This window comes from Nocardia sp. NPDC058244 (assembly GCF_042882065.1).
Lineage (GTDB): Bacteria > Actinomycetota > Actinomycetes > Mycobacteriales > Mycobacteriaceae > Nocardia.
Map to the genome: position 1 here is coordinate 227855 of NZ_JBHVWX010000006.1, position 56744 is coordinate 284598.

The 56744-nt window shown below is 71.1% G+C and carries 53 protein-coding genes (1 of these 53 cut by a window edge); 35 read left to right on the forward strand and 18 right to left on the reverse strand.

All coding sequences use genetic code 11. The features are described 5' to 3' along the window. The first annotated feature begins 126 nt into the window (after nt 1-126). From cobO to ACFVW6_RS20545, 4 genes are all read left to right on the forward strand, one after another. A complete protein-coding gene (cobO, locus tag ACFVW6_RS20530; protein WP_355280624.1) occupies nt 127-741 on the forward strand; it encodes a cob(I)yrinic acid a,c-diamide adenosyltransferase in 615 nt (204 codons plus the stop codon). Nucleotides 742-781: 40 nt separating this feature from the next. Beyond that, nucleotides 782-2167: a cobyrinate a,c-diamide synthase gene (locus ACFVW6_RS20535; RefSeq protein ID WP_378833032.1), complete on the forward strand. Its 1386-nt coding sequence runs from the start codon at nt 782-784 to the stop codon at nt 2165-2167. 52 nt (nt 2168-2219) lie between these two features. Next, entirely contained in the window at nt 2220-2660 is a 441-nt protein-coding gene (locus tag ACFVW6_RS20540) for a cobalamin biosynthesis protein (protein WP_378833030.1), read from the forward strand. Nucleotides 2661-3054: 394 nt separating this feature from the next. After that, nucleotides 3055-4653 carry a TROVE domain-containing protein gene (locus ACFVW6_RS20545; protein ID WP_378833027.1) on the forward strand — a complete coding sequence of 533 codons (1599 nt, stop codon included), beginning with the start codon at nt 3055-3057 and terminating at the stop codon, nt 4651-4653. 67 nt (nt 4654-4720) lie between these two features. On the opposite strand, the gene ACFVW6_RS20550 is transcribed toward ACFVW6_RS20545, so the two are convergent. Next, nucleotides 4721-5830: a hypothetical protein gene (locus tag ACFVW6_RS20550; protein WP_378833025.1), complete on the reverse strand. Its 1110-nt coding sequence runs from the start codon at nt 5828-5830 to the stop codon at nt 4721-4723. A gap of 15 nt (nt 5831-5845) precedes the next feature. Further along, nucleotides 5846-6976, reverse strand: coding sequence for a phosphotransferase family protein (locus tag ACFVW6_RS20555; RefSeq protein WP_378833023.1), 1131 nt, complete (start codon nt 6974-6976; stop codon nt 5846-5848). 191 nt (nt 6977-7167) lie between these two features. Between ACFVW6_RS20555 and ACFVW6_RS20560 the strand changes: the two genes are divergently transcribed. Continuing rightward, on the forward strand, nt 7168-8520 hold the full coding sequence (locus tag ACFVW6_RS20560; RefSeq protein ID WP_378833021.1) for a DoxX family protein: 1353 nt from the start codon (nt 7168-7170) through the stop codon (nt 8518-8520). 2 nt (nt 8521-8522) lie between these two features. Here the strand turns inward: ACFVW6_RS20560 and ACFVW6_RS20565 are convergent, their stop codons facing one another. The 3 genes from ACFVW6_RS20565 to ACFVW6_RS20575 are packed head-to-tail and all read right to left on the reverse strand — an operon-like array spanning nt 8523 to nt 10924. Then, nucleotides 8523-9473 (reverse strand): hypothetical protein, encoded by a 951-nt coding sequence (locus ACFVW6_RS20565; RefSeq protein WP_378833018.1) that lies wholly within the window; start codon nt 9471-9473, stop codon nt 8523-8525. A gap of 18 nt (nt 9474-9491) precedes the next feature. After that, nucleotides 9492-10454 (reverse strand): isopenicillin N synthase family dioxygenase, encoded by a 963-nt coding sequence (locus ACFVW6_RS20570; protein ID WP_378833015.1) that lies wholly within the window; start codon nt 10452-10454, stop codon nt 9492-9494. Next, on the reverse strand, nt 10451-10924 hold the full coding sequence (locus ACFVW6_RS20575; RefSeq protein ID WP_378833013.1) for a nucleoside deaminase: 474 nt from the start codon (nt 10922-10924) through the stop codon (nt 10451-10453). The genes ACFVW6_RS20570 and ACFVW6_RS20575 overlap by 4 nt, the downstream gene beginning before the upstream one ends. A 124-nt stretch (nt 10925-11048) precedes the next feature. Here ACFVW6_RS20575 and cobA point away from each other — a divergent pair, with 124 nt between their 5' ends. Then, the gene (cobA, locus tag ACFVW6_RS20580) at nt 11049-12305 is read left to right on the forward strand and encodes a uroporphyrinogen-III C-methyltransferase (protein WP_355280638.1); all 1257 of its coding nucleotides are present in this window, start codon (nt 11049-11051) and stop codon (nt 12303-12305) included. Between the two features lie 85 nt (nt 12306-12390). Beyond that, the gene (locus ACFVW6_RS20585; protein ID WP_378833219.1) at nt 12391-13854 is read left to right on the forward strand and encodes an MFS transporter; all 1464 of its coding nucleotides are present in this window, start codon (nt 12391-12393) and stop codon (nt 13852-13854) included. A gap of 27 nt (nt 13855-13881) precedes the next feature. On the opposite strand, the gene ACFVW6_RS20590 is transcribed toward ACFVW6_RS20585, so the two are convergent. The 3 genes from ACFVW6_RS20590 to ACFVW6_RS20600 form a co-directional block, all read right to left on the reverse strand. Continuing rightward, on the reverse strand, nt 13882-14280 hold the full coding sequence (locus ACFVW6_RS20590; RefSeq protein ID WP_355280640.1) for a PPOX class F420-dependent oxidoreductase: 399 nt from the start codon (nt 14278-14280) through the stop codon (nt 13882-13884). A gap of 73 nt (nt 14281-14353) precedes the next feature. Continuing rightward, on the reverse strand, nt 14354-15700 hold the full coding sequence (locus ACFVW6_RS20595) for an aspartate aminotransferase family protein (protein ID WP_378833005.1): 1347 nt from the start codon (nt 15698-15700) through the stop codon (nt 14354-14356). Nucleotides 15701-15719: 19 nt separating this feature from the next. Beyond that, nucleotides 15720-17210, reverse strand: a complete 1491-nt coding sequence (locus ACFVW6_RS20600) for a CoA-acylating methylmalonate-semialdehyde dehydrogenase (protein ID WP_378833003.1) — start codon at nt 17208-17210, stop codon at nt 15720-15722. Between the two features lie 110 nt (nt 17211-17320). Between ACFVW6_RS20600 and ACFVW6_RS20605 the strand changes: the two genes are divergently transcribed. Both ACFVW6_RS20605 and ACFVW6_RS20610 read left to right on the forward strand, forming a co-directional pair. Continuing rightward, the gene (locus ACFVW6_RS20605) at nt 17321-18964 is read left to right on the forward strand and encodes a PucR family transcriptional regulator (RefSeq protein WP_378833001.1); all 1644 of its coding nucleotides are present in this window, start codon (nt 17321-17323) and stop codon (nt 18962-18964) included. Between the two features lie 68 nt (nt 18965-19032). Beyond that, the gene (locus ACFVW6_RS20610; RefSeq protein ID WP_365006952.1) at nt 19033-19656 is read left to right on the forward strand and encodes a metal-dependent phosphohydrolase; all 624 of its coding nucleotides are present in this window, start codon (nt 19033-19035) and stop codon (nt 19654-19656) included. Between the two features lie 6 nt (nt 19657-19662). Here the strand turns inward: ACFVW6_RS20610 and ACFVW6_RS20615 are convergent, their stop codons facing one another. Together ACFVW6_RS20615 and ACFVW6_RS20620 are read right to left on the reverse strand one after the other, a co-directional pair. Continuing rightward, entirely contained in the window at nt 19663-20535 is an 873-nt protein-coding gene (locus tag ACFVW6_RS20615) for an SGNH/GDSL hydrolase family protein (RefSeq protein ID WP_378832997.1), read from the reverse strand. 89 nt (nt 20536-20624) lie between these two features. After that, nucleotides 20625-21317, reverse strand: a complete 693-nt coding sequence (locus ACFVW6_RS20620; protein WP_365006950.1) for a type 1 glutamine amidotransferase domain-containing protein — start codon at nt 21315-21317, stop codon at nt 20625-20627. Between the two features lie 110 nt (nt 21318-21427). Between ACFVW6_RS20620 and ACFVW6_RS20625 the strand changes: the two genes are divergently transcribed. The 4 genes from ACFVW6_RS20625 to ACFVW6_RS20640 all read left to right on the forward strand — a co-directional run bounded on the left by ACFVW6_RS20625 (nt 21428) and on the right by ACFVW6_RS20640 (nt 23883). Next, entirely contained in the window at nt 21428-22363 is a 936-nt protein-coding gene (locus ACFVW6_RS20625) for a LysR family transcriptional regulator (RefSeq protein WP_378832993.1), read from the forward strand. A 76-nt stretch (nt 22364-22439) separates the two neighbouring features. After that, nucleotides 22440-23120: an NADPH-dependent F420 reductase gene (locus tag ACFVW6_RS20630; protein WP_378832991.1), complete on the forward strand. Its 681-nt coding sequence runs from the start codon at nt 22440-22442 to the stop codon at nt 23118-23120. An 89-nt stretch (nt 23121-23209) separates the two neighbouring features. Beyond that, a complete protein-coding gene (locus tag ACFVW6_RS20635) occupies nt 23210-23491 on the forward strand; it encodes an ArsR/SmtB family transcription factor (RefSeq protein ID WP_378832988.1) in 282 nt (93 codons plus the stop codon). Next, nucleotides 23491-23883, forward strand: coding sequence for a VOC family protein (locus tag ACFVW6_RS20640; protein WP_357345692.1), 393 nt, complete (start codon nt 23491-23493; stop codon nt 23881-23883). Before ACFVW6_RS20635 ends, ACFVW6_RS20640 begins: the two co-directional genes overlap by 1 nt. Here ACFVW6_RS20640 and yaaA read toward each other — a convergent pair. Further along, nucleotides 23873-24619 (reverse strand): peroxide stress protein YaaA, encoded by a 747-nt coding sequence (gene yaaA / locus ACFVW6_RS20645; protein WP_378832986.1) that lies wholly within the window; start codon nt 24617-24619, stop codon nt 23873-23875. The two genes, ACFVW6_RS20640 and yaaA, sit on opposite strands and share 11 nt — an antisense overlap. Nucleotides 24620-24724: 105 nt before the next feature. Here yaaA and ACFVW6_RS20650 point away from each other — a divergent pair, with 105 nt between their 5' ends. Both ACFVW6_RS20650 and ACFVW6_RS20655 read left to right on the forward strand, forming a co-directional pair. Next, nucleotides 24725-26473, forward strand: a complete 1749-nt coding sequence (locus ACFVW6_RS20650; RefSeq protein ID WP_355280656.1) for a proline--tRNA ligase — start codon at nt 24725-24727, stop codon at nt 26471-26473. A 123-nt stretch (nt 26474-26596) separates the two neighbouring features. Next, nucleotides 26597-28039, forward strand: a complete 1443-nt coding sequence (locus ACFVW6_RS20655; protein ID WP_378832982.1) for a DUF6882 domain-containing protein — start codon at nt 26597-26599, stop codon at nt 28037-28039. 50 nt (nt 28040-28089) lie between these two features. Here the strand turns inward: ACFVW6_RS20655 and ACFVW6_RS20660 are convergent, their stop codons facing one another. Both ACFVW6_RS20660 and ACFVW6_RS20665 read right to left on the reverse strand, forming a co-directional pair. Next, nucleotides 28090-29385 carry an FAD-dependent oxidoreductase gene (locus ACFVW6_RS20660; RefSeq protein WP_378832979.1) on the reverse strand — a complete coding sequence of 432 codons (1296 nt, stop codon included), beginning with the start codon at nt 29383-29385 and terminating at the stop codon, nt 28090-28092. Between the two features lie 19 nt (nt 29386-29404). Next, nucleotides 29405-29890 (reverse strand): MarR family winged helix-turn-helix transcriptional regulator, encoded by a 486-nt coding sequence (locus tag ACFVW6_RS20665; RefSeq protein ID WP_357344544.1) that lies wholly within the window; start codon nt 29888-29890, stop codon nt 29405-29407. Between the two features lie 120 nt (nt 29891-30010). Between ACFVW6_RS20665 and ACFVW6_RS20670 the strand changes: the two genes are divergently transcribed. Continuing rightward, nucleotides 30011-31762 carry an acyl-CoA dehydrogenase family protein gene (locus ACFVW6_RS20670; RefSeq protein WP_378832976.1) on the forward strand — a complete coding sequence of 584 codons (1752 nt, stop codon included), beginning with the start codon at nt 30011-30013 and terminating at the stop codon, nt 31760-31762. Nucleotides 31763-31840: 78 nt separating this feature from the next. On the opposite strand, the gene ACFVW6_RS20675 is transcribed toward ACFVW6_RS20670, so the two are convergent. Continuing rightward, nucleotides 31841-32278, reverse strand: coding sequence for a ferritin-like domain-containing protein (locus ACFVW6_RS20675; protein ID WP_355280666.1), 438 nt, complete (start codon nt 32276-32278; stop codon nt 31841-31843). Continuing rightward, on the reverse strand, nt 32275-32820 hold the full coding sequence (locus ACFVW6_RS20680; RefSeq protein WP_378832971.1) for a hypothetical protein: 546 nt from the start codon (nt 32818-32820) through the stop codon (nt 32275-32277). Before ACFVW6_RS20680 ends, ACFVW6_RS20675 begins: the two co-directional genes overlap by 4 nt. A gap of 364 nt (nt 32821-33184) precedes the next feature. Here ACFVW6_RS20680 and rimP point away from each other — a divergent pair, with 364 nt between their 5' ends. The 7 genes from rimP to ACFVW6_RS20715 all read left to right on the forward strand — a co-directional run bounded on the left by rimP (nt 33185) and on the right by ACFVW6_RS20715 (nt 40197). After that, the gene (gene rimP / locus ACFVW6_RS20685; RefSeq protein WP_378832969.1) at nt 33185-33814 is read left to right on the forward strand and encodes a ribosome maturation factor RimP; all 630 of its coding nucleotides are present in this window, start codon (nt 33185-33187) and stop codon (nt 33812-33814) included. Beyond that, nucleotides 33811-34839 carry a transcription termination factor NusA gene (gene nusA, locus ACFVW6_RS20690; RefSeq protein WP_355280671.1) on the forward strand — a complete coding sequence of 343 codons (1029 nt, stop codon included), beginning with the start codon at nt 33811-33813 and terminating at the stop codon, nt 34837-34839. Before rimP ends, nusA begins: the two co-directional genes overlap by 4 nt. 68 nt (nt 34840-34907) lie before the next feature. Next, the gene (locus ACFVW6_RS20695; RefSeq protein WP_378833217.1) at nt 34908-35237 is read left to right on the forward strand and encodes a YlxR family protein; all 330 of its coding nucleotides are present in this window, start codon (nt 34908-34910) and stop codon (nt 35235-35237) included. 109 nt (nt 35238-35346) lie between these two features. Next, on the forward strand, nt 35347-38337 hold the full coding sequence (infB, locus tag ACFVW6_RS20700; protein WP_378832966.1) for a translation initiation factor IF-2: 2991 nt from the start codon (nt 35347-35349) through the stop codon (nt 38335-38337). Between the two features lie 93 nt (nt 38338-38430). After that, nucleotides 38431-38724, forward strand: coding sequence for a DUF503 domain-containing protein (locus ACFVW6_RS20705; protein ID WP_355277864.1), 294 nt, complete (start codon nt 38431-38433; stop codon nt 38722-38724). Between the two features lie 19 nt (nt 38725-38743). Further along, nucleotides 38744-39193 (forward strand): 30S ribosome-binding factor RbfA, encoded by a 450-nt coding sequence (gene rbfA, locus ACFVW6_RS20710; protein ID WP_355277821.1) that lies wholly within the window; start codon nt 38744-38746, stop codon nt 39191-39193. Between the two features lie 5 nt (nt 39194-39198). Further along, complete coding sequence (locus ACFVW6_RS20715; protein ID WP_378832963.1) at nt 39199-40197, forward strand: bifunctional oligoribonuclease/PAP phosphatase NrnA; 999 nt, start codon at nt 39199-39201, stop codon at nt 40195-40197. A gap of 136 nt (nt 40198-40333) precedes the next feature. On the opposite strand, the gene ACFVW6_RS20720 is transcribed toward ACFVW6_RS20715, so the two are convergent. After that, nucleotides 40334-41509, reverse strand: coding sequence for an MFS transporter (locus ACFVW6_RS20720; RefSeq protein WP_378832961.1), 1176 nt, complete (start codon nt 41507-41509; stop codon nt 40334-40336). A gap of 275 nt (nt 41510-41784) precedes the next feature. Here ACFVW6_RS20720 and ACFVW6_RS20725 point away from each other — a divergent pair, with 275 nt between their 5' ends. From ACFVW6_RS20725 to ACFVW6_RS20750, 6 genes are all read left to right on the forward strand, one after another. Beyond that, complete coding sequence (locus ACFVW6_RS20725) at nt 41785-43128, forward strand: MATE family efflux transporter (RefSeq protein WP_378832959.1); 1344 nt, start codon at nt 41785-41787, stop codon at nt 43126-43128. A 104-nt stretch (nt 43129-43232) separates the two neighbouring features. Beyond that, nucleotides 43233-44363 (forward strand): lipase family protein, encoded by a 1131-nt coding sequence (locus tag ACFVW6_RS20730; protein ID WP_378832957.1) that lies wholly within the window; start codon nt 43233-43235, stop codon nt 44361-44363. Nucleotides 44364-44475: 112 nt separating this feature from the next. Next, nucleotides 44476-45432 carry a metallophosphoesterase gene (locus ACFVW6_RS20735; protein ID WP_357344563.1) on the forward strand — a complete coding sequence of 319 codons (957 nt, stop codon included), beginning with the start codon at nt 44476-44478 and terminating at the stop codon, nt 45430-45432. Between the two features lie 21 nt (nt 45433-45453). Then, on the forward strand, nt 45454-46125 hold the full coding sequence (gene npt / locus ACFVW6_RS20740) for a 4'-phosphopantetheinyl transferase Npt (RefSeq protein ID WP_378832953.1): 672 nt from the start codon (nt 45454-45456) through the stop codon (nt 46123-46125). After that, on the forward strand, nt 46125-47057 hold the full coding sequence (gene truB / locus ACFVW6_RS20745; protein ID WP_378832951.1) for a tRNA pseudouridine(55) synthase TruB: 933 nt from the start codon (nt 46125-46127) through the stop codon (nt 47055-47057). The genes npt and truB overlap by 1 nt, the downstream gene beginning before the upstream one ends. A gap of 154 nt (nt 47058-47211) precedes the next feature. Continuing rightward, entirely contained in the window at nt 47212-47634 is a 423-nt protein-coding gene (locus ACFVW6_RS20750) for an EF-hand domain-containing protein (protein WP_357344569.1), read from the forward strand. A 45-nt stretch (nt 47635-47679) separates the two neighbouring features. Here the strand turns inward: ACFVW6_RS20750 and ACFVW6_RS20755 are convergent, their stop codons facing one another. Further along, complete coding sequence (locus ACFVW6_RS20755; RefSeq protein WP_355277799.1) at nt 47680-47877, reverse strand: hypothetical protein; 198 nt, start codon at nt 47875-47877, stop codon at nt 47680-47682. A gap of 283 nt (nt 47878-48160) precedes the next feature. Here ACFVW6_RS20755 and ACFVW6_RS20760 point away from each other — a divergent pair, with 283 nt between their 5' ends. Then, nucleotides 48161-48910 carry a hypothetical protein gene (locus ACFVW6_RS20760; RefSeq protein WP_378832948.1) on the forward strand — a complete coding sequence of 250 codons (750 nt, stop codon included), beginning with the start codon at nt 48161-48163 and terminating at the stop codon, nt 48908-48910. Nucleotides 48911-49054: 144 nt separating this feature from the next. Then, nucleotides 49055-49882, forward strand: a complete 828-nt coding sequence (locus ACFVW6_RS20765) for a hypothetical protein (RefSeq protein WP_378832946.1) — start codon at nt 49055-49057, stop codon at nt 49880-49882. 1 nt (nt 49883) lies between these two features. On the opposite strand, the gene ACFVW6_RS20770 is transcribed toward ACFVW6_RS20765, so the two are convergent. After that, on the reverse strand, nt 49884-50651 hold the full coding sequence (locus tag ACFVW6_RS20770; protein WP_355277791.1) for a metal-dependent transcriptional regulator: 768 nt from the start codon (nt 50649-50651) through the stop codon (nt 49884-49886). Between the two features lie 69 nt (nt 50652-50720). On the opposite strand from ACFVW6_RS20770, the gene ACFVW6_RS20775 reads away from it, so the two are divergent. The 4 genes from ACFVW6_RS20775 to ACFVW6_RS20790 form a co-directional block, all read left to right on the forward strand. Then, the gene (locus ACFVW6_RS20775) at nt 50721-51689 is read left to right on the forward strand and encodes a bifunctional riboflavin kinase/FAD synthetase (protein ID WP_355277789.1); all 969 of its coding nucleotides are present in this window, start codon (nt 50721-50723) and stop codon (nt 51687-51689) included. A 161-nt stretch (nt 51690-51850) separates the two neighbouring features. Further along, a complete protein-coding gene (gene rpsO, locus ACFVW6_RS20780) occupies nt 51851-52120 on the forward strand; it encodes a 30S ribosomal protein S15 (protein WP_019048089.1) in 270 nt (89 codons plus the stop codon). A gap of 374 nt (nt 52121-52494) precedes the next feature. Next, nucleotides 52495-54765 (forward strand): polyribonucleotide nucleotidyltransferase, encoded by a 2271-nt coding sequence (locus ACFVW6_RS20785; protein WP_355277786.1) that lies wholly within the window; start codon nt 52495-52497, stop codon nt 54763-54765. Between the two features lie 606 nt (nt 54766-55371). Next, on the forward strand, nt 55372-56744 hold the 5' portion of the coding sequence (locus ACFVW6_RS20790) for a non-ribosomal peptide synthase/polyketide synthase (RefSeq protein WP_387792409.1). Its footprint extends 21517 nt past the window's final position; 1373 of the gene's 22890 nt are visible here — the first part of the coding sequence; it begins with the start codon at nt 55372-55374; the stop codon falls past the right edge of the window.

Below are 56744 nucleotides of genomic sequence, written 5' to 3' on the forward strand. Positions count from 1 at the left end.
GGGGATCGACAGTTGCGCGACCGGTGCGCCGTCGGGGTGCTCGGGGCATCGGCGCGGTCGTCCATCGACAGTGCGGTCCCTCCGGGCCGCGAACCGGCGCGTCGGTGCCGAGAAGGAGGAGTCTTCGTGCCCAAGGGTGTTCCGGAGGTTGTGCCGGAGGACGGCCTGACGACGCGGCAGCGGCGTAACCAGCCGGTGCTGGCCGTGCACACGGGCCCGGGCAAGGGCAAGTCCACCGCCGCCTTCGGGATGGCGCTGCGGGCCTGGAACCAGGGCTTCGACGTGGCTGTGTTCCAGTTCGTCAAGAGCGCCAAGTGGAAGGTCGGCGAGGAGGCCGCGTTCCGCACGCTCGGCGAGCTGCACGAGCAGACCGGCGCCGGTGGCGCGGTCGAGTGGCACAAGATGGGCGAGGGCTGGTCCTGGACCCGCAAGCACGGCACCGAGGAGGATCACGCGGCCGCCGCGCTGTCGGGCTGGCAGGAGATCGCGCGCCGGCTCGCCGCCGAGCAGCACCGCTTCTACGTGCTCGACGAGTTCACCTACCCGCTCAAGTGGGGGTGGGTCGATGTCGACGAGGTCGTCGAGACACTGACCAACCGCCCCGGCAACCAGCACGTCGTGATCACCGGCCGCGACGCACCACAGGCGCTCATCGACGCCGCCGACCTGGTCACCGAGATGACCAAGGTGAAGCATCCGATGGACGCGGGCCGCAAGGGCCAGCGCGGCATCGAATGGTGACCGTCACCGTGACGGCGACGGCCGCGTCCCAGGGTCGACGATGACCGCCCCCGCGGTCGTGATCGCCGCCCCGGCGTCGGGCAGCGGGAAGACGACGCTCGCCACCGGGCTCATCGGCGCGCTACGCCGGGCCGGTCATCGGGTGGCGCCGTTCAAGGTCGGCCCCGATTACATCGACCCCGGCTATCACGGGCTCGCGGCCGGGCGACCGGGCCGCAATCTGGATCCCGTTCTGGTGGGCGAGGATCGGGTGGTCCCGCTCTACCGGCACGGCGCGCGCGACTGCGACATCGCCGTCGTCGAGGGCGTGATGGGCCTGTTCGACGGGCGGATCGACGAGAACCGGACCGAGGCGGTCGCCGAGGGATCGACGGCGCAGATCGCGAGCCTGCTCGGTGCTCCGGTGGTGCTGGTCGTCGACGCGCGCGGGCACTCGCAGAGCCTGGCCGCGCTGCTGCACGGCTTCGCCACCTTCGACTCCTCGGTGCGCCTCGGCGGGGTGATCCTCAACCGCGTCGGCAGCGAACGGCACGAGCAGGTCCTGCGCGCGGCGTGTGATCGCGTCGGCATCCCGGTCCTCGGTGCCCTGCCCCGCATGGCCGAATTGGAAGTGCCCTCACGGCATCTGGGTCTCATTCCCGCCGTCGAGCACGGCACCGCCGCCACCGCCGCGGTGGACGCGATGACCGAACTCGTCGCGGCCCACATCGATCTGAAGGCGATCGTCGACCTCGCCGGCGGATCGGCCGCGGGGCCCGCGTGGGACCCCGCGTCGGAACTGGCCGCGGCCGAACACGCTCCCGAAGCACGGACAGGCAGTGGTCCACTGATCGCGATGGCGGGCGGACCCGCGTTCACGTTCGGATATGCCGAGCACCGCGAGCTGCTGATCGCCGCGGGCGCCCAGGTGGTCGTCTTCGATCCGATGACCGACGAACTGCCTTCCGGCACAGCGGGATTGGTGCTTCCCGGTGGTTTTCCCGAGGAGCACGCGGGCGCACTGTCGGCCAACGAGAAGCTGCGCACCGCCATCGCCGACGGCGCCACCCGCGACCTGCCGATCCACGCCGAATGCGCGGGCCTGCTCTACCTCACCCGCTCCCTCGACGGCCACCCGATGGCGGGCGTCCTCGACGCCGACGCCGAGTTCGGCCCCCGCCTGACCCTCGGCTACCGCGACGCCGTCGCCCTGCACGACTCCGCCCTCTGGCGCGCGGGCACCCGCGTCCGCGGCCACGAATTCCACCGCACCCGCCTCACCCGGGTCGGCCCCGAGAACGCCGCCTGGGGCTGGCGCACCACCTCCTCGATCACCGAGGGCGCGGTGATCCGCCAGGTCCACGCCTCCTACCTGCACACCCACCCGGCCGGAAACCCCGACGCCATCACCCGATTCGTCACCGCCGCCCGCCGTTTCGATCGATGACGGCGAAGCGGTGCACCACGGCGGCTCCGGTGAAAGCCGAAGAGATGTGCCGATGACATCGCCGCCCGCGGGCCCGCCGCCGAGCGGCGACGAGCCGGTACCCGACGCGACAGTCGAGCGGACCGCGGTGGTCGTCGGTATCGGCGTCCGGCTGGGCGCCGACCCGGAGAAGATCACCCGCGCGGTCGAATCCGTCGTCGGTGACACCGCCACCGTGACGTGCCTGGCCACGATCGACCGTCGTGCGCCCGATCCCGGTGTCCGCGCGGCCGCGGCGGCGCTCGGCGTGCCCGTGGTCGCGTTCAGCGCGGCACAGCTGACCGAGGTCGGCACACCGCATCGATCCCCACGGACCGCGCGAGCCGTCGGCACGCCCTCGGTCGCGGAGGCGGCGGCGCTGCTCGCGGGCAGTGGTGAACTCCTGTGCGGCCGAACCGTTGTCGACGGTGTCGTGATCGCCGTCGCGACGGTGGAAGCGAACGCCCCGAATTAATTCGCTGGGCAAGATCACCTCCGGCCCGTACCGTCATCTCCAGCAGCCGCAGGGTGGACCGGATCCGATCGGTTACCTTCAGATGGGGAATGTCGCAGGTTCGAATCCTGCCCGCCACCGCGAGGTGGCGGTAGCTCAGTCCGGTAGAGCGTCCTTCCGGTCGGGACACACACGTCCACCCGTGCGGCTGCGGTGCGTAGGAGCAGGACGGACCGGATTCGGTCGGTTATCTGGTGAGGACTCCGAGTCCAGCAGGTTCGAGCCCTGCGGCGGAAAGCGATTTCCGTTGTCCCGGCCGAGACACCCATGTCCGTCCGCTCCACGCGCCGTCACACGCCCCGGTGGGTCCCGGGGCCGAAACCACAACGCCGGTACTCGTATCGGAGGGGGAACCATGAATATTCTGTCGCGCTTTTCGCGTCGCGCCACACCGCAGACCAGCCCTGCCGATGCCCGGCAGGTCGTCAATGCCGCGGGCGGGTACGTCTTCGAGATCACGCCGCAGGCCCGCCTGCGCCGATTCCTCACCCTCGGTACGGAATCCGGCACGTACTACGTCAGCGCCGCCGCGCTGACCGCCGACAATGCCGAGTTCATCACCGAGTACGCCGCCGAGCACACCGCCGAGCTGGTGCGCGAGATCGTCGAGATCTCCACCGCAGGGCGCGCGCCGCGGCCGAACCCGGCGCTGTTCGCACTCGCCGCTGCCGCCGCGCTCGGCGACGTGGACGGCCGCCGGGCCGCGCTCGCCGCGCTGCCGCTGGTCGCGCGCACCGGCACCCACCTGTTCCTGTTCGCCGGCTACGCCGAGCAGTTCCGCGGCTGGGGTCGCGGCCTGTCCCGCGCGGTCGCCAACTGGTACCTGGACAAGCCGGTCGGTGACCTGGCGTACCAGGTCGTCAAGTACCGGCAGCGGGAGGGCTGGTCGCACCGCGACCTGCTGCGCCTGTCGCACCCGGCGGCCACCGAGGACGAGCGGCGCAGGCTCTTCGACTGGATCTGCGGCCGCACACCGGACCTCGACGGCCTCGCCCTGGTCGACGGCTTCGAGCGGGCCAGGTCCGCGCCGGTCGAGCAGGTGCCCGAGCTGGTTCGCGAGTACCGGCTGAGCTGGGAGATGCTGCCCGACGCCGCGCTGAACACGCCCGAGGTGTGGGAGGCGTTGCTGGACAACGGCATCCCGCAGACGGCGCTGCTGCGGCAGCTGCCGCGCCTGACCCGGCTCGGTCTGCTGGATCCGCTCGGTCCGCGCACCGCGGCGATCTGCGCGCGGCTGGGCGACCCGGAGCGGCTGCGCACGGCGCGGGTGCACCCGGTGTCGGTGCTGATCGCGCTGCGCACCTACGCGTCGGGGACCTCGGCACGCGGCGATGGCACCTGGACGCCGTCGGCGCCGGTGGTGGACGCCCTCGACGCGGCGTTCTACGCGGCGTTCGAGACGGTCCGCCCGACCGGCCTGCGGCACCTGCTGGCGCTGGACGTGTCGGCGTCGATGACGTCGCCGATCGCGGGGCTGCCGCTCTCGGCACGCGAGGCCTCGGCCGCGCTCGCCCTGGTCACCGCCCGCACCGAGGAGCGGCACCAGATCGTCGGCTTCACCGCGTCGGGCACCCGCTGGCAGGGGGCGCGCGATCTGTCCCCGCTGGCGATCTCGCCGCGGCAGCGCCTCGACGACGCCGTGCGCGCCGTGTCGGGCCTGCCCTTCGGCGGGACCGACTGCTCGCTGCCGATCCTGCACGCGCTGGATCAGGGCATCGAGGTGGATGTGTTCTCGGTGTACACCGACAATGAGACCTGGGCGGGGTCGGTGCACCCGCACCAGGCGCTGGCTCGCTACCGCCGCGAGGTGAACCCGCGAGCCAAGCTGGTGGTGGTCGGCATGACGGCGACGAAGTTCAGCATCGCCGATCCCGACGACGCGGGCATGCTCGACGTCGCCGGCTTCGACGCCGCCGTTCCGTCGCTGCTGGCCGACTTCGCCACGGCCGCTTAGAAATCGGAGCCGCCGCGACCTCGTTGTCGCGGCGGCGCCTTTCCTCTCGCTGGACCGGTCCGTCGCGTCAGGGCGCGACGGCGGACCAATCCTCGAAACCGGTGGGGTCGTGGCGGCCCATCGAGGCGTGCTCGAACAGGCCCCAGCCCTCGGCGTCGCCGCAGCGGGCGTAGCCGATGTGGTCGATCACGCCGTAGGGGGTGCGGGCGATGATCGCGGGGTCGGTGAGGTCGTAGGCGCTCGACAGCGACCAGTCCCGGCCCATCCAGCGGCCGTGGGTCCAGTCGGGGTCGGGTCCGTAGCCGCAGCCGACGTGCAGGGCGATACCGGGACGCGACTCGATCTCGACCTCGAGCGGCTTGCCGTCGGGGGTGGTCATGTCCAGGCGCACCGACTTCGGATGCCGGGTGCCGGACTCGTAGGTCCAGGTCATCCTCGGCCAGCCCAGCTGTTCCTTGCGGCCGTCGTGCCAGATCCGGACCGCGTTGTTGAGGGTGCGGGTGCCGTCGGGGTCTTCCTGCACGATCACCACGATGGCGAACTCGTCGAAGCGCAGCGGCGCGTACAGCCACCAGAAACCACCGGCGCCCTCGGACGCGGCCCGCCCCGGCGGCTCCGGCTCACCCGAGGGACGGATGCCCCAGGAGCGGTCGCGGCTGCCGGTCCACGCCGCCGGGTCGACGGTGATGTCGCGCCCGTCGACGGCGAGCGTGCCCTCCCACGAACCCAGCTGGGCGAACCGGGACGCCTCGATGATCGGCCGGGTGCCGGACAGGATCAGGTGCGGCTGCTCCTGCACCGCCGGGTGCGCGCCGGTCCAGGTGAGGTCGAAGCCGAGGTCCTCGTGCTCGCACACCACCCGCAGCTTCTGCAGCGGCTCGAGCACCTCGATCCGGTAGCCGCCCACCGCGGTGGTGAGATCACGCGAGGTCAGCGCGTCGGAGAACCGCACGCTGCGCTGGGTGTCGCCGTGGCGCACCGTCGCGAACGCGTCCACCACGCCCAGGTTCGGGTAGACGCCGAAGCCGGTGATCAGCATGGCGTCGCCGGCCGGGTCGAAGGCGTTGAAGTAGTAGCGGTCGTAGAAGTTGCGGTCGCTGGTGGCCACCCTGGCCAGCGACAGCGGGGTCTGGTGGACCGGGTATTCGTCCAGGGGGACGGGCATGATCGCGTTCATCGTCGTTGTCTCCTGTCAGTCCCACTCATAGGTGCCGTCGAGCAGTGCTTCGAGGCTGAGCCGGTGCATCACGTAGTCGTCGAGTTCGGCGGGCACGGTGTCCTCACCGAAGTGGATCATCCGCCGCTTGATCCTGGCCATCACGATCGCGTGCCGCAGCGCCGCGTAGACGATGTAGAAGTCGAGGTCCTGGACCGTATGTCCGGTCAGCTCTTCGTATTTCGCGACCACCGCGTCCTTGCGCAGGAAGTCGGGCAGGCCGGGCTGATCGAAGCGGGTGGCGATGTCCTGGAAGAACCGGTGGATGAAGATCACCCAGCCCAGGTCGAGCTCACGCGGGCCGAAGGTGGCCATCTCCCAGTCCAGCACCGCGGCCGGGGCGAACCCGTCGAAGAGGATGTTGCCGGGGCGGGCGTCGCCCCAGTTCAGCACCTCGGGGCCGGTCTCGGCGGGCCAGTGGGCCTCGAGCCAGTCGAAGGTCCGCTCGATCAGCGGGATCTCGACGCCGTCGTCGGTCAGCGCCCACCGGTACCAGGCGCGCTGGGCCTCGAAGTGCCTGCGCAGCCCGGACCCCTCGCCGTCGAGCAGCGGGAAGCGCCGGGTGATGTCGTCGATGGCGTGGACGCGGGCGATCACGTCGACGGTGGCGTCCGCGATCAGCTCGCGTTCGGCCACGGTCGCGTCGAAGAGCCAGCCGAAGAAGACGTACGGCGGATTGTCCGAGGGCGCGCGGCCGTCGACCTTCTCCATCACCAGGAACGGCGAGCCGAAGACCGATTCGTCGCGTTCGAGCCAGCGCAGCGTGGGCACCGCGACATCGGAGCCGTCGGCCACCCCGGCCATCACCTGGTACTGCAGCGGCAGGTCGTAGGACTCGAAGACCGGGAACGAGCCGTCCTCGGGGGCCATCCGGAGCACGAACGCCCCGCCGTCGGTCCCGCCGTCGACGGTCCACTCGGCGTCGAACAGGATGGTGGTGCTCGACATGCCACCGGTCGACGGCTTGCTCAGATTGCCGACCTTCGGCGGTGCGTCGGCGCCGACCTTGCCGGCCAGCCACTGCGACAACTGCTCGGCGAGTTCGTCGAGATCGCGCTCGCTGACCGTGAGCGACTGTTGCGCGGTGAGGTCCGGATCGTCGGACATATGTGAGTACCCCTGTCGGCGAGATGGAACACGTTTCGATACCGGCGTACCGGACGGCCGACGGGAATGTAAGCCGCCAGTCGGTCAGTGAGATTCAGGGTTGACACGGCAAAGATGGGGGTTTTCCCGGACGCGTCCGCTCGCGGAACCGATTAGCTTCGGTAGCAATCGAACTCGACGAGGAGGCCAAGGTGACCGCCGTGACCACGGAGCTCGCACCCGCAGAGATCGCGAGCCCGCCGCCGACGCCGACCTGGCATCCGGTGACGCGGCTCGCCTTCCGGTTCACGGTCGCCTACCTCGGGCTGTTCTGTCTGTGGATGGCGCAGATCAGTTTCGTCTTCCTCGGGGTGTTCGCGCTACACCTGCCCGAGGACGCCATCGCCTGGCAGATGCTCTCGCTGGCCCCGGTGAGCCGCTGGATCGGCGAGCACGTGTTCGGGGTGCAGGCGGAGCTGGTCATGAACGGTAGCGGTGACCAGGCCGCGATCTGGATCCAGTGCGGGCTGGTCCTGGTGGCCGCGCTGCTGATCACCGCGATCTGGTCGGTGCTCGACCGGCGCAGGCGCGCCTACCCGCGGGCGGCGAGCTGGTTCCTGACGCTGCTGCGGCTGTGTGTCGGCGGGCAGCTGCTGTTCTACGGGTTCGCCAAGCTCATCCCGACCCAGATGCCCGAGCCCGCGCTCACCACCCTGCTCACCCGGGTCGGTGACCTGAGCCCGATGTCGATGCTGTGGACCCAGGTGGGTTCGTCCCCGGTCTACGAGATGTCGCTGGGCGCGGCCGAGGTGCTCGCCGGGCTGCTGCTGTTCTGGCCGCGCACCGCCACCCTGGGCGCGATGCTCGGCGTGATCAGCATGGCGCAGGTGTTCCTGCTGAACCTGACCTTCGACGTGCCGGTGAAGATGCTGTCCGGGCATCTGCTGCTGATGAGCCTGGTGCTGCTCGCGCCCCAGGCCCGGCGCCTGGCGAATGTGCTGGTGCTGGAACGGGATTCGGGACCGCTCGTGCAGCCGCCGCTGTTCGGCTCGGCGCGGGCGAACCGGTGGGCCACCGTCGTGCAGGTCGTGGCGGGGCTATGGGTGGTGCTCGGCTGCGTATACCTCGGCGCGCGGTCCTGGGACGAATATGGCGGCGGCGCACCGAAACCCGAGCTGTACGGCATCTGGGATGTCACCGAGTTCACCGCCGAGGCGACCCCGGTGCCGCCGCTGACCTCCGACCCGGTGCGCTGGCAGCGCTTGATCATCGATGCCGGGTCGGCGGGCTACCAGCGGATGGACGACTCGATCGTGCCGGTGGCGGCTGCCTTCGACACCGAAGCGCACACGATGACCCTCACCGCCGCGCCGTCGGCGCCGGGCGAGGCCACGGCGGCCGTCACGACCTTCGCGGTCGACCGGCCCGCCGACGACCGGCTGACGTTGCGCGGTGAGCTCGACGGCAAGCCGGTGACGGTCACCCTCACCCGCCTGGATCTCGACAGCTTCCCGCTGCGCGGCACGGACTTCCGCTGGGTGCAGAACAATCCGTACACCGGCTGAGCTCAGCCGGTGATCGTGCCGCTCTGATTGCGCCAGTGCGGCGACGGGGCGAACAACGCGCCGGAACCGGTCACGAAGGCCGCCGCGGCCCTGGCGTCACCGCGTAATCGGGCGGCCAGCCAGGCCGTCGGGTAGCCGAGGAAGCCGTACACGCCGGTGCCGCAGGCGAGCTGGCCGTCCGCGCAGGCCGGAGTGCCCTGGACGTCGTTGTGGTCGGCGCCCTCGAGCGTCGCCCACACTTTCGGCACGGTGAGCGCGTCGTAGTAGGCGCGATGGGACTGGACGCCGACGACCTCGACCGGGAGCGGCTGTTCCGAGGGCGAGATCAGGGTGTCGGCCGAGCCGTTGATCAGGAACACCGAGCCGGTCTCGATCGCGGCCGGATCGGTGCAGCTGAGGGCATCCGAGCACAGGCCGGTGCGCGGCAGTTCGACGGTGATCGCGGTGCGGATCGCCCCGCCGGAGCGCCGCATCGCGTTCAGCGCGCCGGAAGCGCCCTGCGAATGACCGACCACGCCCACCGCCGTGGTGTCCAGCCGCCCGGCGAAAATGCTCGCGGGATCGGCGGATTCGGCGATCAGCCGGTCGAGCGAGGCGAGGATGTCGATGCCGGAACCGGTGTACTGGTTCTGCGTCGCGATCACCACGAAGCCCCACGACGCGAAGTGCCGCAGCAGGTGGCGGTACTGGGTGGGCACCGCCTGGGTGCCGTCACCGAACAGCACGATCGGATGGCCGGTGCCGAGCTCGCTCGGGTACCACAGGTCGAACGCGGCACCGGTGGTGTCGCAACACAGTTCGCCGATCCGCTCGGTCACAGCGAACGGGCCCGGCGCGGCGTAGTGCGCTTCGACACCGGCCGCCGGCTCGTAGGGCGGCGCGGCGACGGCGGGGCCAGGTCCGGCCAGCAGCAGGGCGGCGACGACCAGGACGAGGCGGGACCAGGCGGGCATGGCTCGCGAGTGTACGGGTCAGCCGAGCGTGATGGCGTCCAGGCGCACGCGCAGGAAGTCGGCCGAGACCACCGGCGGTCCCGGCCGCACCCGGCCGATCGGCGGCGCGAGCGGGGTCACCACGGCATCGTGGTCGAGTTCGTAGAAGAAGATGAGCGAGACCAGGTCTTCCTCCGGCGCGGCGGCCTGCGGGGGGAGTACCCGGTGCCTGCCCGAGGGCCAGCGCTCGCCACTCCAATAGGCCAGCAGGTCACCGATGTTCACGGTCAGCGCGGCCGGATCGAAGGGGGCGTCGGCCCAGCCGTCGGCCTCGGTGTAGATCTGCAAGCCGCCCGCCCCCGGCTCGCGGTCGAGCACGGTGACGGTGCCGAAATCGGTGTGCGGGCCGATCCGGAACTGGCCCGCTTGCGGGGTGCCGACGCTGGTCAGCGGGGGATAGTGGTTGATATTGCAGGTCCAGGTGGGGCGGGTGGCGAGCGTGGCGAACGGGTTGTCCGGGAGCGCGAGCGCGGCGGCGGACAGGGCGAGCAGCTCGTCGGAGAGCGCGTGCACGGCGGCCGTGTACTCGGTCAGCAGGGCACGCAACTCCGTGATCTCGGCGGGCCAGACATTGGGCAGGAACCACACCCGGTCCACCGCCGGGTCACCGGTGGCCGTGTCGGCACCGACCGCGAAGGTCTCCTTGAGGTCGGGTGGGGTCTCGGTGCCCTCGGCGTAGCCGTTGGCCTCGCGGCCGGGCCCGATCCAGCCGCGACCGCCGACGGTCACCGCGTACCGGTTCTTGACTTCCTCGGGCAGCGCGAAGAAGCGGCGGGCGGCGGCGCGGACCGCGGCGGGCAGCGCCGGGTCGATGCCGTGGCCGCGCACCAGCAGGAAACCGGCCCGGCGCAGGCCCGCGTCGACCTCGCGCGCCACGGCGGCGGCCGCGGCGCCGCCGGAGCGCCAGCGGGCCAGGTCGACCGAGGCGATGCGGTCGCTCATGCCGGGGTCTCCTTCGCCGGCGCGTCGGTGACGCCGATGTCCTCGAACCACAGGTCGGGGTGATCGGCGATGAAGTCGGTCATCAGGGACACACAGCGCGGGTCGTCGAGGACCAGCACCCGCACGCCGTGCTCGGCGAGCCAGTCGTGGCCGCCGTGGAAGGTGCGTGCCTCGCCGATGATCACGGTGCCGATGCCGAACTGGCGGACCAGGCCGCTGCAGTACCAGCACGGCGACAGGGTGGTCACCATGATCGTGGACCGGTAGTCGCGACGGCGGCCCGCGGCGCGGAAGGCGTCGGTCTCGGCGTGCACGCTCGGGTCGTCGTTCTGCACGCGGCGATTGTGGCCGCGCCCGAGCAGGGTGCCGTCGGCGTCGAAGAGGGCGGCACCGATCGGGACACCGCCCTCGGCCAGGCCGCGCAGGGCTTCGTCGTAGGCCACGTCGAGAAGTGCGTCCGGCTGGGTCATGGACTCCACTGTCGCGCGCGGAGGACCGGACGGCAACGCGGGCGCGCCGACCGCGGCGCACGGCGAAGGCGGTGTCGGCGGGCCCGTTCGGCGCGCGGCGAGCCAGGAACTAGGCTGGGCCACTGTGCCGAACACGTCTGACACCGCATCGACCCCGCCCGCAGGCGACCCGAACTACCTGGTCGGGCTCGATCTGCGCGGACGCAGAGTAGTCGTGGTCGGCGGCGGCACCGTCGCCCAGCGCAGGCTCGGCCTGCTGGTGGCCGCCGGTGCCGACGTCCACGTGGTCAGCAAGGCGGTCACCCCGGCCGTCGAGGGCATGGCGACCGCCGGTCAGCTCACCGTCGAACTGCGCGCCTACGCCGACGGCGATCTCGACGACGCCTGGTATGCGATGGCCTGCACCGACGAACCCGAGACCAACGCCGCCGTGGTCGCCGAGGCGACCGCGAAGCGGATCTTCTGCGTGCGCGCCGACATCGCCCGCGACGGCACCGCCGTCACCCCCGCCACCGCCCGCTACGACGGATTGACCCTCGGCGTGCTGGCCGGGGGCGCGCACCGTCGCTCGGCCGCCGTGCGCAACGGGCTGCTCGAGGCGCTGCAATCGGGTGTGGTGACCGATGATTCGGAGCCGGTGACCCCGGGCGTCGCCCTGGTCGGCGGCGGGCCGGGCGACCCGGACCTGATCACCGTGCGCGGCCGCAGGCTGCTGGCCCGCGCCGACCTGGTCGTCGCCGACCGGCTCGCGCCGCCGGAGCTGCTGGCCGAGCTGGGCCCGCACGTCGAGGTGATCGACGCGGCCAAGATCCCGTACGGCCGGTCGATGGCGCAGGAGGCGATCAACCTCGCGCTGGTCGAGGGCGCCAAGGCGGGCAAGTTCGTGGTCCGGCTCAAGGGCGGCGACCCGTACGTGTTCGGCCGTGGGTACGAGGAGCTCGAAGCCTGCACCGAGGCGGGCATTCCGGTGACGGTGGTGCCCGGTGTCACGAGTCCGATCTCGGTGCCCGGCGCCGCGGGCATCCCGGTGACCCATCGCGGTGTGACGCACGAGTTCGTCGTGGTCAGCGGGCACGTCGCCCCCGATCACCCCGATTCGCTGGTCGACTGGGCGGCGCTGGCCAAGCTGCGCGGCACCCTGGTGCTGATGATGGCGGTGGAACGGATCGACAAGTTCGCCGACGCGCTGCTCGCCGGCGGCCGTGCCGCCGAGACGCCCGCCGCGGTCATCCAGGAGGGCACCCTGCGCACCCAGCGGGTGGTCCGGGCCGATCTGGGCACGGTCGCGGAGAAGGTCAAATCCGAGGGCATCCGGCCGCCGGCGATCATCGTCATCGGCCCGACGGCGGGCTTCGACGCTGCCACCGGTGCGCGCGCCTGAGGGCCCGTCGGCGCACCGAACCCTCCGGGCCGGGTAGCGGCCTCGTTTACAGTGTTCGACTGTGCTCGATAAACCCCCTGCGACGATGCAGCCCCCGGTGAAACAGTCGGCCTTCGGGCTGGCCATCCTCGTGCTCAGTGGCCTGCAGTTCATGGTCGTGCTCGACGGAACCGTCGTGATCTTCGCGCTGCCGCGGCTGCAGGAGGAGATGGGCCTGTCCAGCTCCGGTGGCGCGTGGACGGTCACCGCCTACGGTCTGACCTTCGCCGGGCTCATGCTGCTCGGCGGCCGCCTCGGTGACGTGTTCGGGCGCAAACGCATGCTCATCACCGGTGTCGGGCTGTTCACGGTGGCGTCGCTGGCGTGCGGCCTGGCCCAGGGCGAGGTGACCCTGCTGGTCGCGCGAGCGTTCCAGGGCGCCGGCGCCGCGATCGCGGCGCCGACCGCCTTCGCGCTGGTGGCCACGACGTTCGCGCCGGGCAAGGCGCGCAATCAGGCCGTGGCGGTGGTGGGCTCGATGGCCGGCATCGGCTCGGTCAGCGGCCTGGTCGTCGGTGGTCTGCTCACCGAGCTGTCCTGGCGGTGGATCTTCCTGATCAATGTGCCGATCGGCGCGTTGATCGTCGCCGGGGCGGTGTACGCCCTCGCCGACACCGTGCACCATCGCGCGCCGCTGGACGTCAAGGGCGCGGTGCTCGGGACGCTCGCGTGCGCGCTGATCGTCTTCGGCGCCACCGAGGGACCCGCGTGGGGCTGGGGCAGTCCGGTCATCCTGGGCGCGCTGATCATCGGTTTCGCGCTGCTCATCACCTTTGTCGTCGTCGAACGCAACGAATCCGATCCGCTGCTGCCGTGGTCGCTGTTCGACAGCCGCGACCGCAATTCCACCTTCCTGCTCATCTTCCTGGCCGGCGCGGTGCTCGGCGCCATGACATTCTTCGTCGCCCAGATGCTGCAGAACTCGCTCGGTTACAGCCCGCTGAAGGCCGGTATCGCCTGCATCCCGTTCACCGTCGGCATCGGGATCGGTGGCGCGCTGGCGTCGAAGGCGGCGCTGATCGTGCCACCTCGCTGGTTGCTGAGCGCGGCCGCGCTGGTGCTGGCGGCCGGGCTGCTCTTCGGCTCGACCCTGGATCGCCACATCAGCTACCTCACCACGCTGCTTCCGCTGCTGGTGGTCATCGGTTTCGGCGTGGGTGTCGCGATGGTGCTGGCGCCGCTGTGCGTGCTCGTCGGGGTGCCGCCCGCCGATATCGGCCCGCTGTCGGCCGTCGGGCAGATGTTCATGAACCTGGCGACACCGATCGCCATCGGGCTGCTCAGCCCGATCGCCGCCTCGCGCACGCTGTCGCTGGGCGGCAGCACCACCGAGAAGGTCTCCGATCTCGACGGACCCCAGCTCGACGCGCTCACCAGCGGCTACACCCTGGTCCTGCTGGTCTGCTCCGGGCTGGCCGTGCTGGCCGCCGTCGTCGCGGTGACGCTGCGGTTCACCCCCGGCCAGCTGGCCGAGGCGCAGCACGCCCAGGAGGAGGCTCAGAACGCCTGAGCCCGCCCCTGCTGCGCGATCGGCGACTCAGAGCCGCCCGGCGACCCGGCGCGGAGTGATCCGCACGATCACCCGCTCGCCGTCGTGCACCGAGGCGGGGTTGAACTCGCGGTAGGGCAGGCCGGTGTACTTGAGCGACATCTCCTCGGGCAGCGCCCGCTCCGGATCGGGGACGGTGGTGGCCGTGCCCCGGATCTCGGCGTAGAGGAACGGCCGCTCCGGTGGGTTCACCATCACCGTGATCCGCGGGTCGCGCGCCAGGTTCTTGGCCTGCTGCCGCTCGACGGTGGTGGAGAACAGCAGGTCGTCGCCCTCGCGTTTGATCCAGACGACGGTCAGATGCGGATGTCCGTTCGCACCGACCGTGGCGACGGTCGCGTAGACCTTCTCCTCGTCCAGGTACGACTTCAGTTCGTCGGAAAGCACTGCGGTATCAGTCACACTCGCGGACAACGCGTTGCGCCGCGGGCGCATTCCGCCCGCGGCGAAACCGCCGGTGTCACGGCGCGTCGACGGTGTGCGCGTCGGCGACGGTGAGTGCCTGATCGAGGATCGCCAGCCCCTCCTTGACCTCGGCCTCGGTGATCACACACGGCGGCACCACGTGCAGCCGGTTGAAGTTCACGAACGTCAGCAGCCCGCCGCGCCGACAGGCGGCGACGAGCTCGGTCATCGCGGGACTGGTGCCGCCGTAGGGGGCCAGCGGTTCCCTGGTCGCGCGGTCGCGCACCAGCTCGAGCGCCCAGAACACGCCCAGCCCGCGCACCTCGCCGATGCTCGGATGCCGCTGCGCGAGTTCGCGCAGCCCGGGCCCGATGACCCGGGCACCGACCTCGGCCGCGTTCTCCACGATCCGCTCCTCGCGCATCGCGGTGATCGTGGCGACCGCCGCCGCGGTGGCCAGCGGATGACCCGAATAGGTGAGCCCGCCCGGGTACGGCCGGTCCGCGAACGTGGCCGCGATGGCCTCGCTGATCGCCACGCCGCCCAGCGGCACGTAGCCGGAGTTCACCCCCTTGGCGAAGGTGATCAGGTCCGGGACGACGCCGAAATTGTCGATGGCGAACCATTTCCCGGTGCGGCCGAAGCCCGCCATCACCTCGTCGGCGATGAACACGATGCCGTGCCGGTCGCACAGTTCCCGGACGCCGCGCATGTACTCGGTGCTCGGCACCATGATGCCCGCGGTGCCCGGCACCGATTCCAGCACGACGGCCGCGATCGTGGCCGGACCCTCCATCGCGATGGTGCGTTCCAGGTGCTCGAGGGCGCGCTGGGTCTCCTGCGCCTCGTCGCTCGCGTGGAATTCCGAACGATAGAGGAACGGGCCGAAGAAGTGCACCACCCCGCTGGTGCCGTGATCGTTGGGCCAGCGTCGGGGGTCGCCGGTGACATTGACCGCGGTCTCCGTGCCGCCGTGGTAAGAGCGGTACCGCGCGAGCACCTTGGGCCGCCCGGTGTGCAGGCGCGCCATCCGGATCGCGTGTTCGACGGCGTCGGCGCCGCCGTTGGTGAAGAAGATCTTGTCCAGGTCGCCCGGGGTGAGCTCGCTGATCAGCCGGGCCGCCTCGGACCGGGCGGCATTGGCGAACGCCGGTCCGACCGTGCACAATTCGGCCGCCTGCGCGGCGATCGCGGCGACCACCTTCGGATGCTGGTGCCCGATATTGGTGTTCACCATCATCGAGGAGAAGTCCAGCAGCCGGTTGCCCTCGCCGTCCCACACGTAGCAGCCCTCGGCCGCGGTGAGCACGATCGGCGACACCTGGGCCTGCGCCGACCAGGAATGGAAGACGTGGCGGCGATCGAGTTCGTAGGCGCGGGCGGCCTCGTCGGAAAGCGTCATCGGCACTGCTCCTGTCCGGTCACTTGTTCTGGGGGAAGCCGAGTTCCAGCCCGCCGTGGCTGGGATCGAGCCAGCGGGTGGTGATCGCCTTGGTGCGGGTGAAGAAGTGCACGCCGTCGGTGCCGTGTGCGTGGGAATCGCCGAACAGCGAGTTCTTCCAGCCACCGAAACTGTAGTAGGCCATGGGAACCGGGATCGGCACATTGACGCCGACCATGCCCACCTCCACCTCGTGGTGGAACCGGCGGGCCGCGCCGCCGTCGTTGGTGAACACGGCGGTGCCGTTGCCGTAGCGGTTGGCGTTGATCAGCGCCACCGCCTCCTCGTAGGTGCCGACCCGCACGACCGAGAGCACCGGCCCGAAGATCTCGTCGGTGTAGACGCTCATCGACGGCGTGACCCCGTCGAGAATCGTCGGCCCGAGCCAGAATCCGTCCGGCGCGCCCTCGACGATCAGCGGACGGCCGTCGAGCACCACCCGGGCGCCCGCGCTCTCACCCGCGTCGATGTAGTCGGCGACGCGATCGCGGTGGGCCCGGGTGATCAGCGGACCCATGTCGGCGCCGGAGGTGCCGTCCCCGGTGACGATGGTCGCCGCGCGCTCGGCGATCCGGGTGACCAGCTCGTCGGCGACCCCGCCGACCGCGACGACCACGCTGATGGCCATGCACCGCTCGCCCGCCGACCCGAATCCGGCGTTGACGGCGGCGTCGGCGGCCAGGTCCAGATCGGCGTCGGGCAGCACGACCATGTGGTTCTTCGCCCCGCCCAGCGCCTGCACCCGCTTGCCCGCCGCGGTGCCGCGCTGGAAGACGTACTTGGCGATCGGGGTGGAGCCGACGAACGAGACCGCCTTGATGCCCGGATTGTCCAGCAGTTCGTCGACGGCCACCTTGTCGCCCTGCACGACGTTGAACACGCCGTCGGGCAGGCCCGCTTCCTGCCACAGCCGCGCCAGCCACAGCGCCGCCGACGGGTCCTTCTCGCTCGGCTTGAGCACCACGGTGTTGCCCGAGCCGATGGCCAGCGGGAAGAACCACATCGGCACCATGGCCGGGAAGTTGAACGGCGAGATGATCGCGACCGGGCCCAGCGGCTGGCGCACGGAGTGGATGTCGACCTCGGTCGAGGCGTTCTCGGTGAACGAGCCCTTGAGCAGATGCGGGATGCCGCAGGCGAATTCGACGACCTCCAGCCCGCGGGTGACCTCACCGAGCGCGTCGGCGGCCACCTTGCCGTGCTCGGCGGTGATGATCGCCGCCAGCTCCGCCTTGCGCTCGGCCAGCAGCTCGCGGAACCGGAACAGCACCTGGGTGCGGCGGGTCAGCGAGGTGTCGCGCCAGGTCGCGAACGCCACCGTCGCGGCGTCGATCGCCGCGCGGGTGTCGGCCACGTTCGCCAGGGCCAGGTCGCCGGTGACCGCGCCGGTGGCGGGATTGGTGACCGGGGCGGTCGCCTCGCTGGTGCCGGTGACGGACTTGCCGTCGATCCAGTGGCCGATGGACTGCATGCCAGACCTCGTTTCGCCGGGAAGGGTGGTGCTTCCACCCTGGTCCACGATCACCGCGGCACCGGCCGACGATCTGTACGGAGTCGCGGCTTTCGTATTACGATTCGTCGGTGCTGTTGACGGTGGCCGATGTGCTCGCCACGCCGGTGGTCCAAGCGGGTCACCCGGAGGTGATCTGCGGGGCCGATCTGGACCGGCCGGTGCGCTGGGTGCACGTCAGCGACCTGGCCGACGTCGCCCAGGTGCTGGTCGGCGCGGAGCTGATCCTGACCACCGGGCAGGCACTGGCCGCGCCGGAGCCCGCCCGGGTCGCCTATCTGCGCTCGCTGGCCGCCGCCGGGGTCGCGGGCCTGGTGGTCGAGCTCGGCAGCTACGTGAGCGAACTGGGGCCGGTCGTCGCGGCCACCGCCGCCGAACTCGGGCTTCCGGTGATCGTGCTGCACCGGGTGACCCGGTTCGTCGAGATCACCGAGGCGGTCCATCGCGCGATCGTCGCCGACCAGTACGCCGAGCTCGAGTTCGCCAGGACGGTGCACGAGACCTTCACCGACCTCAGTGTGCGCCGGGCCGCGCTCGCCGAGATCGTGCGCACCGCGGCCACCATGCTCGACGCGTCGGTCGTGCTGGAGGATCTGGCGCACCGGGTGCTGGCCGCGACCGCCCGGCACACCACGTCCTCGGCGTTGCTGGAGAATTGGGAGGCCACCTCGCGCCTGCTGCCCGACGACGCGTGCGTGGTCGACGTCGGCCCGCAGATGCAGCGCTGGGGCAGGCTGATCCTGCGCGCGGACCACGGCCCGACACCCCGCGCGCGAATGGTGCTCGAACGCGCGGCCCAGACCCTGACCCTGCACCGGATGATCGACAAGGACCGCTTCGGGCTGCACCGCCGGGCCCAGACCGGGCTGATCGCCGACCTCGTCGAGGGCCGGATCGGCGACGAACGCGACGCGCAGGCGCGGGCGGCCGCGCTCGGGCTGCACCGGCACGCCCGCTACGTTCCGCTGGCCATCGATGTCGACGCCGTCGCCGACCCGGACCCGGTGGCGGCGCAACGGCGCAGCGCGGCGGTGGTCGAGGCGGTGACCCACGGGCTCGGCCTCGCCGACGCCTCGGCGCTGAGCGCGGCCGAGCACCGGCCGGGGCCGCGCGGCACGGGCGGCCGCGCGGCGCAGGTCGACGGGGAACGGGTCGCGATGATTCTCGCCCTCGCCCGGGGCGCCGTCGTCGAGGACCGGCTCGCGACGGTGTGCGCGGCCGTGCTCACCGAGGTGCGCCGGGTCGAGGGGGTGCGGCGCGCGGTGATCGGCGTCGGCGCCGACTCCGACTCCCTGCTCGACACGGCGAGCGGACTCGCCGACGCGAGGGAGGTCGCGGCCGTCGCGGCATCGATGCGCGCCGCGCCCCACCGAATCTTCTTCCGCAGCGCCGATATCCGGCTGCGCGGGCTGCTCTCGCTGATCCGCGACGATCCCCGGGTGCAGGGTTTCGCCGAGACCGAACTGAGTGCCCTGCTGCGCCACGACCTCCGGCACGGCACCGATCTCACCGCCACCCTGCGCCGCTTCCTCGACCTGGCGGGCAACAAGACCGAGCTCGCCAAGGCGCTCGTCATCAGCAGGCCGACGCTCTACGACCGCCTCGCCCGGATCGAGCGCATTCTCGACGTCGACCTCGACGACGGCGAGTCCCGCACCTCGCTGCACACCGCGCTGCTGGTGCGCGAACTCACCGGTGGCGACGACGCGCGATAGGCCGATCGTGGTGATCCCACCGGAAATCGGGGTTGTCGGCGAGCGGGTGTCCGCCGACACTGGAGCCCATGACGTTGTCGTCGCTGGACCTTCTCGACCGCTGGACCGCCCTGGCCGGACCGGACTCCGTTTCCCTCGGAGCCGGGATCATCGCCCGCTACAGCGAACCCCATCGCCACTATCACACCGCCGAACACCTGCGCGCGATGCTCGGCGCGATCGACGAATGGGCCGACAGCGCAGCCGATATCGACGCGGTGCGCTACGCCGCCTTCTTCCACGACGCGATCTACGCGGTCGACCGCGCCGACAACGAGGAACGCAGCGCCGACCTGGCGCGCGACGTCCTCGAATCCCTGGGCGCCCGAAAACCCTTGGTGGACGAGGTGGCTCGGCTGGTGCTGCTCACCCGTGGTCACGATTCCGAGGCGGGCGACGCCAACGGTGCCGTGCTGTGCGACGCCGACCTGGTCGTGCTCGGCGGCGATCCGGTGAGCTACGCCGCCTACGCGACCGCGGTGCGCACCGAGTACGCGCACGTCCCCGACGACCTGTTCCGGGCCGGTCGCGCCGCGGTGCTGCGCGCGATCGCGAATCAGCCTGTGCTGTACCGGACTCCGGCGGCCCGCGCCCGCTACGAGGAGCGCGCGCGGGAGAACCTGGCCGCCGAACTGGACCGGCTCACCGACTGAGACCGCTCAGCGCCCCAGCGCGCCGCTGGATTCGATGGCGGCGGTGAGCAGTTCGGCGACGCCGCGCTGTCCCGTCAGGGTGGGGTGGTAGGGGAGCAGGGTCTGGTCGGCCACCAGCGGATCGAACCAGCGCACGGCCGGGTCGGCGCACATCCCGAGCGCGGGCGAGGCGGCCACGGTGTCGATGTAGATCGCCCCGTGCGCGGCGGCCTCACGGGCGACGACGGTATTGAGCCGCGCGAACTTCGACTGGATGTAGGCGGCGTCGGCCGGGAGCAGGCCGAGCATCGCCGGGCAGCTGGTGTCGGCCAGGTAGGTGGGCCAGCCGTCGACGAAGATCGTGGCGGCCGGTGCGCGGCGGGCGATCTCGGTCAGGGCGGCGGCGTAGGCCGGGGCGATCGCGTCGATGCCCGCGTCCCACGCGGGATCGGCCGCCGCGGCGCAACCGCCGGTCGCCGCGCCCGCGTGACAGTCGCCGAGGATGTACTTCGTCATCTCGGCGTCGTTGGCGCCGATGTGCAGGGTGACGATCTTCGTCGCGGGTCCGAGCGCGTCGAGTTGCGGTGCGACACCCGGTGTTTGGGAGGTGTAGAGGTCGGGGATCTTCGCCGAGCTGCACGTGCGGTCGTCCAGGCTCAGTCCCAGGCGCTCGGCGACCAGCTTGGGCGCGTTGGTGGTGGAGCGCACGCAGCGCAGTGGCGCGCCGAGGTCCAGATTGGCGGCGCCGGTGGTCGCGGCCCCGGAGTCACCGAGCGCGACATAGGCCGCGCCACCCGAGGGTGACGGCTCGGCCTGGGCCGGGGCGAGCGGCAGCGCGGCGAGCGAGACGACCGCGGCGAGCACGCGCAGACTGTTCTTCAGCGAACGGCGGGGATCCACAGCGCGAAGAGTAGGTGGCTGTGGGCCACGCCACAAGCACGCGGCGCCGCGACACCCGGCGGACCGGTGCGGTCCGCCGGGTGTGTGGGTCAGAGCGCGTCGAGCATCCGGGCCGCCAGCGGCGCCGACGACGCCGGGTTCTGGCCGGTGTAGAGGGTGCGGTCGACCTCGATGTGCGGGGCCCACGGCTCGCCCTCGCGGTAGTCGACGCCGAGCGCGACGAGCCGGTCCGCGAGCAGCCACTTCGCCTTCTCGGCGAAGCCCGCCTGGGCCTCCTCGGCATTGCTGAACGCGGCGACCCGGTACCCGGCGAACGGGGACTTCCCGTCGGCGTCGGCGGTCGCGAGCAGGGCGGCGGGCGCGTGGCAGACCACCCCGAGCGGCTTGCCCGAGGCCAGCGCGTCGACCAGGAGCGCACCCGAGACGGGATCGACCGCGAGATCCTCCATCGGGCCGTGCCCGCCGGGGTAGAACACCGCGTCGTAGTCGGCGAGCCGCACCTCGGCGAGCGGGATCGGCTGCCGCAGGACCTCGGCCCCGGCCAGGACCTCGGCGATCTCCGCCGCGCGCTCGGCGCCGCCGTTCGCCTCGGCCGCCAGGCTGCCCTGGTCGACCGGCGGGAGCACGCCACCCGGCGTCGCGACGGTGACGGTGTGGCCCGCGCCGGTGAACGCCGCGTACGGCGCGACGAACTCCTCGGCCCAGAACCCCGTGGGGTGCTTCGTGCCGTCCGCCAGGGTCCAGTGATCGGCGCCGGTGAGGACGAACAGGATGTGTGCCATCGGATTCCTTCTCCATTCAACGGGTTTCGTGGCGATCGGCCGGCAGCGTCGTCGGGTCGCGCTCTCGACGCTAGGGACTCGGGCATTGTCTGACCAATAGGATGGTCTATATGAGACATAGGCCAGCCGATGGCTCGATGGATCTGGTGCAGTTGCGGACCTTCCTGGCGGTCTACCGGACCGGATCGCTCACCGCGGGGGCCGCGCAGGCGGGACTGTCCCAGCCCACGGTGACCACGCAGGTCCAGGCGCTGGAACGGTACCTGGGCACGCCGCTGTTCGAGCGCCTGCCGCGCGGGGTGGCGCCGACCGCCGCCGCGCACGAGCTGGCGGCGCGGGTGAGCGCCCCGCTGGACGCGCTCGCGTCGGTGGTCGGCGGCCCGGTCGCCGAGCGGCCCGCGCCGCCCGAACCGCCGGTGCTGCTCGGCGGGCCCGCCGAGATGCTGGCCGCGCAGGTGCTGCCCGCGCTCGCGCCGCTGCTCGCCGACGGGGTGCGGCTCACCGTCCGCGCCGGCCTCACCGACGACCTGCTGGCCGAATTGCGTTCGGGCACCCTCGATCTGGTGATCGCCACGGCGCGCCCGCGTGGCCGGACCGTGCTCGCCGAACCGCTCGTCGACGAGGAGTTCCTGCTCGTCGCGGCGCCCGCGGTGGCCGCCCGCGTCGACACCGATCGCCTGCGCCGCGCCGATCCGGGCGCGCTCGACGGGCTCCCGCTGCTCAGCTACGCCGCGGATCTGCCGATCCTGCGCCGCTATTGGCGGCACGTGTTCGAGACCCGGCTGGAGGCGACCCCGGCCCTGATCGTCCCCGATCTGCGCGCGGTGCTGGCCGCGGTGCGCGCCGGCGCGGGGATCAGTGTGCTGCCGCGCTACCTGTGCGCGGGCGAGCTCGCCGACGGCAGCCTGGTGACCCTGCTCGATCCGGCCGATCCGCCGATCAACACCGGCTTCCTGGCCCGCCGGGTCGGTGGACCGCCCCGGCCGCACGTCGACCTGGTCCGGGCCCGGCTGCTCGCGGCCGCGGTCGCCTGGCGCGCCGAGTGAGCCGATCCGGTCGGCCGGATCGGCTCGTGCGCACGGGGCGGGAACAGGCGCACCGGTTCGGTGGTTGACCGAGCACATGACGACACTCGGATTGATCGGCAGCGGCAATATCGGATCGACAGTGGCGCGGCTGGCGGTGGCCGCCGGAATCGACGTGGTACTCAGCAATTCTCGCGGACCCGAGACGCTGGCCGGCCTCGTCGCGGAGCTCGGGCCCCGGGCCAGGGCGGCGACGCCGGCGGAGGCGGCGGCCGCAGGCGACCTCGTCGTGGTGACCGTGCCGTTGAAGGCCTATCAGGACGTACCGGTCGCGCCGCTGGCGGGCAAGGTCGTGCTCGACACCAACAACTACTACCCCGAGCGGGACGGCGCCATCGCCGAACTCGACGCCGACACCGTCACCACCAGTGAGCTGTTGCAGCGGCACCTGCCCGACGCGCAGGTGGTCAAGGCGTTCAACAACATCTACTTCGAGCACCTGGCCACCCTCGCCCGGCCCGCGGGCGCCGCCGACCGGTCCGCGCTGCCGGTCTTCGGTGACGACCCGGCCGCGAAGATCGCCGCGGCCCACCTGATCGACGCGCTCGGCTACGACGTCGTCGACGGCGGCACGCTCGCCGAGAGCCGTCGCTCCCAGCGCGACACGCCGGTCTACGTCCGGCCCTACGCCGTCCCGGGCGATTCCTGGCCGCCCGCGGCCGCGACCACCGGCGACATCGCGACGATCCGCACCGCGCTGGCCGCCGCCGAGGTCTGAGGCGGGAGCCTCCCACCTGCATCGATGCTTGACATGCAAGCGTCAGCTTGCCTATCGTTCGAGGGGAGACGACGGGAGGAGCGCGCGCCGTGACCGATATCTTCACCGCCTTGGCGGACTCGACGCGGCGCGCGCTGCTCGACGAACTGGCCGAGCGGGACGGGCAGACGCTGTTCGAATTGTGCGCCAAGCTCGCCACCCGGCACGGGATCAGTTCGTCGCGGCAGGCGATCACCCAGCACCTGGGCATGCTCGAGGCCGCGGGGCTGGTGACCTCCCGTCGACAAGGCCGCTACAAGTTCCATCACGCCGATTTCACGCCGCTGCGCGCGATCTCGGAGCGATGGCCGATCCCCCAGGAGGACCCATGATCCGCATCGGTGTGACCAGCATCTTCGTCGACGACCAGGACAAGGCCGAGAAGTTCTACACCGACGTGCTCGGCTTCCAGGTCAAGGACCGGGTGCCGGTCGGCGAGTACGACTGGCTGACCGTGGTCTCGCCCGCCGACGTCGACGGCATCCAGTTGCTGCTCGAGCCCGACCAGAACCCGATCGCCCAGAACTACAAGTCCGCGCTCACCGCCGACGGCATCCCCTGCATGATCTTCACCGTCGACGACCTCGACGGTGAATACCGCCGCCTGCTCGACCGCGGCGTCCTGTTCACCCAGCCGCCCCAGCCGATGGGCGCGGTCACCACCGCCGTCTTCGACGACACCTGCGGCAACCTCATCCAGCTGATGCAGCCCACTACCGCGTGATGACGAGAAGTTCGGTGGGGGAAGCGATCTCGGCCCGCAGGCCGGCCTTGGTCGCCACCCGCGCCACCGCGCGGATGTCGGTCGGCTCCGCGCGGGTGAGCACCAGCGCGCGGGCCAGCAGACCCTTGTGATGCTTGTTGAAGTGGCTGACCACCGTGCGTGAGCCGTCGGCGTGCTCGGTGAGCACGTTGGCGGTAATGGCGTCGGGGACCCGGCCCAGCTGCTGGTAGCTGCCCGACCGGAGATCGATGACGAGTTCGCCGCCCGCCTCGGCGTAGAGGGCGTCGGACAGCACGTCGCGCCACACCGCCGACAGCGTCGGCAGACCGGGCAGCTTGGTGCCGCCGGAGAGGCGGTAGGCCGGGATCGGGTCGGCCGCGCGGACCGCGCCGAACAGCGCGGAGCCGATGCCGAGGCGCGCGTACGCCTTCGCGCGCTGCGCCTTGGTGAACGACTTCGCGTCCAGCGCGTCGTAGAGCACCCCGGTGTAGCGCTCCAGCGCGGGGCGGGTCGCCGAGGTGCGCAGGCTCGCGTTGCGGGCGATCTCGGCGTCGGCGGCCTTGCCGAGCCCGAGCACCGCGGTGGCGGCGGCCGGGTCGGCGGCGAGCTGCACCACCTCGGTGATCAGCTTGTCGCGCACCGCCGTGAGCTGCGGCATCGCCAGATCGGCCAGGTCGAGGGGCGCGCCCGACCCACCGTCGGACTTGGTTTCGGAGGGAGGCAGCAGCACCAGCACGATCGCCTACGGTACCGGCGTCGTGCCGCGGTCCGGCCGCTGGTGGTCGGTGGAACCGATATCGGCTTGCACGTGGCCCCGGACCAGGGACTACCCTGTGCATCCGTGATCACCCGCCTCTCCCGCCTGTTCCTGCGCACCCTGCGAGACGATCCCGCCGACGCCGAGGTGCCCAGCCACAAACTGCTCGTCCGCGCCGGCTACGTCCGCCGGATCGCCCCCGGCGTGTACTCGTGGCTGCCGCTGGGCCTGCGCACGCTGCGCCGCATCGAGGACGTGGTGCGCCAGGAGATGGACGCCACCGGCGCCCAGGAGATCTCCCTGCCCGCGCTGCTGCCGCGCGAGCCCTACGAGACCACCAACCGGTGGACCGAATACGGCGACGCCCTGTTCCGCCTGCAGGACCGCAAGGGCGGCGACTACCTGCTCGGCCCCACCCACGAGGAGCTGTTCGCGCTCACCGTCAAGGGTGAGTACAACTCCTACAAGGATCTGCCGGTCACGCTGTACCAGATCCAGGACAAGTACCGCGACGAGGAACGTCCCCGCGCCGGCATCCTGCGCGGCCGCGAGTTCACCATGAAGGACTCCTACTCCTTCGACCTCGACGACGCCGGCCTTGCCACCAGCTACGCCACCCATCGCGCCGCCTACCAGCGCATCTTCGAGCGGCTCGGCGTCGAGTACGTGATCGTGGCCGCCACCTCCGGCGCCATGGGCGGCAGCGCGTCCGAGGAATTCCTCGCCGCCAGCCCCGTGGGTGAGGACACCTACGTGCGCTGTGCCGAGTCCGGCTACGCGGCCAACGTGGAAGCCGTGGTCACGCCCGCGCCCGCGCCGCTGCCGATCGACGGCCTGCCCGCCGCGGTCGAGTACGACACCCCGAACACCCCCACCATCGCCACGCTGGTCGACTGGGCCAACGAGGCGACGGTGCTCGACCGCGCCGTCACCGCCGCCGACACGCTCAAGAACGTCATGGTCAAGCTGCGCCACCCGGACGGCAAGACCGAGATCCTCGGCATCGGCGTCCCCGGTGACCGCGAGATCGACGACAAGCGGCTGGAAGCCTCCGTCGAGCCCGCCGAGGTGGAGCTGCTCACCGAGGCCGACTTCGCCGCCAACCCCTTCCTGGTGAAGGGCTATATCGGCCCGAAGGCGTTGCAGGCCAACGGTGTTCGCTACCTCGTCGATCCCCGTGTCGTCGATGGCACCAGCTGGATCACCGGTGCCGACGTGCAGGGCAAGCACGTCGTCGGCCTGGTGGCCGGTCGTGACTTCACCCCCGACGGCACCATCGAGGCCGCCGAGGTCCGCGACGGCGATCCCTCGCCCGACGGCGCGGGTCCGCTGGTGTCGGCCCGTGGCATCGAGATCGGCCACATCTTCCAGCTCGGCCGCAAGTACACCGACGCGTTCGACGTCGACGTGCTGGGCGAGAACGGCAAGCCGGTCCGGCTCACCATGGGTTCCTACGGCATCGGCGTCTCGCGCCTGGTCGCGGTGATCGCCGAGCAGCAGCACGACGACAAGGGCCTGCGCTGGCCGGCCGAGGTCGCGCCGTTCGACGTGCACGTGGTCATCGCGAACAAGGACGCCGCCGCCCGCGAGGGCGCCGAGCAGGTCGTGGCCGGGCTGGACAAGCAGGGCCTCGAGGTCCTCTTCGACGACCGCACCGCCTCGCCCGGCGTGAAGTTCAAGGACGCCGAACTGCTCGGCATGCCCTGGATCCTGGTCATCGGCCGCGGCTGGGCCGACGGCAAGGTCGAACTGCGCAACCGGTTCACCGGCGAGGCCGAGGAGATCGCGGCCGAGGACGCCGTCGCCGCGGTCACCGCGAAGATCCGCGGCTGAATCCGCGCGACCCGGTCGCGTCCACCGCGGCGCGACCGGGTCGGCGAAAGCCGCTGCGGCACAGGAACCGACCGCTGCCGCTCGCCTACGGGCAGTGGCCGGGGAACTGATAGTTTCGAGCGCGTGGACACGTTCAGCGATTCGCTGTTGCGGCTGGCGCGGGATTATCTCGGCGGGGCGATCGAGCAGTATTCGGTATTTCAGGAGCAGATCAGGCCGGGGCCGACCCGGGTGGATCATCGGGCGGGGTGCGTGTGGATCGGCGACCGGGAGTTCGCCGGGTCCGGCGAGATCGGGACCTACGCCGAGGATCTGACCTTCATGTGGGCGTGGGCCAAACCCACCCTCGCCGGCCTGCCCGGCGTCGCGGCGTCGACCCGGCTGCGCGAGCTCGGATTACAGCACGGGATCCCCGAATTCGCCGAGGAAATCGTCGATCTCGCCGGTTTCCCCGACCCGATGCTGGCCGCCGACCATCTGTCGATCATCGCGCTGGGCGCGCTCGGCGCCCGCGGGATGACCAAGTTCAATCACGGCGGCCGCGCGTACGCCTACCTGATCGTCGACGACGAGCAGGTGCCGTCCGCGACGCCGGACCCGGGCCGGGTGGCCGACCTGGTGGCCGCCGCCGCCAGGATGCTGCCCGGCACCGGCACGCGGGCGGTCGTGGCCGGCTACGCCCACCGTCACCGCCTGCCCGTGCGCGACACCGCCGACGGGGTGGAGGTGCAGCTGCCCGACGGACCGCGGCTGATCGTCCGCATCGACGCCGGTGACCAGCTCCTCGACGCCGAGGTCGTCGGTGCGGGCCCGCTCGCCCCGGCCGAGGCCGGGCCGCGGCACGAGCGGATCCCACCCTTCTTCCCGGACAGTCTGCTGGTCGCGCTGGCACCGGCCACCGCGACCACCGTCGGCGGTCACGGTTCGCTGCGCGGCGCGGCCACCGACGCGCCGCGACCGACCCTGCGCTGGCAGCCGATGTACGGCGATCTCGTCGAGGTCCCCGGCGGTCCGGTGGCCGTCGCCGAGATCGGCCGCTACGACAGCGAGCACCGGATCTGGGCATGGGCGGGGCGGGAGTGGACGGGTGCCGCCGCGCTGCGCGGGCTGGCGCGCGAACACGGGGCCGAGCACCTGGCGGTGGACCGGGTCGACCTCGGCACCGTCGTCCATCCCGACAATGTGGTCACCCTGCTGGTGGCCGGGGCCGCCGACCTGGGCGGATCCGTCGGCTGGGCAGCGGCGCCGGACGGCGCCGGGTGGCGCTACTTCGCGGTCACCGACGACGCCGTGACCATGACGGGATCGGATCCCGGGGTGGCCGCCCAGCTCATCGAGACGGCCGCGAACCTGCTGCATCCGCTGACCGATCCGGACAGCCGCTACCCCGCCATGCGGGCGATGGCCGCCGGCTACTTCGAGCGCCACCACGTCACCACCCTGACCTTCGGCGAACCGCAGCTGCTGCTCGCGCACTTCGGCCTGTACGAGCTGCGGGTCGAATTCGACACCACCGGCGGGATCATCGGCACCCGCACCGGCCTGATCGGCGAACTGATGAGCTGATCCCGGCGCGGTGCCGCGCCGTCCGGTGCTCCGGGCGGCGCGGCACCGGGTCAGGCGCCGAGGTCGGCGAACATCTTGCGCTTCATCGGCGGTATCGCGCTCGCGGTGCGCAGGACGAGCTTGCCCATCAAGCGGCCGAGCCTGCCGTCGGCGACGGCGCGTTCGGCGGTGCTCAGCGAGGTGCGGACCGCGGCGAAACCGTAGTCGGTCATGGCGGTTTCGTAGGCGCCGATCGCGTCGAGCAGGCCGCGCTCGCGGCGGTCGGCGGCGACCAGCATGCGGCACAGCAGCTGGGCGTCGCGCAGGGCGGTGTTGGCGCCGATGCCGGCGAACGGGGTCATGCTGTGGATGGCGTCACCGAGCAGGGTGACGGTGGTCGGGGTCCAGCGCGGGATCGGGACCGAGGTCTTGATCGGCAGGAGAGTGGCGGTGGCGCCGTCGGATTCGGCGACCAACCTGCGCAGTTCGGGCGCCCAGCCCGCGGTCATCCGGACCGCGGTGGCGTGCAGCTCCGCCGCGTCGAGGGCCGACAGGTCGACGCCGAATCGGTCCCGCTCGGCGGCGAACGCCCAGAACACGTAGGGCTGGGTGTCGTCGAACAGGAAGCCGGGTGTGAGCTCGGGGCCGTCGCTGCCGAGCGCGACACCCGGTGCGGGCGGGGCGAATTCGTGCGGTGCGACGAACATGCCGCAACCACTCGGCGGAATCACGCTGTGCGGGTGCGCGAGCAGGCGCGGATCGAGGCGGTCGCGGGCGCTCGGGGTGAGCGCGTACTTGCCCGCGATGGTGACGATGCCGGTGTCCACCCGCCGCGCCTGCGGCAGGTACTGGGCCCGTACCCGCGAGGTGCCGCCGTCGGCACCGACCAGCACATCACCGACCTCGCTGCCGCCGTCGGCGAAGTGGACGACCACCCGGCCGTCCGGCCGACGCTCGTAGCGGTCGAACGCGCTGCCGTAGTGCACCGCGTCGCCCAGTTCGGCGAGCAGGATGCGGCGCAGGGTGATCCGGCTGATGCCGTAGTGGTCGCGGTCGGCGCTCGCGGTCTCGGCGCTCTCGAAATCGATCAGGCTCGACAGCTGCTCGGTGACGAAGCCGAAACCGTTGCCGCCCTGGCCGGAGCAGGCGACGAAGGTCGCGAAGAGCTCGGGGGAGAGCAGCTCGGCCAGCGCGCCGCTGCCGTGCGGGTTGATGTGGATGCGGAAGCCCTGCAGCCGGTCGGTGCGCCGCACCTCGCGCTCGTGCACGCTGACCGCGACGCCGGCCCGGCGCAAGCCGTTGGCCAGCGCCAGACCGCCGATACCGCCGCCCGCGACGATGACCTTCAGTGGGGTGTTGGATGCCATGACGGTGTCCTTTCGATGGTCAGGCCCGGCTCCAGCCGAACCCGCCGGAGCGCCGCTTCGACGCCCGCTGCTGCTGGGTGGGACCCGCCTGCGACCAGTCGGTGATCAACCGGTCGAGCAGGCGGGTGAGGGTGACCACATCGGCGGCGGGCCAGTCGGCGATGACCGCGCCGAACACCTGGTCGCCCACCTCGAGGAACTGCTGGAGTTCCGCGCGCCCCGCGTCGGTGATCTCGACCAGGACCGCCCGCCGGTCGGCCGGGTCCGGCGCGGTGCGCACCAGCCCGGCCTCCGCCAGGGTCTGCACGTGCCGGGTGATCGAGGAGGGCAGCGCGTCGAGGCGTTCGGCGATCTCCCCGGCGCGCAGCGGACCCGACTCCGCCACTGCCTGCAGCACCCCGACCCGGACCGGGTCGTACGCCCGGGAGGTGCCCTGGCGCATCGCCTCGGCGAACCTGCTCGTCGTGCGGGCGAGTTCGGAGACCTGATCCTTGTTTGCTTGCATGAATCAAACAATACATTTGATTGTGTGAAACAACAATAGGCCGGTGAACTTACGCCTACGTAGGGGAAACCCGCAGGTCATGGGCTCGAGGTGGGGTGCGGCGCTGCTAAGTTAGCTCCCATGACGAGTTCGCCGAGCCTGCTGTTCAACCCCGCCACCTACGACCCTCAGCACTTCGATGCCGAGACGCGGCGGCTGCTGCGAGCCACCATCGAGTGGTTCGAATCCAAGGGCAAGGCACAGCTGCTGGCCGAGGACCGCGACGCGGTCTGGACCGAGGAATTCCTCGACTTCGTCGCGAAGGAGAAGCTGTTCGCGACCTTCCTGACCCCGGCCGCCTACGCCGACGGCGACCCGAACAAGCGCTGGGACGCCGCCCGCAACGCGGCCCTGGCCGAGATCTTCGGCTTCTACGGCCTCGCGTACTGGTACGCCGAGCAGGTCACCATCCTCGGCCTCGGCCCGATCTGGCAGAGCGACAACGAGACCGCCAAGCGCAAGGCCGCCGCCGACCTCGACGCGGGCCAGGTGATGGCGTTCGCGCTGTCCGAGCGCGAGCACGGCGCCGACATCTACAACACCGACCTGATCCTCACCCCGACCGCGCCGGGCAGCGCCGACGCCGAGGCCGGAATCCTGTTCCGCGCCAACGGCGAGAAGTACTACATCGGCAACGGCAACGTCGCCTCGATGGTGTCGGTGTTCTCCCGCCGCGGCGATGTCGAGGGCGCCGAGGGCTACATCTGGTTCGCCGCCGACAGCCGCCACGCCGACTACCACCTGGTCGAGAGCGTCATCCACGGCCAGATGTACGTCAGCCACTTCCGGCTGGAGAACTACCCGGTGACCGCCGCCGACGTGCTGCACGAAGGGCCCGAGGCCTTCTCGGCCGCGCTCAACACCGTCAACGTGGGCAAGTTCAACCTCTGCCACGGCGGCATCGGCATGGTCGAGCACTCGTTCTTCGAGGCCATCACCCACGCCAGCAACCGCATCCTCTACGGCAACCCGGTCACCGACTTCGGCCATGTGCGTGGCAATTTCGTCGACGCCTACGCGCGCCTGATCGCGATGAAGCTGTTCAGCGACCGCGCGGTGGACTACTTCCGCAGCGCCTCGCTCGAGGACCGCCGCTACCTGCTGTTCAACCCGATGACCAAGTCCAAGGTCACCTCCGAGGGCGAGGTCGCGATGACCCTGCTGCTGGATGTGCTGGCGGCCAAGGGCTTCGAGAAGGCCACCTACTTCGCGCAGGCCTCGCGCTACATCAACCACCTGCCCCGGCTCGAGGGCACGGTGCACGTGAACGTCGGTCAGATCCTGAAGTTCATGCCGAACTACCTGCTCAACCCGACGGAGTACCCGGCCATCGGCACCGACCTGGCGCCGGGCGACCAGGAGTTCTTCTGGCAGCAGGGTCCGGCGCGCGGCGCGGGCAAGGTGCAGTTCGCCGACTGGACCCCGGCCTACGAGCAGGCCGCGGACGTGCCGAACGTCGGCCGGTTCTACGAGCAGGCGCAGGCGCTGCGCACGCTGCTGCTCACCGCGGCGCCGGACGCGGCCCAGCAGAAGGACCTGGACTTCATGCTGACCATCGGCCACCTGTTCTCCACGGTGGTCTACGGCCAGCTGATCCTCGAGCAGGCCGAGCTCACCGGGCTCGACCGCGATGTCGTCGACCAGATCTTCGATTTCCAGATCCGCGACTTCAACACCCACGCGACCGCCCTGCTCGGCAAGCCGACGGTCACCGAGGCCCAGCGCGCGTGGGCCGTCGGCGCCCTGCGCAGCCCCGTGGCCGACGCCGCGCGCTTCGACCGGGTGTGGCAGCAGGTGGCGTCCTACGACGGCGCCTACGCGATGCGTCCGTAGCGGACCCGGTTCGGCCGCCGCACCGCACGGTGGGGCGGCCGACGTCGGGCCTGGGCTCGCGATCGTGCCCGGGTGTGGTTACACCGACGCGCGGCCGGGGAACGTCGTGGTGACGGGGTTCGCGCCCAGGATCGCCTGCCAGCGGGCTCGGCGCACCGCGGATTCGGTGAGTGCCTCCGTCGCGGTGGCCCGGACCGCCGCGTCGGCTGCCTGTTCGACGACGGCGTACCATGCTGCGGCGCAATCGGATTCGACCGTGACGGCCAGGTGTGCCGCGGGGATCGGATCGTCGACCGGGAACGGTGGGGTGTAGGCGGCGCCCGCCGCCTCGGGTGCGGTGCCGCCTGCTTCCAGCAGTTCGATGGTGGCGTCGCGCCGGGCCCGGTGCGCGGCGCTGAACTCGGCGACCATGCGCGCCCGGTCGGCATTGGCGTAGGCGGCGATCACGCCGTAGGAGTAGACGGCGGCGTACTCGCTGTCCAGGGCGGCCTGGAGGGCCTGTCGTTGATCGGTCATGCGAGCAGGACTCCCGCCTCGGTGGCGCAGGCCGCGCTGATCGAGGCCAACAGCCCCGCGCGGTACCCGGATTCGGTGCGGGCCAGCGCCGCGGCGGACTGCTGCGAGCGGACCAGCTGATCGCGCAGCTGGGCGATCGTCAGCGGCTGGGTGGCGTTCTCGATCGTCGCGGCGGGCACGAGGGCGCCGTCGGGGCCGGGCACGGTGATCTCACCGGTGCGGTGCACGGGGGTGCTGCCGTCGCCGTACACGCCGATCACCCGGTCGATCTCGGTGCGCAGCGCGTCGGCGTGGGCGGTGCGTTCGGTGGCGACGGTGGCCAGCGCGGCCTGTGCCTGCGGGGCGAGCGCGATCGCGGCCTGCGCGGACGCGGCGTCGGCGCGGGCCAGGACCTCTTGCGCGGCAAGCGGATCCGGCGCGTGCACGGTGTCGTTCTCGGCGCAGGCGGCCAGCACGCTCAGCGCGGGGACGCCGACGGCTGTCGCGCCGACCAGGCGCAGCAACGACCGCCGCCGCCAAGCGCCCGCCGTGCGCTGTGTCACGTCGGCGGTCGGCGACCACTGCGCCGGTGCGGCCGAAGCCGGTCGGTGCGGAGTTGCGGGGGCTGTGCGCTGCGGTGCGACCGGGCGCGGCGACTCGCTCGTCATCGGGCGGGATTCGTGCCGGTCGGAGCGCATGCCGGAAGGTCGCCCGGCGCTCGGCGGGGCGGTATGGCGGAAGGGCACCTACCCATCGTGCCAGATCCGCGCACCGTCGCCCGCCCACGCCGCGACACCGGGAGGCACGCCGGGGCGGACCGGTGCGCGAAGCCCGGTGGCTGGTCCTTTACACTCTCGTGGCGCGTTACGCTAGACCTTCGGCGTAGAAATTTCCGATCGCGTCACAACTGAACCAGGAGCCGCCCATATGCCGATGCCCACCGAGGAAAGGGTGAGCCAGCTCGTCGCTGAGCTCGTCGCACGCCGGGGATTCGACCTCGAGGGCGTCGCGATCGCGTCTGCGGGCAAGGACGAATTGGCGCCGGTTCGGTTGAAGGTCACCGTCGACAGCGACGGTCCGGCCGATCTGGACGCGATCGCCGAGCTCAGCCGGGAGATGTCCGAGCTGCTCGACGACGCGGGCGATTTCGGCGAATCCGCCTACCTGCTCGAAGTGACCACCCCCGGCGTCGACCGCCCGCTGACCGCCGAGCGGCACTGGCGACGCGCGCAGGGCCGCAAGGTGAAGGTCGCGCTGCGCGAGGGCGCCGAGCCGGTCGAGGGCAAGGCCCGCTTCGAGGCGCGCGCAGGCCAGCTCGCCGAGGACGGCACCGTGGCGCTGGTCCTCGGCGGCAAGAACAAGCCGCACCGGGTGCACGTGCCGCTCGCCGACATCGCCACCGCGGTGGTCCAGGTCGAGTTCAACGCACCGGGCGCCGCCGAACTCGAACTCGCGGGCGGGATCGCCGCGGGCCGCCCGGTACCGGGCGAAGAACCCGCCGACCTCGCCGCCGCAGGACAACACAGTGACTCTCCCACCGAAGGGGTTGCGGAATGAACATCGAAATCGAAGCCTTGCGGGCGATCGTCGCCGACAAGGGCATCCCCATCGAGACCGTGATCTCGGCGATCGAGTCGGCGCTGCTCACCGCCTACCGGCACACCGAGGGTCATCAGCCCAACGCGTACATCGACATCAACCAGAAGACCGGTGTGGTCCGGGTGATGGCGCGGGAGCTGGACGCCGACGGCAACCTCGTCTCCGAATGGGACGACACCCCGGAGGGCTTCGGCCGGATCGCCGCGACCACCGCCCGCCAGGTGGTGCTGCAGCGGCTGCGCGACGCCGAGAACGAGAAGTCCTTCGGCGAGTTCTCGACCCACGAGGGCGACATCGTCGGCGGTGTCGTCCAGCGCGACGCCAGGGCCAACGCCCGCGGCATCGTGGTGGTGCGGATCGGCAGCGAGGCCAACGGCGCCGAGGGCCTGATCCCGCCCGCCGAGCAGGTGCCGGGGGAGACCTACGAGCACGGCGACCGGATCAAGTGCTACGTCTACGGCGTCTCCCGTGGCCCGCGTGGCCCACAGATCCAGCTCTCGCGCACCCACCCGAACCTGGTGCGCAGACTGTTCTCGCTCGAGGTGCCCGAGATCGCCGACGGCTCGGTGGAGATCGTCGCGGTGGCCCGCGAGTCGGGGCACCGCTCCAAGATCGCGGTGCGGTCCACCGTGCCCGGCGTGAACGCCAAGGGCGCGTGCATCGGCCCGATGGGTCAGCGCGTGCGCAACGTGATGAGCGAGCTGGCAGGCGAGAAGATCGATATCATCGATTACGCCGAGGATCCGGCGACCTTCGTCGGCAACGCGCTCTCGCCGTCGAAGGTGGTCTCGGTCACCGTCGTCGATCCGGAAGCCAGGGCGGCCCGGGTGATCGTGCCGGACTTCCAGCTGTCGCTGGCGATCGGCAAGGAGGGCCAGAATGCCCGCCTGGCCGCCCGATTGACCGGCTGGCGCATCGATATCCGCAGCGACGCGGCTCCGGAGCAGGGCGATTCGGTTCGGCCGGAGGCGCACCGTAGTTGACGAAAACGCGGGAATCCCGACCCTCGGATGACATGTTCGTAACTTCGGAAGGGGAGGGGTTCGTCGTTATGACCGGGTCACCGGTAGAGTGGGTGGAAGACCGGCCCGCGCAATCCGTTCGCACCTGTATCGGATGCCGTCAGCGCGAGCCGTCTGCCGAACTGTTGCGGATCGTGGCGCAGCATCGGGACACCGGCTCCGCCGGGGCTCCGGGTGTTGTGATCGTTCCCGATCCACGGCGCAGACTTCCCGGACGGGGTGCCTGGCTGCACCCCGTTTCAGCTTGTCTGCGTTCCGCAGAGCGGCGCCGAGCATTCGGCAGAGCCCTACGAGTGTCCGGAAATCTGGATATCTCAGCCCTGGAGCAGTACCTCGAGAACAGGCACGAGCACTCATGAGCACACCGTGAAGCACCAACGATGAACGTCCATCGGAGATAACCCGAGGTCGTGCGGGCCGCCGTCCCCTTACACGGTGGCGCTGCTCGGCCTCTCAGTGAGGAGAGCAGTGGCAGGCAAGGCCCGCGTGCACGAGTTGGCCAAAGAACTCGGTGTCACGTCCAAAGAACTACTCGCGAAGCTCAAGGAGCAGGGCGAGTTCGTGAAGTCGGCGTCCTCGACGGTGGAAGCACCCGTCGCCCGTCGCCTCCGTGAATCGCTCGCGTCGAAGTCCGCCCCGGCGGGCGACGCGAAGCCGGCGGCCCGTCCCGGTCCGTCCCAGGCGGCCCGTCCGGCCGCCAAGCCCACTCCCGGTGGCGGCCCCCGTCCCGGTCCGCGTCCGGCTCCGGCGGCGCCCGCCGCCGCGACCCCCGCGGCCCCGGTGGCTCCGGCCGCCGAGTCGGCTCCGGTCGAGGCCAAGCCGGCTCCGGCCGCTCGGCCGACCCCGGCCGCCGCGCAGTCGGCGGCGCCCGCCGCGAAGCCGGCCGGTGCCCCCGCGCCCGGTCCGCGTCCGGCCCCCGGCGCACCGCGTCCGGGTCAGCCCGCCGCCGGTCAGGCCCGTCCGGGTCAGCCCGCGCCGGGTGCTCCGGCCCCGCGTCCGGCCGGTCCCGGCCCGAAGCCCGGCCCGAAGACCCCGCGCGTCGGCAACAACCCGTTCAGCTCCGCCCCGGATCGTGAGCGTCCGGCCCCGCGTCCCGCCCCGCAGGGCGGTCCGCGGCCGACGCCGGGTCAGGGCGGTCCGCGTCCGGCTCCCGGCCAGGGTGGTCCGCGTCCGGCTCCCGGTCAGGGCGGTCCCCGTCCCGGCCAGGGCCAGGGTGGTCCGCGTCCGGCCGCCGCGCAGGGCGGTGCCCCGCGTCCCGGTGGCCCGCGCCCCAACCCGGGCTCGATGCCCCCGCGGCCGAACCCCGGTGCCATGCCCCAGCGCTCCGCGCGTCCGGGTCCGGCGGCCGGTGGCCGTCCGGGTCGTCCGGGCGGCGCGCCCGGTGGCGCCGGTCGTCCCGGTGGCGGCGGTGGCGGCTACCGCGGTGGCGGTGGCGGTGCCCCCGGTGCAGGTCAGGGTGCCGGTGCACCCGCGGCCGGTGGCTTCCGTGGTCGTCCCGGTGGCGGCGGCGGTCGTCCGGGTGGTCCCGGTGGCCGTGGTGGCGCGGCCGGCGCGTTCGGTCGTCCCGGTGGCGCTCCGCGTCGTGGCCGCAAGTCGAAGCGGGCGAAGCGCGCCGAATACGAGAACATGCAGGCGCCCGCCGTCGGTGGCGTGCGGCTGCCCCGCGGCAACGGCGAGATCATCCGGCTCGCCCGCGGCGCGTCGCTGTCGGACTTCGCCGAGAAGATCGACGCGAACCCGGCCGCTCTCGTGCAGGCGCTGTTCAACCTGGGCGAGATGGTCACCGCGACCCAGTCGGTGAACGACGAGACCCTCGAGCTGCTCGGCAGCGAGATGAACTACGTCGTGCACGTCGTCAGCCCCGAGGACGAGGACCGCGAGCTGCTGGAATCGTTCGATCTCACCTACGGCGAGGACGCCGGCGGCGAGGACGACCTCGAGCAGCGTCCGCCGGTCGTGACCGTCATGGGTCACGTCGACCACGGTAAGACCCGACTGCTGGACACGATCCGCAAGGCCAACGTCCGCGAGGGCGAGGCCGGTGGCATCACCCAGCACATCGGCGCCTACCAGGTGCTGACCGATCTCAACGGCGACGAGCGCCTGATCACCTTCATCGACACCCCGGGTCACGAGGCGTTCACCGCCATGCGTGCCCGTGGCGCGAAGGCCACCGACATCGCGATCCTCGTGGTCGCGGCCGACGACGGCGTCATGCCGCAGACGGTGGAAGCGATCAACCACGCCCAGGCGGCCGACGTGCCGATCGTGGTGGCGGTCAACAAGATCGACAAGGAAGGCGCGAACCCGGACAAGATCCGGCAGCAGCTGACCGAGTACGGCCTGGTGACCGAGGAATACGGTGGCGACACCATGTTCGTCGACATCTCGGCCAAGCAGGGCACCAACATCGACGCGCTGCTGGAAGCGGTCCTGCTGACCGCCGACGCCTCGCTCGACCTGCGGGCCAACCCGGACATGGACGCCCAGGGTGTCGCCATCGAGGCGCACCTCGACCGCGGCCGTGGCCCGGTGGCCACCGTGCTCATCCAGCGCGGCACGCTGCGCGTCGGCGACTCGATCGTGGCGGGCGACGCCTACGGTCGCGTGCGCCGCATGGTCGACGAGCACGGCGACGACGTCGAGGCGGCCCTGCCGTCGCGGCCCGTCCAGGTCATCGGTTTCACCTCGGTGCCCGGCGCAGGCGACAACCTGCTCGTGGTCGACGAGGACCGGATCGCTCGCCAGATCGCCGACCGCCGCAATGCGCGCAAGCGCAACGCACTGGCCGCGCGCAGCCGCAAGCGGATCAGCCTGGAAGATCTGGATGCCGCCCTGAAGGAGACTTCGGAGCTCAACCTGATCCTCAAGGGCGACAACTCCGGTACGGTCGAGGCCCTCGAAGAGGCCCTGCTCGGCATCGAGATCGACGACGAGGTGCGTCTGCGCGTCATCGACCGCGGTGTCGGTGGCGTCACCGAGACCAACGTCAACCTGGCGTCGGCCTCGAACGCGATCATCATCGGCTTCAACGTCCGTGCGGAGGGCAAGGCCACCGAGCTGGCCAACCGCGAGGGCGTCGACATCCGGTACTACTCGGTGATCTACCAGGCCATCGACGAGATCGAGAAGGCCCTCAAGGGCATGCTCAAGCCGATCTACGAAGAGGTCGAGCTGGGCCGGGCGGAGATCCGCGCGATCTTCCGTTCGTCGAAGGTCGGCAACATCGCCGGCTGCATGGTCCTGTCGGGCTCGGTCAAGCGCAACGCCAAGGCGCGCCTGATCCGCGACGGCAGGGTGGTCGCCGAGACGATGACCATCTCCTCGCTCAAGCGGGAGAAGGACGACGCCACCGAGGTCCGCGAAGGTTACGAGTGCGGTATGACCGTGACCTACAACGACATCAAGGACGGCGACATCATCGAGGCGTACGAGCTGCGCGAGAAGCCGCGCGACTGATCACGCACACCGTTCCACACGCCGCACCCGACACCTCGGGTGCGGCGTGTGGTCATGCGGGCAATCCATCCATCTACCAGGAGGTGAGCACCGCTGTACATCGGTGCGCTCGAATTCGATCTACTGCTCGGTGACGTGCACTCGCTCAAGGAGAAGCGGTCGGTGATCCGCCCGATTCTCGCCGAGCTGCAGAAGCGCTTCGCCGTCAACGCCGCCGAGGCCGGTGACCAGGATCTGCATCGCCGGGCCCTGCTCGGTGTCGCCATGGTCAGCGCGGAAACGAGTCACCTGAACGAGGTGCTCGACAAGTGTGAGCGGCACGTCGCCGCCCGTCCGGAGATAGAGTTGCTGGCAGTACGCCGCCGGATCTTCGGACCCGAAGACTAGACCAGAGGAGGACAGACCCATGGTGGATCAAGCCAGGGCACGCCGACTCGCCAAGCGGATTTCCGCGATCGTGGCCACCGCGATCGAGTACGAGATCAAGGATCCGCGGCTGCGGTTCGTCACCGTCACCGATGCCAAGGTGACCGGCGATCTGCGCGAGGCAACGGTGTTCTACACGGTGATGGGCGAGACGCTCGACGCCGAACCCGACTACGCGGCCGCGGCCGCCGGTCTGGACGCGGCCAAGGGCGTGCTGCGGTCCAAGGTGGGTGCGGGTACCGGGGTGAAGTTCACCCCGATCCTGTCGTTCACGCTGGACAAGGTGCCCGACGCGGCCCGCGAGATGGAAGAGCTGCTGGCCCGGGCTCGCGCCATCGACGACGAGGTCGCCAAGGTCGCGGCCAACGCCACGCACGCCGGTGAGGCCGACCCGTACAAGTCCGATCGCGACGACGACGGCGACGAGTAACCCCGATGACCAGCGTCCGTGACGCGACCGTGCCGGCCGCCGCCGTCGCCGCTCTGGCGACGGCGCGGGCGGTGACGGTGCTCTGTCACGTGCAGCCCGACGCCGACACCATCGGCAGCGGGCTGGCGCTGGCGCTGGCACTGGAACGCAAGGGCGTGCCGGTGGTGGTGTCCTTCGCCGAGCCCGCCGAACTGCCCGCCTCGCTGCGGACGCTGCCCGGTGGGCATCTGCTGGTGTCGCCCGCCGAGGTACCGGCCGAGGTCGACCTGCTGGTCGTCGTCGATTGCGGCGCGCGCAGCAGGCTCGGCGTGCTCGCCGACCGGCTGGACGGGGCCGCGACGACGCTGGTCATCGATCATCACCGGGCCAACGACGGGTTCGGCACCGTCGATCTGATCGACGAGTCGGCGGCCTCGACCACGGAGCTGGTCACCCGGCTGCTCGACGCGTGGGGCATCCCGATCGATGCCGCCATCGCGCACTGCCTGTTCGCGGGGCTGGTCACCGACACCGGGTCGTTCCGCTGGGCCAGGACCGGCAGTCATGCCTTGGCCGAACGGCTGCTGGCGACCGGGATCGATGGCGCCGAGATCACCCGCGTCCTGCTCGACACGCACCCGTACGCGTGGCTGCCGATGCTGTCGAAGGTGCTGTCCACGGCGGTCGTGGTGCCCTCGGCGGCCGGGGTGGGGCTGGTCTACGCGCTGGTGCGGGCCACCGATACCCACGAGGTGGGACCCGAAGAGGTGGAGAGCGTCATCGACGTCGTCCGTACCACCGCCGAGGCCGGGATCGCGGCCGTCTTCAAGGAGGCCCGCGGCCAGAACGACCGCTGGACCGTCTCGCTGCGCTCGCGCGATTCCGCGCCGGGCGCCGCCGACGGCGTGGACGTCGCCGCGATCGCGAGTGGTTTCGGTGGTGGCGGACATCGGTTCGCGGCGGGGTACACAACGTATGGCAACGCCGCCGACGTGGTGCAGGCGCTGGTCACCGCGCTCGGCTGAGCGCGGCGCCGTCGGTCGTCCCCGGACGTGCCGGCCCGTTCTCGGCGGCGATCCGAACCGGCGGGCCGGGCCGATCGACCCGGCCGAGGCCGGTGACCGGCGTGCCGACAGTCCGGTGCGCGGCCGGTCGCGCTGATCAGCCGACCGGAACCGGCTCGCGGCGCAGCCGCTGGACGAGGGGTACGCCCAGAATCGTTGCGACAGCGCACAATCCGAACGCGAGTGCCGGTCGGTCGACGAGCAGGCCGGTGGCCCCGGCGACGACGAGGCCGCCGAGATTGCCGGTCATCCAGATGAGTCCGGCCGCGGTGCCCTCGGCCACCCCGGTGTGGCGCTCGGTCATGGTGAGCACGATCGGCAGGGCGGGCAGCAGGGTGAGCCCGATCAGGACGAACGCCAGGAACCCGGTGGCGAGCCCGGGCGCCACGGCGACGAGCAGGCAGGCCAGCGCGCTGGCGGTGAGCCCGACCATGACCGCGGGCAGTTCGACGCCGCGCCGCAGCACCGCCACCGGCACCACCGCGCAGCCGACGACCCCGGCCACGACATTGATCAGCAGCACGATGCTGGCGGCATCCGCGCTGACCCCGGCGGGTTCGAGCAGCGCCTGACCGTAGGTGGCCAGCGCGACGAAGGTGCCGAACGGGAAGAAGACCGCCGCGCACAGGCGGCGGACATACGGGTCACCGAGGGTGGCGCGCAGCGCGGCGAGCGGAGCTGCCGACTCGCCCGCGGGCCGCACGGGCGCGCCGTGCCCCGGCCGCAGCAACTCGACGGTGAGCAGCACCGCCGCCACGGTGGCGAAGCCCGCGCCGAGGGCGGTCAGCGTCCACAGCTGGCTCTCGGCGGGGAAGATCGCCCCGAGCACGAAGGCCGCCGCCATCCCGGCGAAGGTGCTGGCGGTGCCGACCGCGATCCCGGTCGGGCGGTCCTTCTCGTCGAGATAGTGTCCCGCGACGCCGGTGATCGCGTTGAGCACCAGCGGCTGCGCGACGGCCACGATCGTCTGACCGGCCAGCGCCATCGCGAAGCTGTCGTGCAGCAGGCGCAGGTCGGCGCCGATCGCGGTGAGCGCCGCGCCCGCGATCAGGGCGGGCCGGAACCAGCGGTCGAGCAGGATGCCCGCGGGGATCGCCAGCACCACGTACAGCAGCGGGAACATATTGGCCAGCCAGCCGACCGCCGACTCCGACACCCCGAAATGGGCCGCCGCCACCGTGGTGACCGGCGCGTAGTTGAGCCACACGACCTGGGTCGCCGCCCCCACGAGGGCGAACGCCGTGATCACGCGCCACCGCTGTACAAACGCCATGGATGCTGTCCTGAGAGCTCGGGGCGAACCGGAGGGGTCGCGCTGCGTCCGCCCTGACTGGGCGAGTGACCAGTATTGCCGGTGGCGTCGGGTACCGCGACATTTACCAGGGATTTCGCCGGGATCGTCCGGTTCCGCACCGCCCGTGTCCGGTCCGGCCCCGCGCCGGGCTCGTGGTCCGGCACTCGTCGCGGCGCGGGATCGGGTCGCGACGGGTGTGCGAGCATCGGTGGCGGGCGCCGGTTCGGGCGCCATCGACGGGGAGGCGGAGCCTGATGTCCACGGTTGATCCGGACGCCGAGGTGGGGCCGCGGCGGATTCTCGGGATCGCGCTGCCCACCCTCGGCGTGCTCGTGGCCGAGCCGCTGTATCTGCTGTTCGACATGGCGATCGTCGGCAGGCTGGGGGCGCTGGCCCTGGCGGGGCTCGCGGTCGGTGGGGTCATCGTGGGGTCGGTCAGCACCCAGCTCACCTTCCTGTCCTACGGCACCACCGCGCGCGCGTCGCGACGGCACGGCGCGGGGGATCGGGCGGGCGCGGTCGCGGAGGGCGTGCAGGCCAGCTGGGTGGGCGCGGCGATCGGTGTGCTGATCCTGCTGGTGGTGCAGCTGTTCGCGGGGCCGCTGTGCGCGGCGATCGCCGGGGGCGGCGAGATCGCGGACGAGGCGCTGGGCTGGGTGCGGATCGCCCTGTTCGGGGTGCCGCTGATCCTGCTGTCGATGGCGGGCAACGGCTGGATGCGCGGGGTGCAGGATGTGCGCCGTCCGCTGATGTACGTGGTGGCGGGACTGGCGCTGTCGGCCGTGCTGTGCCCGGTGCTGGTGTACGGGCTGCTCGGGGCGCCCCGCCTGGAGCTGGCGGGGTCGGCGGTGGCCAATGTGGCCGGTCAGCTCGTGACCGGCGGCCTGTTCGGCTACGCGCTGCTGCGCGAACGGGTCTCGCTGCGTCCCCATCCCGCCGTGATGCGGGCCCAGCTGGTCCTCGGCCGCGATCTCATCGTGCGCAGCCTGTCGTTCCAGGCGTGCTTCATCTCCGCCGCCGCGGTCGCCGCCCGCTTCGGCGCCGCGTCGGTCGCCGCCCATCAGCTGGTGCTGCAACTGTGGAACTTCCTCGCGCTGACCCTGGATTCGCTGGCCATCGCGGCCCAGACCCTCGTCGGGGCCGCGCTCGGGGCGGGCAATGCGCGGGGCGCGAAGGGGATCGCCCGGCGGGTGACGGGCTGGTCGGTGATCTTCGCGCTGGTCCTGGCCGCCTGCTTCGCCGCCGGGGCCGGCGTGATCCCGCTGCTGTTCACCGATGACCCGCAGGTGCTCGAGCGCACCCACGTCATCTGGTGGTTCTTCGTCGCCATGATCCCGGTGGCCGGCGCCGTCTTCGCGCTCGACGGCGTCCTGCTCGGCGCGGGCGACGCGGCCTTCCTGCGCACCGCCACGCTGGTCGCCGCCCTGGTCGGCTTCCTGCCGCTGATCTGGCTCGCCCTGGTCTTCGACTGGGGCGTCGCGGGTATCTGGTCCGGACTGGTGGCGTTCATGCTCCTGCGTCTGCTCGCGGTCGTCGCCCGCGCCAGGTCCGGTCGCTGGGCCCGGGTCGGCGCCGACGTCCCGACCGGGGCCGCCTAGCCGGAGTGGCGCTCGTCACAGCGATACCTGGTACGGCGAGTTCGCACTACCGTCGGAACGGAGGACCTCGAGCCGACGATGGAGGCGACGTAGTGCGTGGCGTGATGTCCAGGAGTATCGCTCTCCGAGCGGCGGTCGGTGCCGCCGTCCTGCTCGCGGGGCTCGGGCTCGGAGTGCCGACGGCGTACGCGGCGCCCGACGGGGCGGGCACCCTGCTCGGGCACATCGATCAGCCCGCGGGCTGGGGAAACTGGTCGCGCGCGGCGATCGTGGACTACCGCACCGAGGGGCCGACCGGTGGACTGATCAACGGTGCCGGGCTCGTGCTCCTGCCGGACTCGCCGCCGCCCGCGGGTGGCTACCCGGTCGTGGCCTGGGACCACGGCACCAGCGGCCTGGGCCGGCAGTGCGGCATCACGACGAACAAGGCGGTGCACGAGCAGCCGCTGCTGCGGTCCTTCCTCGATCGCGGCTGGGCCGTGGTCGCGCCGGACTACCTCGGCCTGTCCGTCGGGTCCGACACCGTGCATCCCTACCTGCACACTCGCACCGAGGCGACGGCGACGATCGACCTGGTCCGCGCCGCCCGCGCGGCCGAGCCGGACCTCTCGGCCACCTGGGCCGTGGTCGGCGGATCGCAGGGCGGCCACGCGGCGCTGGCCACCGGCAATCTGGCCGGTGACTACGCGCCCGAACTGGACTTCCGCGGCACCGTCGCGCTGGCACCGGAATCCAACTTCGAACAGGTCCTGTCCCGGCTCGACCCGCGGGTGCCGAATCTGCCGATCGTGGACGAGCTGGTCGGCCCGTTCGCGGGCATCCTCGCCGGGCTGCGCGCCGCCCGTCCCGACCTGGATGTGAACGGCCTGCTCAGCCCGCGCGGCCGGGAGGTGGTCGACGCGATCGCCACCAGCTGCGTCGACGACTTCGGCGCGGTGGTCGACGGCGCGTCGATCGGCGCGCTGCTGGCGCGCCCGGTGGACGCCGACGGCATCGGCGCGGCCCTGCGCGACTACATGGTGGTCCCCACGGTCGGCTACCGCCAGCCCATCCTGATCGTGCACGGCGCCGCCGACACGGTGGTCCCGTTGCCGATGACCTACACCCTGCTCGCGCAGATGCGCGCGGCGGGCACCGCGGTGGAATTCGGCCAGTATCCGGGCGGGCACCCCGAGATCGACGCCCAGGCTCGACCGCAGGTGGTGTCCTTCGTCGCCGGGCTGTTCCGCGTCTGACGGCCCGATAGCGGCGTCAACGGACCGCTGATCCGCTGGTCGCCGACGACCGCGCGATCGGAACGGGCGAACCCGCGCGGGCGCCGGTTCGCGGGTGTGCCACTGTGGACAGGTGATTCCGAAGTTGATGGCGGTCAGTGATGTGCACGTGGGGCATCAGGGCAACAAACCGGTGGTGGAGCAGATCCACCCGGACTCGCCGGAGGACTGGCTGATCGTCGCCGGTGACGTGGGCGAGAAGGCCGAAGAGGTCCGCTGGGCGCTGGAGCTGCTGCGCGGCCGGTTCGCGAAGGTCATCTGGGTGCCGGGCAATCACGAGCTCTGGACCACGCCCAAGGACCCGGTGCAGATGCACGGCGCCGCCCGCTACGACTACCTGGTCTCGATGTGCCGCGACCTCGACGTGGTGACCCCGGAGGACCCGTATCCGGTGTGGACCGGCTCGGGTGCCGAACAGTACGGGGGCCGCGTCACCATCGCGCCGATGTTCCTGCTCTACGACTACTCGTGGCTGCCCGCGGGCACCACCACCAAGGCCCAGGGGCTGGCCGTGGCGCGGGAACGCAATGTCGTCGCGACCGACGAGTTCCTGCTGACCCCCGACCCGTACCTCACTCGCGACGCCTGGTGCCACGCCCGGGTGCAGTACACCCAGCGCCGCCTCGACGCGCTGGGCCCCGATGCCCCGGTGGTGCTGGTCAACCACTTCCCGCTGGTCCGCCAGCCCACCGAGATCCTGTTCTATCCCGAGTTCTCGATGTGGTGCGGCACCGATCTCACCGCCGACTGGCACACCAGCTACAACGTGGTCTGCTCGGTCTACGGCCACCTGCACATCCCGCGCACCACCTTCTACGACGGCGTCCGCTTCGAAGAGGTCTCCCTCGGCTACCCCCGCGAATGGAAGCGCCGCGGCATGCCCGAGCCCCTGCTGCGCCAGATCCTGCCCGAACCCGTCTACGCCGACGGCGACCTCAACGCCTGGGGCGGCCACTTCACCGTCACCCCGGAAATGGAAGCGGCCGCGGCCGAGATGCGCGCCAAAGCCGACCGCCGCCGCGGCATCTGACCACTACTAGGCTGGAACTCGATGATTGACAACATTCTGCCGTCCGGCGTTGCCGCCGCCGAGTTGCTGGCGTACCCGGAGGACCTGAAGGCGCATCCCGCCGAGGAGCACCTCATCGCCAAGTCGGTCGAGAAGCGCAGGCGCGACTTCATCGGCGCCCGCCACTGTGCCCGCCTCGCGCTCGAGCAACTGGGCGAGCCGCCGGTGGCGATCGGCAAGGGGGAGCGGGGCATGCCCCTGTTCCCGCGCGGCGTGGTCGGCAGCCTGACCCACTGCGACGGCTACCGCGCCGCCGCGATGGCGCACGCGTTGCGGTTCCGCTCGGTCGGCATCGACGCCGAACCGCACGGCGCGCTGCCCGAGGGCGTGCTCGACTCGGTCAGCCTGCCCGCCGAACGCGAGTGGCTGGCCACCGCGCCCGCCGACGGCCTGCACCTGGACCGCCTGCTGTTCTGCGCGAAGGAGGCCACCTACAAGGCCTGGTTCCCGCTGACGCTGCGCTGGCTCGGTTTCGAGGACGCGCACATCACCTTCGAGATCGATTCCCGCACCGCCGATTCCGGCACGGGTACGTTCCACACGCGACTGCTGGTTCCCGGGACGACGAACGACGGTGGCGCCCCGCTGACCTCGTTCGACGGCCGCTGGATGATCGCCGACGGGCTGATCCTGACCGCGATCGCGCACGGCTGATGGGCGCGCGCACCCCCGCGGTGGACCCGCTGGGCGGCCTGGTCATCGTCGACAAGGACGGAGGCTGGACCAGCCACGATGTCGTCGCGCGCAGCCGGAAGCTGTTGCGCACCAAGAAGGTCGGGCACGCGGGCACCCTCGACCCGATGGCCACCGGAGTGCTGGTGCTCGGCGTGGAACGGGCGACCAAGCTGCTCGGTCAGCTGATCCTCACCACCAAGGCCTACACCGCGACCATCCGGCTCGGCCAGGCCACGATCACCGACGACGCGGAGGGCGAGGTCACCGCGACCACCCCGGCGCTGCACGTCACCGATGCCGGGATCGCGGCCGGTGTCGCGGCGCTGACCGGTGACATCGCGCAGATCCCGGCCACGGTGAGCGCCATCAAGGTCGACGGCGAACGCGCCTACGCCCGCGCCCGCGCGGGGGAGGACGTGCAGCTCGCGGCCCGCCCGGTGACGGTGTCGCGCTTCGACATCCTGGCTCGCCGCGACGTCGCCGACGGCGAGTTCGTCGACCTGGATGTGGAGGTCGAGTGCTCCTCGGGCACCTACATCCGCGCGCTGGCCCGCGATCTCGGCGCCGCCCTCGGCGTCGGTGGTCACCTGACGGCGTTGCGCCGCACCAGGGTCGGCCCGTTCACCCTCGAACACGCCCGCACCCTGGAGCAGCTGGCCGCCGCCGCGGAAGCCGAACAGCCGCTGCTCAGCCTCGATATCGACACCGCGGTCCGCACGGCCTTCCCGCACCGCGACATCGACGAGTCCCAGGCGAACGACCTGCGCAACGGCCGGTGGCTCGCGCCGATCGGGATCGCGGGCGTCTACGCCGCCATCGACCCGGCGGGCCGGGCCATCGCGCTGCTCGAGGAGAGCGGCAAGCGGGCGGCCTCGGTGATGGTGGTCCGTCCCCAGGGCATCGGCGACTGACACCGAAGGTGTTGCGCCGCGTCGGCGTTCGGCGGCGGGTACCCGCGGGCGAGGTCACCGCCGCCCGGCTCGCCGGACGTCGTCGCTGCCGCCTCCGTAGAGTGGCGGTGACGGTCGGCGTGCGGATATCGCCGACCGGGGGAAGGGTAGCGAGATGAGTACAGAACCGGTCGACACGTTCACGCTGTGGGACCGCGACGGCGACGGGCTGGTGTCGGTCGACGACATCGCGACCGGCATCCGTTCCGCCGGTATCGAGGTCGACCGCGCGGCGATCGAACGCCTGGTCGCCGCGGCCGACACCAACGGCGACTTCCTGGTCTCCCGTGCCGAATTCGACGCCGCCGTGGTCGAGGGCCGCATCGAGGTGACCGACGCCGACGCCGCGTTCCGGGTCTTCGACGTCAACGGCGACGGCCGGATCTCGGTGAGCGAACTGGACTCGCTGATCCGCCACGTCGGCGGCGGCCGCATCGAGGAACCGGCCGCCGACCTGCTCGCGGCCGCCGATCAGGACGGCGACGGCTACCTCTCGCTCACGGAATTCCGTGTGCTGCTGGACTTCCTGTCGCGCTGAGGGCACCTGTCCGGGCCGGCCGTCACACGACCCGGACGGCTTCGGCTATGCCCGCTGCGGCACAGGCGAAGCGGCGGTACGGGCGAAGAGCATCGTGGCGACGACGAACAACGCCACGCCGGGATCGATGTCCGGACATCGCGCGGCTGCCTGCTCCGGCATCGCGAACAACGCGATCGCGACCAGCAAGCCCGCCGACAACGCGAGGCGCTCGGTGAACTGGATTCGGAAGAGGATCTTCATGGGTGCCACCGTTCGGGTAGGAGGGTGCGGTGATTCCCATGTTCGGGACGCCGCCGTGGTGACGGCACCAGGTCGACACCTACCGACGGGATCGCGCGACGGCGGCACCGCGTCGACGCTCGCGTCGACATTTGTCGACATCTGCCGACACCGAAGGGCATCATGGCGGCAGGGGTGATGCTTCATGATCGATCGGACCGCGACGGATCGGTTCGCAGCGAAACTACGGGCCCACCGTGAGCGGTTCGGCAATCCGACCCAGCAGGTCCTGGCGGGGCGGATGATGATCAGCCGGGCCATGGTGGCGGACTGGTTGAGCGGCAACCGCTTTCCCAGCTGGCGTCACACCGAGGCGCTGGTCGTCGCGTGCGAGCCTGCCCTCGCCGAGAACGCGGCCGGGTTGCGGGAGTGGCAGAGCCTGTGGGAACAGACCCGCGCCGACCGGGATGCCGAGCGTTACGGCTCCGGACCCGCCGATGTCCTTGTGCGCGAGGACACCTCGACCAGCCTCATCTCCACCACCTGGTACCGGGACAACCCCGAGTTCTACTCCGCCGCAGCACGACAGGTTCGGGCGGCGACGCAGGAAATCCGCTGCACCTATTTGCGAGCCCACCCGCCGACATCGTTCGCATCGAGTGCCTCGGCGGACTATTTCGAGGCCGTCCTGGACTGGGCGCGCAGCTGCGGTAACGAACAGCGGTCTGCGCGCCGGGTGATCGCGGCGCCGACCCGCAACGGCGTCGTCGTGCCCAGCATGCTCGACTGGTTGCGCAGCCATCGAGACCAGACCGCCGGTATCTTGTCCTACGAGGCGAATGTCATCGACTGGTCCGCGGTTGTCGACGGTGTCAGTATGGCGCTGCTCGACGACACCGTTGCCTTCCTTGCCTTCTCCGGCGGTGGGCGGCAGAAGCTGAACGGATTCAGTGTCACCGACCGTAATTTCGTCGGCTACTACATCGTCAACTTCGAGCAGATGTGGTCGGCTTCGACACCGCTGGCGGAGTTCCTCGACCTCAACCAGGGCTAGACGGTCTGCCGTCCGTGTGCTGCTGGACTTCCTGTCGCGCTGAGGGCGTGGCCGCGATGTCAGGGGTACTGGACCGTGGTTAACACCACAGCCACCTCTCGCGATAGCCAGGGCGAATAGCTCTCGGCTACGGAGGGGTGGGCCATGATCGCACTGCGTAAGACCTGGATCGGCGTGGTCGCCGGGGTGACATTGCTGCTCGCGGGGTGTGGGGGTGATGGTCCGCGGACGGTGGATTCGTCGAGTTCGGTGCGGCCGAGCTCCGTGACCAGCACGTCACGGCCGCCCGTCATCGTGCCGCCGAGCGAGGCGCCGGTCACCAGCGCGCCGCCGGTGACCCGCCCGCCGGTGGGCACCTCCGCCGCGCCGACGTCCGCGCGCACCACGCCGCCGCCCACGCCCGCGACCGGTACCGTCGTCCTGCGGACGGCGACCCTGTCCGGGGTTCCGGTCCCCGGTGTGCCCGTGCGGCTTTCGCTCCAGCAGCCGTGCGATCCGGCAGGCCACGACATCCCCGTCGGCGAGACCACCGAGACCCAGCGCCAGGAGGGGGTCACCGACGCCGCCGGGCTGGCTGTCTTCACCGCGGCGACGGGCTGCTACCACTTCGGCATGACGGCGCCCGCGGGCACGAACCCGGTCCCCGAGGGCATGCACTCGCTGTTCCTGGTCGAGGCGGGCGCGACCGTCACCGGGAACCTGCGTTTCCAGGACACCGCACCGGCGCCCGCCTGCGCCGAAGCCACCGTGGAGACCGAACTCGGGGTCGACGCGGGTCCGGTCGCCACCATCTCGCACTGCGACGGACGCTGGGCGGTCGTGTCCTGGGACAGCCCCGGCGACAACCAGCGGATCATCACCCGCGCCACCGGCACCTGGGCCACCTATGTCCAGTTCCCGCACGACACGTGCTGGGCCGAGGCGAGTGCCGCCGGTGTCCCCGACACCCTGCGGCACTACTTCTCCTGCTGAGCTAGGCCGTCAGCCAGATGGCTTCGGCGGCGAGGGTTCCCAGCTCGGTCGGCGCCTCGGCGGCGGCGATGCGGACCGCGATGGTGCCGGCGAAGTCGCGGCGCTCCTCGACCGCGATCACGGTGTCGAGGGCGATGCCGACCGAGTCGAAGTAGCGCAGCATCGCGGGGTCGGAGTCGGAGATGCGGGCGACGCGGCCGGATTCGCCCGCGGCGAAGTCGGACAGGCGTCGCGCCGGGGGCGTGGGGACCGCGCCGTCGACCGACGGGATGGGGTCGCCGTGCGGATCGCGGTCGGGGTGGCCGAGTTTGGCGTCGATGCGGGTCATCAGCAGTTCCGACACCGCGTGCTCGAGCACCTCGGCCTCGTCGTGCACCTCGTCCCAGCCGTACCCGAGCTCGTTCACCAGGAACGTCTCGATCAGCCGGTGCCTGCGGACCATGGCGACGGCGGCGCGCCTGCCGTGCTCGGTGAGGGTGATCGCGCCGTAGCGGGCGTGCTCGACCAGCCCCTGGTCGGCGAGCTTCCGCACCGCCTCCGACACCGTCGAGGCCGACACGCCGATCCGCTCGGCGAGCAGCTTGGTCGAGACTTTTTCCTGTGACCACTCCTGCGCGGTCCAGATGACCTTCAGATAGTCCTGCGCCACCGCGGACAATTCGGGCGCGAGCGTCGCGGTGGCAGCGAGTTCGGCCTGTTCACCGGGCGCTGTCGACGCTCGGCGGGTAGCGACATCTCGTTTACCTGGCACATCATTGATGTTAGGCATCCCTGGCCCGAATGACACATCGGCGGACCGGCACGGCGCCGGCGAATAACGTTGCGTAGGCTTCGCTCTGTGCAGAGATGGCGAAGTCTCGACGATGTGCCCGCCGACTGGGGGCGCTGCGTCCTCACGATCGGCGTGTTCGACGGCGTGCATCGCGGGCACGCGCAGCTGATCAGCCGCGCGGTGGCCGCGGCGAAGAAGCGTGATGTTCCCTCGGTTCTGATGACCTTCGATCCGCATCCCATGGAAGTGGTCCGGCCCGGTTCCCATCCCGCGCAGCTCACCACCCTGACCCGGCGGGCCGAGCTCGCCGAGGAGCTCGGGATCGATGTGTTCTGCGTGATGCCGTTCACCCAGGACTTCATGAAGCTCACTCCGGCCGGTTACGTCCACGACCTGCTGGTCGAGCGGCTGCACGTCACCGAGGTCGTCGTCGGCGACAACTTCACCTTCGGCAAGAAGGCCGCGGGCACCGTCGACACCATGCGCGATCTGGGCGCCCGCTTCGGCTTCGAGGTCGACGGCGTCACCCTGCTCGGCGAGCACGCCGTCACCTTCTCCTCCACCTACATCCGCGCCTGCGTCGACGCGGGCGACATGGCGGCCGCCGCCGAGGCGCTGGGCAGGCCGCATCGGGTCGAGGGCGTCGTCGTGCACGGTGACGGCCGCGGCCGCGGGCTCGGCTTCCCGACCGCCAACGTCGCCCCGCCGATGCACGCGGCCATCCCGGCCGACGGCGTGTACGCGGGCTGGTTCACCGTGCTCGGGCCCGGTCCGACCATCGGCACCGTCGAACCCGGCGAGCGGGCGATGGCCGCCATCTCGGTCGGCACCAACCCCACCTTCTCGGGGCGTTCGCGCACCGTGGAGGCGTTCGTCCTCGACGGCGAGGCCGATCTGTACGGCCAGCACGTGGCGGTCGACTTCGTCGAGCAGCTGCGCGGGATGCGCAAGTTCGACACCATCGACGACCTGGTCGAGGCCATGGGCCGCGACGTCGAGAACGCCCGCAAGGTGCTCACCGCCGCCGACGCCTGACACCCGGTTCGGCCCGCGCTCGAGCGCTCCGGTACAGTCGATCCTCGGGTTTGCTGCGGTCTGCGGTGGCGCCCACCTGGTTTGTCCAGGCTTCGAGCGCAGTCCAACGGTATTCCTCGCGCGAGCGGGGATGAGCCCTGAGAAATAGGAGTCGATGCCGCATGGCGCTGACCACTGAGCAGAAGTCGGCCATCCTGGCCGAGTACGGCCTGCACGAGAAGGACACCGGCTCGCCGGAGGCGCAGATCGCGCTGCTGTCGAAGCGGATCTCGGACCTGACCGAGCACCTGAAGCAGCACAAGCACGATCACCACACCCGGCACGGCCTGCTGGCCCTGATCGGTCGTCGTCGCCGCCTGTCGAAGTACCTGCAGGCCAAGGACATCGAGCGCTACCGTTCGCTCATCGAGCGTCTCGGCCTGCGCCGCTGATCTGCTTCGACACGCCTCCCCGCTGAGGCGGTCGGCGAGTAGCCAATGGGAAGAAGTACACTTCTTCTCGTTGGCTATTCGTGTATTCGGCGACCATCGGGTTTCCGCGTGCACTACAACATGTGACAGCCGTATGCATCCGTCCGCGTGGCGTCGGTCTTCGGTAGTGGCCTTTCGGCTGGCGAATTCCCGCCGCCGTCGGGCTTCGATCGATGACCGCCTCCGCGTCGCCGCTTCCAAGGGGATCCGGCCGGGTGCTGCGCGTGGCAGCCAGGAGGGTTCCCACGTGTCCGTGTCCGGTACGGCTGACGAATAGCTGGTTCGCGCCCAGATGGTGCTGCGCTCCGGCGAGACGAGAGGTCGAGAGAAGAAAAATGACGCAGACAACTGAACGTACTTCGACCGCGGTCGAGGTCGAGCCCGGTGTTTTCGAGTCGGTCGCGCTGATCGACAACGGCAGCTTCGGCACCCGCACCATCCGCTTCGAGACGGGCCGTCTGGCCAAGCAGGCCGCCGGATCCGTCGTCGCCTACCTGGACGACGAGACCATGCTGCTGTCGGCGACCACCGCCGGCAAGCACCCCAAGGACCAGTTCGACTTCTTCCCGCTGACGGTCGACGTCGAAGAGCGCATGTACGCCGCGGGCCGCATCCCCGGCTCGTTCTTCCGTCGCGAGGGCCGCCCCTCCACCGACGCGATCCTGACCTGCCGCCTGATCGACCGTCCGCTGCGCCCGTCGTTCGTCGACGGCCTGCGCAACGAGATCCAGGTCGTGGTCACCGTGCTGAGCCTGGACCCGCAGGACCTCTACGACGTGGTGGCCATCAACGCCGCCTCGGCGTCCACCCAGATCTCCGGCCTGCCGTTCTCCGGCCCGGTCGGCGGCGTGCGCGTCGCCCTGATCGGTGGCCAGTGGGTCGCGTTCCCGACCGTGGAGCAGCTCGAGGGCGCCGTGTTCGACATGGTCGTCGCGGGCCGCGTCACCGAGACCGGTGACGTCGCCATCATGATGGTCGAGGCCGAGGCCACCGACAAGGTCATCGCCCTGATCGAGGACGGCGCGCAGGCACCGACCGAGGCCGTCGTGGCCGAGGGCCTCGAGGCCGCCAAGCCGTTCATCGCCCGCCTGTGCCGCGCGCAGTCGGACCTGGCGACCCTGGCCGCCAAGCCCACCGAGGAGTTCCCGCTCTTCCCGCCGTACGCCGCCGACGTGTTCGAGGCCGTCGAGGGCACCGCCAAGCGCGAGCTGAACGAGGCGCTGAGCATCGCCGACAAGCAGGCCCGTGAGGCCAAGATCGACGAGATCAAGCTGGACGTGCTCTCGCGTCTGGGCGAGGACTTCACCGGTCGCGAGAAGGAACTGGGCGCGGCGTTCCGCTCGGTCACCAAGAAGCTGGTGCGTCAGCGCATCCTCACCGACGGCTTCCGCATCGACGGCCGTGGTCTGGCCGACATCCGCGCGCTGAGCGCCGAGGTCGCCGTGATCCCGCGCGCCCACGGTTCGGCGCTGTTCGAGCGTGGCGAGACCCAGATCATGGGCGTCACCACCCTGGACATGGTGAAGATGGCCCAGCAGGTCGACTCGCTCGGCCCGGAGACCACCAAGCGCTACATGCACCACTACAACTTCCCGCCGTTCTCCACCGGTGAGACCGGTCGCGTCGGTTCGCCGAAGCGTCGCGAGATCGGCCACGGCGCGCTCGCCGAGCGTGCGCTGATGCCGGTGCTGCCCTCGCAGGAGGAGTTCCCCTACGCCATCCGTCAGGTCTCGGAGGCGCTGGGCTCCAACGGCTCCACCTCGATGGGTTCGGTGTGCGCCTCGACCCTGTCGCTGCTCAACGCCGGTGTGCCGCTGAAGGCGCCGGTCGCCGGTATCGCCATGGGCCTGGTGTCGGACACCGTCACCAACGACAAGGGTGAGGACGAGGTCCGCTACGTCGCGCTGACCGACATCCTCGGCGCCGAGGATGCCTTCGGCGACATGGACTTCAAGGTCGCCGGTACCCGCGACTTCGTCACCGCCCTGCAGCTGGACACCAAGCTCGACGGCATCCCCTCGCAGGTGCTGGCCGGCGCGCTGAACCAGGCGCACGACGCCCGCACCACCATCCTGGACGTGATGGCCGAGGCCATCGCCACCCCGGACGAGATGAGCCCGTACGCCCCGCGCGTCACCGCCATCAAGATCCCGGTCGACAAGATCGGCGAGGTCATCGGGCCCAAGGGCAAGATGATCAACCAGATCACCGAGGACACCGGCGCCAACATCTCCATCGAGGATGACGGCACCGTGTTCGTCGGTGCGACCGACGGGCCGTCGGCGCAGGCCGCGATCGACGCGATCAACGCGATCGCGAACCCGCAGCTGCCGAAGGTCGGCGAGCGCTTCCTGGGCACGGTCGTCAAGACCACCGCCTTCGGCGCGTTCGTCTCGCTGCTGCCGGGCCGTGACGGCCTGGTGCACATCTCCAAGCTGGGCCAGGGCAAGCGCGTGGCCAAGGTCGAAGACGTGGTCAACGTCGGCGACAAGCTGCGCGTGGAGATCGCCGACATCGACAACCGCGGCAAGATCTCGCTGGTCCCCGTCGAGGAAGAGGCCCCGGCCGCCGAGGCCGCCCCGGCCGAGGACGCCGCCGCGGAGTAACCGCGCCGGTAGCCGTACCGACCACCGAAACCCCTCGTCGTCTCGCACGACGGGGGGTTTCGTCGTGTCCGGGCGACGCCTCGCGCGCGGAAAAGTGGTGTGAATCACTGCGATGCAACGTTGATGCAACGTTGTTTCACATAGTGTTGCCCGACACAGTGTGAACCTGTGCCGACGGCCGCCACACCGTCCATGACGGACGACCGGGCGAGAGCTGTCCCCTCGGCGTATGCGGTCGTATTGCTGGACCGTTCTCAGCGCCGGAAACCGGGGCTTCGAACCGAGATTTTGACGGAATCTGGTCCGGTTTATTATCGGACCGAATACGCTTCTCTCGTCTGCGGGCGCGGGTGTCAGGTGTCGGGGTTGACGATGGAGGTCGGGAGATAACCGAGTCATAGCTGGTTGCATGGCGGCGAGCCGGTGGGTCGCGATCGTGTCATAGCCGATCGCACTGAGTGCCGGTGTGAGAGGGCGGATTTCGGGCTGGGTGCCCGAGGTTGGCCGCCCCGCGCCGATCCCGTCACCCCGGTGGGTCCGGGGAGTTCCGAGTTGTATTGCGGCCGCGTGGCGTCACCTGCGGTCGGTAGATGGAAGGCAGTCCAGATGACCAACACCACTCCGGCGCGCGCGGGAACAGAACAGCTGGCAGCGCTGGTGGCGACGGTCGCGGCGATGGAGCCGGCCCGCAGCGCGGTCGAGTTCGACGGCACCTCGGTCTCCTATGCCGACCTCGACGCGCGGCTGACGGTGATGGCCGAGCTGACCGGTGGCGCACTGGATCCCGAGACCCTGGTGCAGGTCGTGCTCGCCGAGCTGTTCCCCGGCGTGGTCGATGCCGCCGACGGGACGTTCGGGCTGCTGCTGGACGCGCTGGCCGGTGACGCCATGGCCGCGCTGGGTGTACAGCCGCCGGTGGCGGGGCAGGCGCCGACCCTGGTCGACCGGTTCGCCGAGCAGCTGGCCCGCACATCCGACCTGGTCGCGGTGCAGTTCGGCGCGCAGACGCTGACCTACGCCGAATTCGACGCCAGGGTGCGGGTGCTGGCCGCGCGGCTGGTCGACCTCGGCGTGGGACCGGAGGCCCTGGTCGGGCTGGCCATGCGGCGCAGCGTGGAGCTGATCGTCGCCGTGCACGCGATCGTGCGCGCCGGTGGCGCGTACGTGCCGCTGGATCCGGATCACCCGGTGGACCGGCTGCGCTATGTGCTCGAGGTGGCGCGGCCGATCGTGGTGGTGACCCGCGCCGCCGACGAGCCCGATCTGCCCGGCGCGCCGGTCCTGCGCACCGACGACATCGACTGGACCGCGCCGCCCGCCGCGGTCGACGGCGGCGCGCGAGCGGGCAACACCGCCTATGTCATCTTCACCTCGGGGTCCACCGGCAGGCCCAAGGGCGTGGCCGTCACGCACGGCGCGATCGTGGCGAACCTGGACTGGCGCCAGCGCTGCTACGCGCTGACCGACGCCGACGTGGTGCTGCAGAAGACGCCCTACACCTTCGACGTCTCGGTGTGGGAGCTGTTCTGGCCCTTGCAGATCGGTGCCCGGCTGGTCGTCGCCGAACCCGGCAGGCACGGTGAGCCCGCCTACCTGGCCGCGCTGATCGCCGAGCAGCGGGTGAGCGTCACCCACTTCGTGCCGTCGATGCTGGCCGCCTTCGCCGGGGAACTGTCCGAGACCACCGCGCCGGTGGACCTGTCGTCGCTGCGGCTGGTGTTCGCCTCCGGCGAGGCGCTGCCCGCCGCCACCGCCACCCGGCTGCGCAAGCTGTCGGCGACCGCGCTGCACAACCTGTACGGTCCCACCGAGGCGGCGGTCGACGTGACCGCGCACGAGGTGACCGTCGCCGACGAGGTGTCGGTCCCGATCGGCGGCCCCGCCGACGACACGGGTCTGCTGGTGCTCGACGAGAACCTCGACGAGGTGCCCGCCGGGGTGGTGGGTGAGCTGTATCTGTCGGGGGTGCAGCTGGCGCG

Bases quoted from the DNA above. Each gene is read 5' to 3' on its own strand.
- ACFVW6_RS20535 (WP_378833032.1), top strand. From the start codon at position 782: ATGACCGCCCCCGCGGTCGTGATCGCCGCCCCGGCGTCGGGCAGCGGG.
- ACFVW6_RS20540 (WP_378833030.1), top strand. From the start codon at position 2,220: ATGACATCGCCGCCCGCGGGCCCGCCGCCGAGCGGCGACGAGCCGGTA.
- ACFVW6_RS20545 (WP_378833027.1), top strand. From the start codon at position 3,055: ATGAATATTCTGTCGCGCTTTTCGCGTCGCGCCACACCGCAGACCAGC.
- ACFVW6_RS20550 (WP_378833025.1), bottom strand. From the start codon at position 5,830: ATGAACGCGATCATGCCCGTCCCCCTGGACGAATACCCGGTCCACCAG.
- ACFVW6_RS20555 (WP_378833023.1), bottom strand. From the start codon at position 6,976: ATGTCCGACGATCCGGACCTCACCGCGCAACAGTCGCTCACGGTCAGC.
- ACFVW6_RS20565 (WP_378833018.1), bottom strand. From the start codon at position 9,473: ATGCCCGCCTGGTCCCGCCTCGTCCTGGTCGTCGCCGCCCTGCTGCTG.
- ACFVW6_RS20570 (WP_378833015.1), bottom strand. From the start codon at position 10,454: ATGAGCGACCGCATCGCCTCGGTCGACCTGGCCCGCTGGCGCTCCGGC.
- ACFVW6_RS20575 (WP_378833013.1), bottom strand. From the start codon at position 10,924: ATGACCCAGCCGGACGCACTTCTCGACGTGGCCTACGACGAAGCCCTG.
- ACFVW6_RS20585 (WP_378833219.1), top strand. From the start codon at position 12,391: ATGCAGCCCCCGGTGAAACAGTCGGCCTTCGGGCTGGCCATCCTCGTG.
- ACFVW6_RS20595 (WP_378833005.1), bottom strand. From the start codon at position 15,700: ATGACGCTTTCCGACGAGGCCGCCCGCGCCTACGAACTCGATCGCCGC.
- ACFVW6_RS20600 (WP_378833003.1), bottom strand. From the start codon at position 17,210: ATGCAGTCCATCGGCCACTGGATCGACGGCAAGTCCGTCACCGGCACC.
- ACFVW6_RS20610 (WP_365006952.1), top strand. From the start codon at position 19,033: ATGACGTTGTCGTCGCTGGACCTTCTCGACCGCTGGACCGCCCTGGCC.
- ACFVW6_RS20620 (WP_365006950.1), bottom strand. From the start codon at position 21,317: ATGGCACACATCCTGTTCGTCCTCACCGGCGCCGATCACTGGACCCTG.
- ACFVW6_RS20625 (WP_378832993.1), top strand. From the start codon at position 21,428: ATGAGACATAGGCCAGCCGATGGCTCGATGGATCTGGTGCAGTTGCGG.
- ACFVW6_RS20630 (WP_378832991.1), top strand. From the start codon at position 22,440: ATGACGACACTCGGATTGATCGGCAGCGGCAATATCGGATCGACAGTG.
- ACFVW6_RS20660 (WP_378832979.1), bottom strand. From the start codon at position 29,385: ATGGCATCCAACACCCCACTGAAGGTCATCGTCGCGGGCGGCGGTATC.
- ACFVW6_RS20665 (WP_357344544.1), bottom strand. From the start codon at position 29,890: ATGCAAGCAAACAAGGATCAGGTCTCCGAACTCGCCCGCACGACGAGC.
- ACFVW6_RS20670 (WP_378832976.1), top strand. From the start codon at position 30,011: ATGACGAGTTCGCCGAGCCTGCTGTTCAACCCCGCCACCTACGACCCT.
- ACFVW6_RS20675 (WP_355280666.1), bottom strand. From the start codon at position 32,278: ATGACCGATCAACGACAGGCCCTCCAGGCCGCCCTGGACAGCGAGTAC.
- rimP (WP_378832969.1), top strand. From the start codon at position 33,185: ATGCCGATGCCCACCGAGGAAAGGGTGAGCCAGCTCGTCGCTGAGCTC.
- nusA (WP_355280671.1), top strand. From the start codon at position 33,811: ATGAACATCGAAATCGAAGCCTTGCGGGCGATCGTCGCCGACAAGGGC.
- ACFVW6_RS20695 (WP_378833217.1), top strand. From the start codon at position 34,908: ATGACCGGGTCACCGGTAGAGTGGGTGGAAGACCGGCCCGCGCAATCC.
- rbfA (WP_355277821.1), top strand. From the start codon at position 38,744: ATGGTGGATCAAGCCAGGGCACGCCGACTCGCCAAGCGGATTTCCGCG.
- ACFVW6_RS20715 (WP_378832963.1), top strand. From the start codon at position 39,199: ATGACCAGCGTCCGTGACGCGACCGTGCCGGCCGCCGCCGTCGCCGCT.
- ACFVW6_RS20720 (WP_378832961.1), bottom strand. From the start codon at position 41,509: ATGGCGTTTGTACAGCGGTGGCGCGTGATCACGGCGTTCGCCCTCGTG.
- ACFVW6_RS20725 (WP_378832959.1), top strand. From the start codon at position 41,785: ATGTCCACGGTTGATCCGGACGCCGAGGTGGGGCCGCGGCGGATTCTC.
- ACFVW6_RS20730 (WP_378832957.1), top strand. From the start codon at position 43,233: ATGTCCAGGAGTATCGCTCTCCGAGCGGCGGTCGGTGCCGCCGTCCTG.
- npt (WP_378832953.1), top strand. From the start codon at position 45,454: ATGATTGACAACATTCTGCCGTCCGGCGTTGCCGCCGCCGAGTTGCTG.
- truB (WP_378832951.1), top strand. From the start codon at position 46,125: ATGGGCGCGCGCACCCCCGCGGTGGACCCGCTGGGCGGCCTGGTCATC.
- ACFVW6_RS20750 (WP_357344569.1), top strand. From the start codon at position 47,212: ATGAGTACAGAACCGGTCGACACGTTCACGCTGTGGGACCGCGACGGC.
- ACFVW6_RS20755 (WP_355277799.1), bottom strand. From the start codon at position 47,877: ATGAAGATCCTCTTCCGAATCCAGTTCACCGAGCGCCTCGCGTTGTCG.
- ACFVW6_RS20760 (WP_378832948.1), top strand. From the start codon at position 48,161: ATGATCAGCCGGGCCATGGTGGCGGACTGGTTGAGCGGCAACCGCTTT.
- ACFVW6_RS20765 (WP_378832946.1), top strand. From the start codon at position 49,055: ATGATCGCACTGCGTAAGACCTGGATCGGCGTGGTCGCCGGGGTGACA.
- ACFVW6_RS20770 (WP_355277791.1), bottom strand. From the start codon at position 50,651: ATGCCTAACATCAATGATGTGCCAGGTAAACGAGATGTCGCTACCCGC.
- rpsO (WP_019048089.1), top strand. From the start codon at position 51,851: ATGGCGCTGACCACTGAGCAGAAGTCGGCCATCCTGGCCGAGTACGGC.
- ACFVW6_RS20785 (WP_355277786.1), top strand. From the start codon at position 52,495: ATGACGCAGACAACTGAACGTACTTCGACCGCGGTCGAGGTCGAGCCC.